At 68.8% G+C, this 57,671-nt stretch carries 43 protein-coding genes and 1 pseudogene (1 of these 44 only partly in view); 14 read left to right on the top strand and 30 right to left on the bottom strand.

Going from position 1 to position 57,671, the window contains the following annotated elements; translation table 11 throughout:
• The first annotated feature begins 229 nt into the window (after positions 1-229).
• Complete coding sequence (locus ACSQ2F_RS21495) at positions 230-535, top strand: hypothetical protein (protein ID WP_436026274.1); 306 nt, start codon at positions 230-232, stop codon at positions 533-535.
• Positions 536-649: 114 nt separating this feature from the next.
• Positions 650-1,114, top strand: coding sequence for a response regulator transcription factor (locus ACSQ2F_RS21490; protein ID WP_436026273.1), 465 nt, complete (start codon positions 650-652; stop codon positions 1,112-1,114).
• Between the two features lie 19 nt (positions 1,115-1,133).
• On the opposite strand, the gene ACSQ2F_RS21485 is transcribed toward ACSQ2F_RS21490, so the two are convergent.
• On the bottom strand, positions 1,134-4,766 hold the full coding sequence (locus tag ACSQ2F_RS21485; protein ID WP_436026272.1) for a hypothetical protein: 3,633 nt from the start codon (positions 4,764-4,766) through the stop codon (positions 1,134-1,136).
• Between the two features lie 134 nt (positions 4,767-4,900).
• Here ACSQ2F_RS21485 and ACSQ2F_RS21480 point away from each other — a divergent pair, with 134 nt between their 5' ends.
• Both ACSQ2F_RS21480 and ACSQ2F_RS21475 read left to right on the top strand, forming a co-directional pair.
• Positions 4,901-6,376, top strand: coding sequence for an alpha/beta fold hydrolase (locus ACSQ2F_RS21480; protein ID WP_436026271.1), 1,476 nt, complete (start codon positions 4,901-4,903; stop codon positions 6,374-6,376).
• 173 nt (positions 6,377-6,549) lie between these two features.
• Positions 6,550-6,984 (top strand): hypothetical protein, encoded by a 435-nt coding sequence (locus ACSQ2F_RS21475; protein ID WP_436026270.1) that lies wholly within the window; start codon positions 6,550-6,552, stop codon positions 6,982-6,984.
• 15 nt (positions 6,985-6,999) lie between these two features.
• On the opposite strand, the gene ACSQ2F_RS21470 is transcribed toward ACSQ2F_RS21475, so the two are convergent.
• From ACSQ2F_RS21470 to ACSQ2F_RS21460, 3 genes are all read right to left on the bottom strand, one after another.
• On the bottom strand, positions 7,000-8,151 hold the full coding sequence (locus tag ACSQ2F_RS21470; RefSeq protein WP_436026269.1) for a hypothetical protein: 1,152 nt from the start codon (positions 8,149-8,151) through the stop codon (positions 7,000-7,002).
• 123 nt (positions 8,152-8,274) lie between these two features.
• Entirely contained in the window at positions 8,275-9,150 is an 876-nt protein-coding gene (locus ACSQ2F_RS21465; RefSeq protein WP_436026268.1) for a MipA/OmpV family protein, read from the bottom strand.
• 40 nt (positions 9,151-9,190) lie between these two features.
• Complete coding sequence (locus tag ACSQ2F_RS21460) at positions 9,191-9,571, bottom strand: hypothetical protein (RefSeq protein ID WP_436026267.1); 381 nt, start codon at positions 9,569-9,571, stop codon at positions 9,191-9,193.
• A 110-nt stretch (positions 9,572-9,681) separates the two neighbouring features.
• On the opposite strand from ACSQ2F_RS21460, the gene uvrA reads away from it, so the two are divergent.
• On the top strand, positions 9,682-12,636 hold the full coding sequence (gene uvrA / locus ACSQ2F_RS21455; protein ID WP_436026266.1) for an excinuclease ABC subunit UvrA: 2,955 nt from the start codon (positions 9,682-9,684) through the stop codon (positions 12,634-12,636).
• On the opposite strand, the gene ACSQ2F_RS21450 is transcribed toward uvrA, so the two are convergent.
• Together ACSQ2F_RS21450 and ACSQ2F_RS21445 are read right to left on the bottom strand one after the other, a co-directional pair.
• On the bottom strand, positions 12,596-12,748 hold the full coding sequence (locus ACSQ2F_RS21450; RefSeq protein WP_436026265.1) for a hypothetical protein: 153 nt from the start codon (positions 12,746-12,748) through the stop codon (positions 12,596-12,598). The genes uvrA and ACSQ2F_RS21450 overlap by 41 nt on opposite strands.
• Positions 12,749-12,832: 84 nt before the next feature.
• The gene (locus ACSQ2F_RS21445; protein ID WP_436026264.1) at positions 12,833-13,387 is read right to left on the bottom strand and encodes a hypothetical protein; all 555 of its coding nucleotides are present in this window, start codon (positions 13,385-13,387) and stop codon (positions 12,833-12,835) included.
• Positions 13,388-13,609: 222 nt separating this feature from the next.
• Here ACSQ2F_RS21445 and ACSQ2F_RS21440 point away from each other — a divergent pair, with 222 nt between their 5' ends.
• Positions 13,610-16,411: an ATP-binding protein gene (locus ACSQ2F_RS21440; protein WP_436026263.1), complete on the top strand. Its 2,802-nt coding sequence runs from the start codon at positions 13,610-13,612 to the stop codon at positions 16,409-16,411.
• Positions 16,412-16,492: 81 nt separating this feature from the next.
• On the opposite strand, the gene ACSQ2F_RS21435 is transcribed toward ACSQ2F_RS21440, so the two are convergent.
• The 3 genes from ACSQ2F_RS21435 to ACSQ2F_RS21425 all read right to left on the bottom strand — a co-directional run bounded on the left by ACSQ2F_RS21435 (position 16,493) and on the right by ACSQ2F_RS21425 (position 19,321).
• A complete protein-coding gene (locus ACSQ2F_RS21435) occupies positions 16,493-16,891 on the bottom strand; it encodes an SWIB/MDM2 domain-containing protein (protein ID WP_436026262.1) in 399 nt (132 codons plus the stop codon).
• 245 nt (positions 16,892-17,136) lie between these two features.
• The gene (locus tag ACSQ2F_RS21430) at positions 17,137-17,817 is read right to left on the bottom strand and encodes a response regulator (RefSeq protein WP_436026261.1); all 681 of its coding nucleotides are present in this window, start codon (positions 17,815-17,817) and stop codon (positions 17,137-17,139) included.
• Positions 17,810-19,321: an ATP-binding protein gene (locus tag ACSQ2F_RS21425; RefSeq protein ID WP_436026260.1), complete on the bottom strand. Its 1,512-nt coding sequence runs from the start codon at positions 19,319-19,321 to the stop codon at positions 17,810-17,812. Before ACSQ2F_RS21425 ends, ACSQ2F_RS21430 begins: the two co-directional genes overlap by 8 nt.
• Positions 19,322-19,459: 138 nt before the next feature.
• Here ACSQ2F_RS21425 and ACSQ2F_RS21420 point away from each other — a divergent pair, with 138 nt between their 5' ends.
• The 6 genes from ACSQ2F_RS21420 (at position 19,460) to ACSQ2F_RS21395 (ending at position 29,642) form a co-directional block, all read left to right on the top strand.
• The gene (locus ACSQ2F_RS21420) at positions 19,460-20,986 is read left to right on the top strand and encodes an efflux RND transporter periplasmic adaptor subunit (protein WP_436026259.1); all 1,527 of its coding nucleotides are present in this window, start codon (positions 19,460-19,462) and stop codon (positions 20,984-20,986) included.
• Entirely contained in the window at positions 20,986-22,983 is a 1,998-nt protein-coding gene (locus ACSQ2F_RS21415) for a MacB family efflux pump subunit (protein ID WP_436026258.1), read from the top strand. Before ACSQ2F_RS21420 ends, ACSQ2F_RS21415 begins: the two co-directional genes overlap by 1 nt.
• A gap of 13 nt (positions 22,984-22,996) precedes the next feature.
• Entirely contained in the window at positions 22,997-24,436 is a 1,440-nt protein-coding gene (locus ACSQ2F_RS21410) for an efflux transporter outer membrane subunit (RefSeq protein WP_436026257.1), read from the top strand.
• 100 nt (positions 24,437-24,536) lie between these two features.
• Positions 24,537-26,282, top strand: a complete 1,746-nt coding sequence (locus tag ACSQ2F_RS21405) for a sensor domain-containing diguanylate cyclase (RefSeq protein ID WP_436026256.1) — start codon at positions 24,537-24,539, stop codon at positions 26,280-26,282.
• Positions 26,283-26,559: 277 nt separating this feature from the next.
• Positions 26,560-28,884, top strand: a complete 2,325-nt coding sequence (locus tag ACSQ2F_RS21400; protein ID WP_436026255.1) for a catecholate siderophore receptor Fiu — start codon at positions 26,560-26,562, stop codon at positions 28,882-28,884.
• 77 nt (positions 28,885-28,961) lie between these two features.
• The gene (locus ACSQ2F_RS21395; protein ID WP_436026254.1) at positions 28,962-29,642 is read left to right on the top strand and encodes a Fe2+-dependent dioxygenase; all 681 of its coding nucleotides are present in this window, start codon (positions 28,962-28,964) and stop codon (positions 29,640-29,642) included.
• A 49-nt stretch (positions 29,643-29,691) separates the two neighbouring features.
• On the opposite strand, the gene ACSQ2F_RS21390 is transcribed toward ACSQ2F_RS21395, so the two are convergent.
• The 9 genes from ACSQ2F_RS21390 to ACSQ2F_RS21350 all read right to left on the bottom strand — a co-directional run bounded on the left by ACSQ2F_RS21390 (position 29,692) and on the right by ACSQ2F_RS21350 (position 37,102).
• Positions 29,692-31,068, bottom strand: coding sequence for a sulfite reductase subunit alpha (locus tag ACSQ2F_RS21390; protein WP_436026253.1), 1,377 nt, complete (start codon positions 31,066-31,068; stop codon positions 29,692-29,694).
• The gene (locus tag ACSQ2F_RS21385; RefSeq protein ID WP_436026252.1) at positions 31,065-31,997 is read right to left on the bottom strand and encodes an FAD:protein FMN transferase; all 933 of its coding nucleotides are present in this window, start codon (positions 31,995-31,997) and stop codon (positions 31,065-31,067) included. Before ACSQ2F_RS21385 ends, ACSQ2F_RS21390 begins: the two co-directional genes overlap by 4 nt.
• An 87-nt stretch (positions 31,998-32,084) precedes the next feature.
• A complete protein-coding gene (locus ACSQ2F_RS21380; RefSeq protein WP_436026251.1) occupies positions 32,085-32,945 on the bottom strand; it encodes a DUF4198 domain-containing protein in 861 nt (286 codons plus the stop codon).
• Positions 32,946-32,966: 21 nt separating this feature from the next.
• Complete coding sequence (locus ACSQ2F_RS21375) at positions 32,967-33,482, bottom strand: DUF2271 domain-containing protein (protein ID WP_436026250.1); 516 nt, start codon at positions 33,480-33,482, stop codon at positions 32,967-32,969.
• Between the two features lie 28 nt (positions 33,483-33,510).
• Positions 33,511-34,143: a PepSY-associated TM helix domain-containing protein gene (locus ACSQ2F_RS21370; protein ID WP_436026249.1), complete on the bottom strand. Its 633-nt coding sequence runs from the start codon at positions 34,141-34,143 to the stop codon at positions 33,511-33,513.
• A gap of 137 nt (positions 34,144-34,280) precedes the next feature.
• Entirely contained in the window at positions 34,281-35,009 is a 729-nt protein-coding gene (locus ACSQ2F_RS21365; protein ID WP_436026248.1) for a carboxypeptidase regulatory-like domain-containing protein, read from the bottom strand.
• Positions 35,010-35,123: 114 nt separating this feature from the next.
• Positions 35,124-35,543 (bottom strand): ExbD/TolR family protein, encoded by a 420-nt coding sequence (locus tag ACSQ2F_RS21360; protein ID WP_436026247.1) that lies wholly within the window; start codon positions 35,541-35,543, stop codon positions 35,124-35,126.
• 27 nt (positions 35,544-35,570) lie between these two features.
• On the bottom strand, positions 35,571-36,356 hold the full coding sequence (locus ACSQ2F_RS21355; RefSeq protein ID WP_436026246.1) for a MotA/TolQ/ExbB proton channel family protein: 786 nt from the start codon (positions 36,354-36,356) through the stop codon (positions 35,571-35,573).
• Positions 36,353-37,102, bottom strand: a complete 750-nt coding sequence (locus ACSQ2F_RS21350; protein ID WP_436026245.1) for an energy transducer TonB — start codon at positions 37,100-37,102, stop codon at positions 36,353-36,355. Before ACSQ2F_RS21350 ends, ACSQ2F_RS21355 begins: the two co-directional genes overlap by 4 nt.
• A gap of 137 nt (positions 37,103-37,239) precedes the next feature.
• On the opposite strand from ACSQ2F_RS21350, the gene ACSQ2F_RS21345 reads away from it, so the two are divergent.
• The gene (locus ACSQ2F_RS21345; protein WP_436026244.1) at positions 37,240-37,593 is read left to right on the top strand and encodes a phage holin family protein; all 354 of its coding nucleotides are present in this window, start codon (positions 37,240-37,242) and stop codon (positions 37,591-37,593) included.
• 108 nt (positions 37,594-37,701) lie between these two features.
• Here the strand turns inward: ACSQ2F_RS21345 and alaC are convergent, their stop codons facing one another.
• The 4 genes from alaC to ACSQ2F_RS21325 all read right to left on the bottom strand — a co-directional run bounded on the left by alaC (position 37,702) and on the right by ACSQ2F_RS21325 (position 48,625).
• A complete protein-coding gene (gene alaC, locus ACSQ2F_RS21340; protein ID WP_436026243.1) occupies positions 37,702-38,985 on the bottom strand; it encodes an alanine transaminase in 1,284 nt (427 codons plus the stop codon).
• Between the two features lie 95 nt (positions 38,986-39,080).
• Positions 39,081-41,195: a penicillin-binding protein 1C gene (gene pbpC / locus ACSQ2F_RS21335; protein ID WP_436026242.1), complete on the bottom strand. Its 2,115-nt coding sequence runs from the start codon at positions 41,193-41,195 to the stop codon at positions 39,081-39,083.
• Positions 41,192-46,966, bottom strand: a complete 5,775-nt coding sequence (locus ACSQ2F_RS21330) for an alpha-2-macroglobulin family protein (protein WP_436026241.1) — start codon at positions 46,964-46,966, stop codon at positions 41,192-41,194. Before ACSQ2F_RS21330 ends, pbpC begins: the two co-directional genes overlap by 4 nt.
• A gap of 105 nt (positions 46,967-47,071) precedes the next feature.
• Positions 47,072-48,625, bottom strand: coding sequence for a M48 family metalloprotease (locus tag ACSQ2F_RS21325; RefSeq protein WP_436026240.1), 1,554 nt, complete (start codon positions 48,623-48,625; stop codon positions 47,072-47,074).
• 64 nt (positions 48,626-48,689) lie between these two features.
• On the opposite strand from ACSQ2F_RS21325, the gene moaC reads away from it, so the two are divergent.
• Positions 48,690-49,196 carry a cyclic pyranopterin monophosphate synthase MoaC gene (gene moaC / locus ACSQ2F_RS21320; RefSeq protein ID WP_436026239.1) on the top strand — a complete coding sequence of 169 codons (507 nt, stop codon included), beginning with the start codon at positions 48,690-48,692 and terminating at the stop codon, positions 49,194-49,196.
• 225 nt (positions 49,197-49,421) lie between these two features.
• Here the strand turns inward: moaC and ACSQ2F_RS21315 are convergent, their stop codons facing one another.
• From ACSQ2F_RS21315 to ACSQ2F_RS21280, 8 genes and pseudogenes are all read right to left on the bottom strand, one after another.
• Positions 49,422-50,621 (bottom strand): Wzy polymerase domain-containing protein, encoded by a 1,200-nt coding sequence (locus tag ACSQ2F_RS21315; protein WP_436026909.1) that lies wholly within the window; start codon positions 50,619-50,621, stop codon positions 49,422-49,424.
• Between the two features lie 33 nt (positions 50,622-50,654).
• Positions 50,655-50,813: pseudogene (locus ACSQ2F_RS21310) on the bottom strand (pilin glycosylation ligase domain-containing protein); the annotation flags it as partial.
• 586 nt (positions 50,814-51,399) lie between these two features.
• Positions 51,400-52,676 (bottom strand): IS3 family transposase gene (locus ACSQ2F_RS21305; RefSeq protein WP_436023127.1). Its coding sequence is split into 2 segments (ribosomal slippage): positions 51,400-52,346 and positions 52,346-52,676, totalling 1,278 coding nucleotides; the frame shifts between segments, so codons are not numbered across the junction.
• A gap of 127 nt (positions 52,677-52,803) precedes the next feature.
• A complete protein-coding gene (locus tag ACSQ2F_RS21300; RefSeq protein WP_436026238.1) occupies positions 52,804-54,651 on the bottom strand; it encodes a Wzy polymerase domain-containing protein in 1,848 nt (615 codons plus the stop codon).
• Positions 54,652-54,737: 86 nt separating this feature from the next.
• Positions 54,738-55,178 carry a pilin gene (locus tag ACSQ2F_RS21295; RefSeq protein ID WP_436026237.1) on the bottom strand — a complete coding sequence of 147 codons (441 nt, stop codon included), beginning with the start codon at positions 55,176-55,178 and terminating at the stop codon, positions 54,738-54,740.
• Between the two features lie 170 nt (positions 55,179-55,348).
• Positions 55,349-56,158 carry an MBL fold metallo-hydrolase gene (locus ACSQ2F_RS21290; protein WP_436026236.1) on the bottom strand — a complete coding sequence of 270 codons (810 nt, stop codon included), beginning with the start codon at positions 56,156-56,158 and terminating at the stop codon, positions 55,349-55,351.
• Between the two features lie 679 nt (positions 56,159-56,837).
• On the bottom strand, positions 56,838-57,533 hold the full coding sequence (locus tag ACSQ2F_RS21285; protein ID WP_436026235.1) for an FHA domain-containing protein: 696 nt from the start codon (positions 57,531-57,533) through the stop codon (positions 56,838-56,840).
• A gap of 65 nt (positions 57,534-57,598) precedes the next feature.
• On the bottom strand, positions 57,599-57,671 hold the final stretch of the coding sequence (locus ACSQ2F_RS21280; RefSeq protein WP_436026907.1) for a Stp1/IreP family PP2C-type Ser/Thr phosphatase. Its footprint extends 710 nt past the window's final position; 73 of the gene's 783 nt are visible here — the last part of the coding sequence; its start codon lies off the right edge, out of view; the stop codon is at positions 57,599-57,601.

Raw genomic sequence — 57,671 nt, 5'->3', positions numbered from 1 at the left:
GCACGCTCGGCACGGTTGCGCCGTTGCCCGAGCAGCCTCGCTCACGTTGGGCCGCTCGATGCGCCCGACTGCGCAGCAGGGCGCAACGACCGAAGCGCGCTTTGGTCGGAACTGTCCGACAGCCGATCCGCCCATCCACCGGTACCGGGCGCCGGGCGCCTGCACCACACTGGCCACTCGGCTTCGCATTCGGCGCGTGGCCGTCCCATAGACCACGAAAGGACTTGCCATGACCACCACCAACTCGTTGCAGAACACCAAGTCGAACCTGGCGGACCGCGTTGCGCTCTCGGCTGATTCGGCCATCCATTCGACGCAGTACGCGGCCAACAAGGCTTTCGACCGCCTCTCCGGCGGCGTCGAATCGCTGCGCGGGCGTGCCGGTCCCCTGATGGACAAGGTGTCGGCCAAGGCCGAGACGGGCAAGCACTACATCGAGGAGCAGCCGATGAAGTCGCTGCTGATCGCTGCCGGCACCGGCGCCGTGCTCGCGATGCTGCTGAGCTGGATGGGCCGCTCGCGCCGCGGTCTCTGAGCCTCACGTGCTCCGGCCGCCGCAAGCGGTGGCCGATCAGCCCGCCTCCGGCAAGATATCGCCGGGGCGGGCATGATGTCTTTCCGTCGCATTCGCAGCCCCACGAGATCCGCCATGTCCACCGATTCCCATTCCTCGCCCCGAGACGGAGACGGCTCCCAGCCCGCGCTGCGGGTCTACCTGGTCGAGGACAGCTCGATCATCCGCCACAACCTCGTCGAGGCGCTGCAGGAAACGCTGCCGCTGGAAGTGGTGGGCGCCGCCAGCAGCGAAGCCGAGGCCCAGGCGTGGCTGGCGAATCCACCTTGCGCGTATGACCTGGTGGTGATCGACATCTTCCTGCACTCGGGCTCCGGCCTGGGCGTTCTGGCCCAGCGACTGCCGCTCGATGCACCGGGCCGCTGGGTGGTGCTCAGCAATCACGCCACGCCCGAGATGCGCCGCAAGTGCACCGAGCTCGGCGCCGATGCGGTGTTCGACAAGAGCAACGAGATCGAAGCCTTGCTGCTCTATTGCAAGCGCCTGGCCGGCATGGACGCCATCGACGACGTCCGCAACAGCCTGCACGCCGCACTCTGATCCTGCCACCGGGCCACCCTCACGGGAATGACGCGCCCGCCGGCGACAGGGGCGGCAACCACAGTTCGATGACGCCTGGCCGCCGTCCTCCAAGGGTGGACGGCAGGTCGCGTACCCACACCTGACCCGGTCGTTCATCGACCACCCACGGGCTCCGCACGTAGGCCGCCAACGCATCGGCGCAACCCCGACTCGCCGGGTCGTGCAGGACGAAGGTGGCTTGCGCCCAGGGCACCGGTCGACGCTGCTGGCGGAGTTCGGCCGTTCGGGTCACGTTCTCGATCGGCGCGATGAGCATCGATCCGGCGCTGGCCCGCCGCAGTCGACGGGCCAATTCGGACGCTGCAGTGCGCGAGGCCTCGTCGTGCACCTGGATGTACAGCGTCGTGAAGCCGCCGGCGCGCTGGCACGCGGCGGCCAGCGTCATCGCGGGCGACGGCGTGGCAGACGTCGGGGTCTCTGACGGCGCGCCGGCCGACGCCGCCGCGTCGGTCGACTCCGGCCGGGGCGGCACCGCGATCGGGGCGGTCTCGTCGTTCAACTCGAGCCCGGTGCGGGACCAGGCTGCGGCGAGGTTGCGCCACACCTCCTGCGCGGCCTGACCCTGCTCGGCCGGGGACACCCCGGGGTGCCAGTAGTTGAGCGCGGTATTCTCGGTCGGCGGCTTGAGCACGAGCGCGCAAAGGTCGTTGAACGCCCGATCACGGGGCGCGGGGCACATCGTCGCAGCCGCCGTCGGCTTGGCACATTCATCGGCCATGCGGGTGGCGAGCCGCTCCAGGCCGGCATGCTCGAGCGGGCGCATCGCCGGGCTGCCTCGCAGGTCCAGCAGCAGCGACACCTGGCTGACCAGCACCTCCGGCACCTGGGGGCACGCACCGTCAACGGCCTGCAGACCGCGGGACACTTCCCCGAAGAGCTCCCGCGCTTCAGCCTGCTGATCGGCGCGGTTGCGCTCGATCGCTTCCTGCACCTGCCACACCGAGAGCAGCAAGGTTCCCGAAGCCCCGAGCCCGAGCGTCGTGCCCAGCGCGGTGGCGCGGGCGGTCCGCCGCCACATCGGTTCCTTGGCAATGGCCTGCGCCACGGCGGCGGCGGCGAGCGGAGCGGCCTGCTGAACCGCATGGCGTGCCGGGCTGCGCCACCCCGGAAGGCGGGCGAGCCAGTCGTCGGACAGGGCACGACCGAAGTCTTCGCCAAGGCGGTGATAGCTCTCCCATTGCGCCTCGTCGAACGACTGGTCGCCGGTCGATTCATGCGGGAAGGCCGGATGCTGTCGCGCATAGGCGAGCAAGTCCACATCGAGTGATTCGTGCAGGCTCGGCTTGATGAGCAGCAGGGTGCCCTCCGGCCGGACCGGTCGTCCGTCCGTTCCGGCGCGCTCGCGGTAGCGGATGCGGGCCAGCAGCACGCCGCGGCGTGAATGGTTGTCCGCCATGTCCTCGGGCGACAGCACCGTGAGCGGGCCCCCATCGAGGCCGAACAGGTGTGCGGCTTCCTCGCCGGTGTAGAAGTCGATCTCGGCGCCGAAATCGATGCGCGCCTTGCGCACGAGGTTCTCGATGTCCGCGAAGTCATAGGCTTCGTCGCAACTGCCGTCGGACAACACGATGAAATCGAGTTCGCGCTTGAGCAGCGGATAGACGCCGGTGTTTTCGAAGTGGCCGCCATCGGACAGGTACCACCAGGGTCGTTCCGAGCCGAAGAAGGTGGCCGACGCTTCGCTCGCCAGCATGAGTGGCTTGGGGCAGAAACGCCATCCGAACCGGCTCAGCCATCGCAGCTGTACCCGTGGATGCGGAGCGCGCACCCAGTGGCCGAGGCGCACGCCGAGGAAGTACACCAGCAGGGCAAGGCCGCGCGACGTGTACGACCCGGCACCCGGTGACGACGCGGCGCCCGACACCGCCACCCACCGACCCAGGGTCCCGGCGTCGTCGCCGGTACGCAGCGCCATGAAGGCCGCGGGGCCGACCTCCAGACCGCGCCAGCTTGCGGTGACCGCGGCCCCCTTGCGGTCCGCGTTGTACAGGCCGCTGCGGTCGTCCCGCGTCTGGTTGAGGCAGGTGTTGACGAGATGGATCGGACCGCCCTGCGCTTCGGGCCGGTAGTGGCCGAGCGCCGTATCGTCGCCGTCGACAACCACCGTGACGTTGTCGGCAGCCCCCGGTGCATGGCCGTCCAGCGCGCGGCGGCGGTTGCCCACGGCCAGGTAGGCGCGGGTGAGGCGCGCGCGGTAGAAGCTGTGCAGCGAGGATGAGTTGGCCATCTGGCCGTTGCCGGCGGTCAGCAGCACCCACAGCGCCCAGACGATGCCGACCAGCGCAGCGCGCATCCACGCCGGCACCTGCCGGAAGACCGAGAGCGTCTCCGGCGCGAAGACGAACCACTGCAGCACCACGAGCCAGGCGGTCACCAGCGCCAGCAGGCCGACGTGACCCATGACGTTGAGCAGGCGCGGCAGTGCGGCATGAGCGTGCGCCCCGGCCTCCGCCGCCACCCGCTGCAGGGGCTGCGCCAGGGTCCGGAGGACCAGGACGACCAGCGATCCGAAGCCGAGCCCGCCCCAGAGCCAGCCGTTGCCGGATTGGAGTTCCTCGAGCACCCACCAGCTCGCCGCGTCGAGGGCCCCCAGGCCGGCGACGGCCAGGCACGCCAGTGCCACCACCCGCAACGCGCGAGTGAGCCGGTTGCGCACGCGCGCAACGAGCAGGGCGTGCGGTTCCCGTCCGATGGCCATCCACGACTGCACCAGCAGTTGCCCGGCCACACCGGAGGTGAGTGCGAACGCCACCACGCTGCTCCAGCCGAGGGCGTCTCGCCGGAGGTCGAGCCGCCCGCCTTGCCACAGGCGCTCGAGCAACACGAAGGCGAGTGCGCCGGTGACGGCCAGCACCGTCATGTCGCGCCACGGCAGGCCACCGCCGCGGGCGCCGGGGTCGGGGTTGTCGCGCGCGGCCCAGTACCCGGTGATGAGACCCGGGGCCGAGACCACCCACAGTCCGAGCGCCACCGGCCACCACGGCGTGACCCATCGAGACCAACCGCCCGGGCTCAGCCATTGGCTGCTGTGCTGCACCAGGTGCGGCAGGATCACCACCAGCCCGAGCAGCATGCAGGCGAACATGAATTCGGTGTGGATGGCCAGCCACGCCCGCAGGTAGGTCACCACCGCGATGCCCAGGTCGCGCGAGCCGGCGGGGGTGAGGTAGCGCCCGTTGCTGCGCAACCAGTGGAGCACCGGCGAATCGCTGCGCGCCATCAGCTGCTGGGCCGCCTGGATGCCGTAGGTGTCGACCAGCCGACCGAACATGGCACCGACATAGCCGCCGCCGGACACCGTGGACAGGTAGTCGAAGCGAGCCAGCAAGCCCTCGCGGGCGAGGCTGTCGGGTACGGCGGCGTCGTCCACCGCCGCAGCGGAACGGGCCTGCGCCAGGCCGCGCAACAGCCCCAGCGAGAAGGTGGCGCTGCGTACGCCTCCGCCCGACAGGGCCAGGCCGACACGGGGGAGCGCGGCCTCGCCGTCATCGCTTCCTGCAGCCACACCCCGGACGATGCGCCGACGCCGTGCGATGGCCTCGGCCTCGGCCGCGAAGAGCGATGCCGGGTCGTCGGGCAGCGGTGGTGCAGCGAAGGGGTCGGGAATCATGGGCGGGCGGAGAGCATGGCAAAGGCCGGCGGCGGAGGGCCGACTGTAGGCACCTCCGCCGCCGTTGTCACCCCCACGCTGGGCGCCCGCGTCGCGGCACAATGGGTCGACACTGCACCTGCCCGTTGACCGCCATGCGCCTTCACCTGCGACGCCCGTTGCTTCTCCTCGGCTGCTGCCTTGCGCTGGCGGCCGGCGGAGCATCCCGGGCGCAGGAGGCGCCAGCCACTCAAACCGCCCCGGAGCGCAGCCAGACGCAGTGCATCGATCGCCTGCCCGAGGCGGACCGCCCGGACGACCTGACGCCGCGGCTGCCCGAACTCGTCTACAGCTGCCTGGCGCTTGCTGACGGCACCCATGTGTGGATGGGAGAGACCGGGCGGCAACACGACGCGAGCGTGCTGCTGGTGCACGGCCTGGGCAACCTGGCCCATCGCGACTGGCGCACGGTGATCGGCCCCCTGGCCGGCCGGTTCCATGTGATGACGCTCGACCTCCCGGGCTTCGGCGCTTCGCCGGCACCGGGGCCGGGCCACACCTTTGCCCAGCTCGACCAGGTGCTGGAAGCGGTGGTCGCCGGCCATGCGCGCGGAGGCCGGGCGCATGTGGTGGGCCACTCCCTCGGCGCCGCCCTGAGCCTGCACTTCGCCCACCGCCACCCGGACCGGGTCGACCGACTCGTGCTCGTCGACGCGGCGGGACTGTTGCTGATGAACCTGTACACGCTGCCCAAGGCCCGCCTCACGCTGCCCCAGGTGGGCGTGCGGCCCGTGGACCGGGTGATGCGGAGCGTCGACTCCAACCTCAACCGGTTCGGACGCGCGGTGGTGGGGCGTTTCGACCACAACATGGACGTCGCGGGCTGGCTGCGCCGCAATCCCGGCGTGCGCGATGCGCTGTTCGGCCGCAACACCCAAGTGAGCGCGGCCCTGGGGCTGGCCGAGCATGACTTCGGGCCCGCGCTGCGCGAGATGCGCGCGCCCACCACGCTCATCTGGGGGCGCGACGACCCGGTGGCACCCTTGCGCATCGGCCGGTTGCTCGAGGCACGCCTGCACGATGCGCGCCTGCACGTCATCGACGACGCGGGTCACGCGCCCATGACGCAGCGGCCCGAGGCATTCGAGCCCCTGCTGTGGTCGGCGCTCACGGAACCGCTGCCGCCCCGCCAGCGCACCCCCGAGCCCACCGTGCGCCGGGGCGACGTCCGCTGCACGGCGCAGCTCGGCCCGCGCTACGCCGGCCGCTACGGCCACGTCCAACTCGAGAATTGCCACGGCGTGCACATCGCCGATGCGCGCATCGACCGCCTCACGCTTCGCAACGCGTCGGTGACGCTCGAGAACGTGTCGATCGTGAGCCAGGGCGTCGGCATCGACGCCCTGCGCAGCGACGTGCGCGCCACCGACCTGCGGGTGAATGCGGCCGTGGGCGTTCGCGCCAGCGGCAGCCTGCTCGACCTGGCCGCCACGCGCATCGTGGCGCGCGAACGCGCCCTCGAGCTGCCGAGACCGAGCTGGGTGTACTTCTCGGTGAGCGAGATCGACGCCCCTGACTACCAGGGGGATGCGCACCTGGCGTGGCCGGTGACGATGACACCCAGGCGCTGAGCGCCCTCACCCGTCATCACGGGTGGGGGTCAAGTCGCCAAGCGCGACGTCAAGGGCGAATGAGACATCCTGCCGTGTGCTTCCTCACGGCCATCGCGTTCGGCAAGCGCCCACCCCTCCTGCAATGACACGAGACGCCGACAACAAGGCATCAGCATTGCGGGTGGTGTGTCATGGTTCGTCGGTTCGATCGAGTGCGTGTGAGCGTGGGTTGTCTGCTGGCAGCCCTCTCGGCCGGCGCGTGGGGTGCGGGCCCGGCGAGCGGCAAGGACACGCTCGGCCTGCACCTGTTCAGCCAGCACCTGCCGGCCGCCAACTACAACAACGTGAATCCCGGCATCTACTACCGCCTGGCCGAGGGACCCGTGGCCGGCATCTACCGCAACTCGGTGCGCCGGACCAGCATCTACGGCGGCTACACCTGGCAGTACGACCGCTTCGATCTGACCGTCGGCGCGGTCACCGGCTATTCACAGGGCGTCCAACCCTTGTTGGTGCCGTCGATGGCGCTCTTCACCTACCGTGGCGTGACGACGCGGCTGGCCTTCATTCCCCGGGTGGAGAAGCGCATTCAGTCGCACGTGCTGCACATCGTGGCCGAACTCTGACGCACTCGCGCGACGTCAAGCCGCGCGTCCGGGATCTTCGAACGCGTCGCGCGCCTGCCTGCGCGCAAGGCCCCTGCCCACCAGGGGCAGCGCCACCGCGAGCAGCAGCGCCAGGCCGGGCTCGGGGACGGGCGTGGAGAAATGGACCAGCGCGGCACGCCCCTGGCCGTTCAGGGAGCCGAAGATGGTCGCGTAGCCGGCGTCGTTGAAGCGACCGACCTGCACGATGCGCCAGGCTGCGGCGTCCTCCGCGTCCAACAGCGCATTGGCGTCGACGAACCCGAAACGGTCGTGGTACAGGAACGCGGAGCTCGGGCCACTCAGGTCGTCGGGGTAGTAGAACCCCGTGATGAGCCCGTCGTTGCTGATCGTGGAAGCCGCGACGATCCAGCCGGTGGCGTCGAAGCTGCCGAGGTCCAGCGGTGCCATCACGCCGCCGGCCAGCGCACGGAACGGCAACGTGCCGGGGACATTGCCAGGCAGCCAGGAATAGCCCACCACATCGCCGGCGTCGTTCAGGTCATTCGCATAGCTGTTGCTGCCGCCCAGCGTGCCGAGGTCGGTCAGGTTGCCCTGGGCGTCGCTGCGGGCCGCATGGCCGACGCTGTAGTCAGAGGGGTCGGGCAACGCGATGCCAGCCGTCGCTCCGGCGTTGTTGAGGCTACCCCCGCCGTTGAGTGACAGCGGCAGCGGCATCTCGCCCTGACCGGGTGTGTAGAGGAAGCTGCCACCATGGTGACGGAGCGCCACCTGTCCGGCTTCGTTGATGCGCAACGCGGCGCCCGAGGCGCCCGGCTCCCCGCTGCTGAGGAACTCCACACCCGTCGCCGACGCATATTGGAACGCGCGGCCGTCCCACTCTCCGACCACCTGGCCGCGGTCATTGATGTCGAACAGCGAGAGCGACGCGGTCGGGGCCGCACCCACCAGCGTGCCGAAGTCCTGCACGCCGGTAGAGGGGCTGTACAGGAAGGGGCGGGTCATGAAGCCATCCTGGGCCCATCCGATCCCGGCGCCGTGGTTGTTGATGTCGACGAGCGTCGACGATTCGGCATCGCTGATGCCGCTCAGGTCCACGATGGAGAGGCGAGGCGGGGCCGCCACCGCAGCCCCGCACAAGGCGCCGGCCAGACAGGCGAGCGTGAGACAGGAGCGCAGGATCTTCATGGCGGGCCTCCAGGGTCGGGTGACGCACGCTCAACATTAGGCGGTCCGACGACACAAGCCATCCCTAGAAGCATTCGCGGCATGCGACGCAACCGCAAGCGGCATCACGCCAGCCTGAACCGCTCAGCGCGGCACCGTGACCTCGCTGCGCAGCGGCGTCCAGATGAACGCGAACAGCACGCCGGCCGTGGTGCGCCTGGCGAACAGCGGGCTCTCGCGATTGGCCGCGCCGCCGTGGAAGCTGACGTTGCCGCTCACGCTCACCGCGGTGGTGGAGGACAGCCGGCGCGAGAGGCCGGCCCGCAGCATGCTGCCGAAGTAGCCCGAGCGGGCGTCGTAGGCCGGTCGCACCGTGGTCGCCTGTTCGGGCTCCACCTGGTAGTAGTAATCCTGAAGGTCCTCGCTGGCCCAGGTGACATGACCGGCCACCACCGCCTCGCTGGCCGCATCCGGCCAGCCGCGGCGCGTCCAGCGCAGTTCCTGTTCAACCACCATGCCCCGCCCGTTGGTGCGACGGCCGTCGGTGGAGATCACGCCACGCGCCTTCAGGTGGGCGCTGAACTGCTGGCCCGGCGACAGCGGGATCCGGTAGACGGCCTGGGGGCCGACCTCGAGCGTGTAGTCGAGGTCGGGCATGCCGGCGCGGGCGGCATTGGAGCGGGCGTTGAAACCTGCTGCGCCCGACAGGTCGAGTTCGAAGTGTTCCGTGTCGAAGATGCGCCCGCGCACGCCGTTGTCGTCGATGCGCAACCAGGGGCCGCGGTAGATCACGATGGGGGCGATGACCCCACGCCAGTCCCGCGTGCCCGCGGCCGGGTAATCGGGGCTGTTCGCGCCGAGCAAGGCCACGCCGGCCTCCCAGCGGGGCTTGCCCTCCGGCACGGGCAACTCCTGAGCCGCAGCGCCGGCGGACAGGGCGAAGGCGCTCACCAGGACGGGAACGAACGACCAGGCGTGCCACCCGGGCACCTGGCGCAAGGAGGGTGAGGGCGTCGACATGGGCGCCACCATACCCGATCCCGCACCGGGCGTGAACGGTTCAGCGCACCGTCAGGGAGACGATGGCGCTGTCGCCCACGTCCCCGTAGCTGTCGACCGCACGGGCGAACACATCGACGCGGCTGCGTCCGTCGTCCGGCACGACGAGGATGTTCTCGTAGGGGGGCGCACGGTCGATGCCGAGCAGCACCGGCCGGCTGCCATCGAAGCGGTAGAACTCCACCTGGTCGATGTAGCCCGTGTCGTCGGCCGCCGCGGCCACCAGCCGCACGGACTGCAGGGGAACGACGTCGTAGGCCGAGGCCACGAGCTCGACCGACGGCGGAAGGCCGTCGTCCCCCCATTCATAGCCGAGGTACACACCGCCGCCACAGCCGGCAAGGGCCAGGGCAGCCAGCAGGGGAAACGCGCGCCGCAACATGTCGCCATGCTACGCCCCTGCACGCCGCTTTGCACCCGGGGGGAGGGTGCCCCTGCTGACGCGGGTTGACAGGGTGCGCCGCTATCATCGTTTGTTTGACGCTGCCTTCCATGCCGCCTCGCCCTGCCCCTTCCGACGATCCTGCCGCCCGGCTCGAGGCGGCCCTGGAAACACCCGAAGCCTCCATCGAGGCGCCGACGATCCGCGTGCGCGGCGCGCGGACCCACAACCTCAAGAACATCGACCTCGACATCCCGCGCAACCAGCTGGTGGTGATCACCGGGTTGAGTGGCTCCGGAAAGTCCAGCCTTGCGTTCGACACCTTGTACGCCGAGGGCCAGCGGCGCTATGTCGAGAGCCTGAGCACCTATGCCCGTCAGTTCCTGCAACTGATGGACAAGCCCGACGTCGACGTCATCGAAGGGCTGAGCCCGGCGATCAGCATCGAGCAGAAGGCCACCTCGCACAACCCGCGATCGACGGTCGGCACCGTCACCGAGATCCACGACTACCTGCGCCTGCTCTACGCCCGCGCGGGCACACCCTATTGCCCGGTGCACCAGCAGCCGCTGGAGGCGCAGAGCGTGAGCCAGATGGTCGACACGGTGCTCGCGCTGCCTGCCGAGACCAAGCTCATGGTGCTCGCGCCCGTCGTGCGCGACCGCAAGGGCGAGTTCGGTGACCTCTTCGCGGACATGCAGACCCAGGGCTACGTGCGCTTCCGGGTGGACGGCCAGACGGTGGAGGCAGCCGACGTGCCGCGCCTCAAGAAGAGCGAGAAGCACGACATCGATGTCGTGATCGACCGCATCAAGGTGCAGCCGGGCCTGCAGCAGCGCCTGGCCGAAAGCTTCGAGGCAGCGCTGCGCATCGCCGAGGGCCGCGCCGTGGCCCTGGAGATGGACGGTGGCCGTGAACACCTCTTTTCCAGCAAGTTCGCCTGCCCGGTGTGCAACTACAGCCTGAGCGAGCTGGAACCGCGCCTGTTCTCGTTCAACTCGCCGGTCGGCGCCTGCCCCACCTGCGACGGCCTCGGCCAGGTCACCGCCTTCGACCCGGAGCGGGTGGTGGCGCACCCGTCGCTGAGCCTGGCCAGCGGCGCGGTGAAAGGCTGGGACCGTCGCAACGCCTACACGTTCTCGATGCTCGAGAGCGTGGCCCGCCACCACGGCTTCGACATCGACACGCCCTTCTTCCAGCTGCCGAAGAAGGCCCAGAAGGTGCTGCTGCAGGGCTCGGGCGAGGAAGAGATCGAGTTCGTCTACGAGGCCGAAGGGGCGAACGGCAAGGTGCGCAGCGTGCGACGCACGCACCCCTTCGAAGGCATCATTCCCAACCTGGAGCGCCGCTACCGCGAAACCGACTCGGCCGCCGTGCGGGAAGACCTGGCGCGCTACCAGGCCGCCCGCCCCTGCCCCGAGTGCGCGGGCGCGCGGCTGCGTCAGGAAGCCCGCCACGTGTACCTGTCGGGCGCGGACGGCTCGCGCGGGGAACCCATCTACGCGGTGGAGCACACGACGCTGCGCGAGTGCCTCGACTACTTCGGCCGCCTGGAGCTCAAGGGCGCCAAGGCGGGCATCGCCGACAAGGTCATCCGCGAGATCCGATCGCGTCTCAAGTTCCTCAACGACGTGGGCCTGAACTACCTCAGCCTCGACCGCAGCGCCGAGACCCTGAGCGGCGGGGAAGCGCAACGGATTCGCCTGGCCTCACAGATCGGCTCGGGGCTCACCGGCGTGATGTACGTGCTGGACGAACCGAGCATCGGCCTGCACCAGCGCGACAACGACCGCCTCATCGGGACGCTGCGCCATCTGCGCGACCTGGGCAACAGCGTGCTGGTGGTGGAGCACGATGAAGATGCCATCCGCGCGGCGGACCATGTGATCGACATGGGCCCGGGTGCCGGCGTGCATGGCGGGCAGGTGATCGCGCAGGGCACGGCGGCGGAAGTCGAGGCCAACCCGGCGTCGCTGACCGGTCGCTACCTGGGCCATGTGCTGCGCATCGCAGTTCCTGAGCATCGGCGTGAACCCGCCGGCGCATTGCGCATCGTCAACGCACGCGGGAACAACCTGAAGGGCGTCACCGTCGACCTGCCGGTCGGCGTAATGACCTGCGTGACGGGCGTCTCCGGTTCGGGCAAGAGCACGCTGGTGAACGACACGCTGTATGCGGCCGTGGCGCGCCACCTCTACAACAGTCACGCCGAGCCCGAGGCGCACGACAGCATCGAAGGACTGGACGCCTTCGACAAGGTCATCAACGTGGACCAGAGCCCGATCGGGCGCACCCCGCGCAGCAACCCGGCGACGTACACCGGGCTCTTCACCCCCATTCGGGAGCTGTTCGCCGAAGTGCCCACCGCCCGGGAACGGGGGTACGGCCCCGGCCGCTTCAGCTTCAACGTGGCCGGTGGCCGCTGCGAAGCCTGCCAGGGGGACGGCGTGCTCAAGGTGGAGATGCACTTCCTCCCGGACGTGTACGTGCCCTGCGATGTCTGCCACGGGCGGCGCTACAACCGCGAGACGCTGGAGGTGCTCTACAAGGGCAAGAACATCACCGAGGTGCTCGACATGACGGTGGAGGATGCGCACGGCTACTTCAGCGCGGTGCCGAACATCGCGCGCAAGCTGCAGACGCTGCTCGACGTGGGGCTGGGCTACATCCGCCTCGGGCAGAGTGCCACGACCCTGTCAGGCGGCGAAGCGCAACGGGTGAAGCTGGCGCAGGAGCTGAGCAAGCGCGACACCGGGCGCACGCTCTACATCCTGGACGAACCCACGACCGGGTTGCACTTCGCCGACATCGATCTGCTGCTCAAGGTGCTGCAGCAGCTGCGGGACGCCGGCAACACGCTGGTCGTCATCGAGCACAACCTGGACGTCATCAAGACGGCCGACTGGGTGATCGACATGGGACCCGAAGGCGGGGCAGGCGGCGGACGGGTGGTGGCGCAGGGCACGCCGGAACAAGTGGCTGCCGCACCGGACAGCGTGACCGGGCGCTACCTGCAGCCGTTGCTCACTGCCGCGCGCGGGCGCGCTCGGCGTCAGGCTCGCTGAACCAGTCGCCCTGCATCAAGGCGCAGACGTGCGGATGGATGAGCACGGAGGCGAGTCCGGCCAGCATGGCCAGCACGGCGACGATCACGAGGATGGAGACGAGAACGCTCAAGGCGGACTCCGATACTGCTGGTGGATGGGTGGAACAGGTGCAGCGGGCCCGACCGACCGGCCAGGCCCGCTGCGGGCCAATCACTTACTTGTTCTTGGCCTTGGCTTGGTTGTTGCACGCGGTCTTGGCGTCGCCGGTCAGGGCGTCGCACTTCTCCTCGGCCACGTCACGCGATGCCTCGCGCTTCTCCTCGGTGGCCTCGTTCTTGGCCTTGCGGGTGTCACGCTGCGCCTTGGCGTCGGCCTTGACCTTGTCGCGGGCGGCCTTGGCTTCCTTCACGCAGACGTCCTTGTCGTTGCCGGACTTGTCGTCACAGCGCTCCTTGGCCAGCTCGTACTCGGCATCGGCGACATCGGTCGCGGCGTCGTAGCGGGCCTTCGGCGTGTTCTTGTAGTCGGCTTCGGCCATGGACTCGGACTTCTTGCGCTCCAGCTTGGCTTCGGCCTGGCAGACGTCCTTGGCGTTGTCGGCCAGCGCGTCGCACTTCTTGTTGGCGGCGTCGTAGGTCGTCTTGGCGGTGGTCTTCGTCTGGTCGTAGGCGGTCTTGTCACCGGCGGCATGCGCGCCGGCGGCGAATGCCAGGGCGCCGAAGACGGCGATCAGTGCGCGGGAAACGGGACGGGTCTGGAAAGTCTTCATGGTTATTCTCCTCAGTGTTTCGTCAGGCGGTGGTCCGCCTGCAGGAGCCTTGCGGCTGGCGAGTGATGACAGTCAACGCAACGAAGGTTAGGTGCCGGCCCTTCCGCGGTATGCCGGACAAGCCGGGCACAAATCGTCGGACGCTGCCTACACCCCTTCAAGGGCGTCGCACGCACGCGGACGGTGGAAGACAATGACGGTCCACGCAACGCCTGCCCCGACATGTCCCTTGAGCGCCCTCCTGCCGACGAGCAATTCCGCCTGGCGCAGCTGAAGTCGCTCGGCTTGATCGACATGGGCCGCCAGCCCAGTCTCGACGCGCTGGTCGACTGCACCGCTCGCATGACGGGCTGCCCCGCGGCGGCGGTGTCACTGGTCGATACCGACGAGGTGTGGCTGCAGGCCGTGCACGGGCTGGCGAGTGCGGTGCTTCCGCGGGCCCAGGCGATGTGCAGCCACACGATTGCCCAGGACGACGTGCTCGAGGTACCGGACCTGTGCGCCGATCCCCGCACGCAAAGCGCCCGTGCCCTTGTGGACGATGGCTGGCGGCTGTACGCCGGCGTTCCGCTTCGCATTGACGGCGCGAAGGTCGGCGCGCTTTTCGTGCTCGACCGCGAGGCCCGCGGTCTCGCGCCTGAACAGCAACAGGCGCTGAGCCAGCTCGGCGAGGTCGCCGCGGGACTGCTCCAAGGCGCTTCACGCCTTGCGTCGGCGCAACGGGAACGAGCGCGGCTCATCGACTTCGCCCGCGCTTCCGGCGACTGGATGTGGGAGGTGGATGCCGACCTGCGCTACACCTGGGTCTCGGGCGCCTTCGAAGCGGTGACGGGCATTCCGCCCACCAGCGTGATGGGGCAACCCGTATCGAACGCACCACTCTTGGATCCCCTCGGCGACCCGCTTCCCGACGGCAGCAGCCTGCGTGACCTGCTGTCGAGGCGGCAGGTCGTGACGCGTGCCCTGACCGCCAAGCCGACCGCTCGTGGCGTGCTGCAGGTGTCGCGCAGCGCCGTGCCGACCTTCGACTCGGCCGGCCGCTTCACCGGCTACCGTGGCACCGCCCGCGACGTCTCGACGCACGTGACCGGTGAGCGGCAGTCGCGAGGCCAGGCCGAATTGCTGCGCAAGCTGTCGTCGCAGGTGCCGGGGGTGATCTTCCAGTTCCGCGTGATGCCGGATCGCTCGCTGCACCATCTGTATGCCAGCGATGCGTGCCGCGCCATGTTCGGCGTGGAGCCGCCCCGCGGCGCTGAAGGCGGCGACGGCGCGGCCGTCTGCCGTGCCCTGCACCCGGCCGACCGGCACGGTCTGCTGCAGAGCCTGGTCGAGGCCGGCGCCGGTCAACGCCCCTGGTACCGCGAGTGCCGCACGCTGCGCGAGGGCCAGGTGCGATGGCTGGAACTGCGGGCGATGCCCGAGGCCCGTCCCCACGGCGAGGTGCTCTGGCACGGCTTCGCAGCCGACGTGACGGCGCGCAAGGAGATCGAACTCGCGCTGCGCCACGGGGACCAGCGATGGGCCATGGCGGCCCAGGCGGCACGCATCGGCATTGCACAGTTCGAGCGAGCCACCGGCCGCATCGTGCTGGACCCCATCGCCTGCGCCAACCACGGCCTGCCCGAGACCACCGGTGAATTGCAGTTGGACGACTGGCTCGCCACGCTGCTGCCCGAGGACCGGGCTGGCGCCAGCCATGCGGTGGTGCAGGCCTTTCGCACGCTCGGCAGCATCGAGGCGCGTTACCGGGTGCCCTCGGCAGACGGCAACGCGCGCACGCTCGAGGTCTTCGCGCATTGCGTCCTCGATGATCGCGGCCGCGCGACCGGCATGCTGGGCACCTGCCGCGACGTGACACAGCAGGTCGCCCATGAACAGCTGCAGCGCGACAAGGAAACCGCCGAACGTGCCAGCCAGGCCAAGAGCGAGTTCCTGTCCCGCGTCAGCCATGAGTTGCGCACGCCACTCAACGGCATCCTCGGTTTTGCGCAGCTGATGGCGCTGGACCGGCTCCACCCGCTGGCGCCAGCGCAGACACGCCGGCTCGACAGCGTGATGCACGCCGGACGGCACTTGCTGGAGCTCATCAACGAGGTCCTGGACCTCGCCCGCATCGAGCAGGGGGAGTTCCGCCTGCAACGCGCGCCGGTCGACGTGTCCGCTTCGCTGCGGGCCTCGGTGGCATTGATCCAGCCGCTGGCGGACAACGCCGGCGTCCGCGTGCACCTGCCAGAGACACGCGGCATCTGGGCCGAAGCCGACCCGCGTGGTGTCGAACAGGTGCTGATCAACCTGTTGTCAAACGCCATCAAGTACAACCGGCCGCAGGGCCAGGTTCGCATCGCGCTTCAGCGCGACGAGGGTCGCGTGCGCGCTTCGGTCACCGACGAGGGGGCCGGGCTCACCGCGGCGCAGCAGGCGCACCTGTTCGAACCGTTCAATCGACTCGGCGCCGAGCAGCAGCGGGTGGAGGGGACCGGCCTCGGGCTCGTCATCGCGCGCTCGCTGGCGATCGCCATGGGGGGCGGGCTCGCGTTTTCCAGCGCCGTACCCGGCGGTTCGACCTTCACGCTGGAATTGCCCGAAGCGAACGAACCAGAGACCGGCACGGCACCGGGCGCACCCCGTCCCGCCGATGCCGAGACGCCGGATGCCGGGCGACGGCGGGTGCTCTACATCGAAGACGAACCACTCAACCAGCTGCTGATGCGTGAGCTGTTCAGGTCACGGCCGCAGTGGCAGCTCGAGGTGGCGGGTGACGCGCGGGAAGGGCTGGAGCGCCTGGACGGCGTCGCCTTCGACCTGGTCCTGATCGACATGAACCTGCCCGACATGAGCGGGCTCGACCTGATCCGGCGTCTGCGCGCCACGCCTGAGACGCGCGAGCTGCACTGCATTGCCTTGTCGGCCGACGCCATGCAGTCTCAGATCGATGCCGCCGTGGCGGCCGGCTACAACGCCTACTGGACCAAGCCCATCAACGTGCCGCAGGTGCTGGAAGGCCTGGCACGGGTGCTAGGTTGAGCGGCCGCCGACAGCACCGCAGCCATGAAAAAAGCCGGTGCATCGCTGCACCGGCTTTTGCAATGGGCCGAGGCCCGCCGCTCACTTGAGGTGAGCGTTGATCAGCTTGGTCATCTCGAACATCGAGACCTGGGCCTTCTTGAAGATTTCCTTCAGCTTGGCATCGGCGTTGATCATGGTCCGCTTGGCGGCGTCCTGGAGGTCATGCTTCTTGATGTACTCCCAGACCTTCTTGGTGACCTCGGTGCGGGGCACCGGGGTGTCGCCAATGACGGCGGCCAGTTGGGGGCTCGGGGTCATCGCCTTCATGAACGCAGCGTTCGGCGTGCGCTTCTTGGCGGGGGCCTTCTTTGCAGCGGCCTTCTTGGCCGGAGCGGCCTTCTTGGCGGGCGCTGCCTTCTTGGCGGCCGGTGCGGCTTTCTTGGCCGCTGCCTTTTTCGCAGGAGCCGCCTTCTTCGCGGGGGGTTTCGCAGTTGCCATGTTGAATTCTCTCCATCAAATGAGTGGTTGATGTGCCCGGGTTGGGTGAAAGCCGCATGAGCCCTCTGTTCTCCATGACCACGTGCGGAGCGAATACTACTGCGAGAGTGCTGCATTGAGAAGCAGATTTCACAGGTAAACCCCGCATTCTTCCCCGGTGAGAACGCGATTTGTCGTCCGCTCGCATCAGGTGGTGCGCAAGGGATGCTTCACGGCGTGCACATCGGACGCGCGCCGCTGCCGCTTCAGGTGTTGCCGGACCACTCGAACTTGTAGCCCACGCCGTACACCGAATGGATGATCTCGCGCTCCGGCGAGACGTCGGCCACCTTGCGGCGCAGCTTCTTGATGTGGCTGTCGACGGTGCGATCGGACACGACGCGGGTGTCGCGGTACATGGCATCCATCAGCTGGTCGCGCGAGAAGATCCGGCCCGGCTGGGCGGCCATCACCTTGAGCAGCTGGTATTCCACCGCCGTCAGACCGAGGTCCCGACCGCCGAGCAAGGCGCGCCACCCGGCGTCGTCCAGCACCAGCTCGTGCTCGGGCGGCAGGTCGCGGCCTTGTGTGCGCCGCAGCACGGCCTTCACGCGCGCCACCACTTCGCGCGGGCTGAACGGCTTGCAGATGTAGTCGTCAGCGCCGAGTTCGAGGCCCAGGAGGCGGTCGATCTCCTCCACGCGCGCCGTGACCATCACGATGGCGGCGCGGCTGTGCTGACGCAGCGAGCGGCAGACGTCGAGGCCGCTGCACCCCGGCAGCATCAGGTCGAGCAAGACCAGATCGGCGCCGTGCTCGCGCATCCAGGCGTCCACCTCGTCGCCCCGCGAAAGCCGGTGCACTCCGAAACCATGGGGCAGCAGATAGTCGCGCAGCACCTCGGCGATCTTGTCTTCGTCCTCGACGATGAGGATGCGTTCAGGCACGGCGGCCTCCGGTGAGTGAGGCGGGGAAGCGCAGCCGCCAGTCCAGGCCGCCGAGCGAGCTGGCCGATGCATGCATGTCGCCACCATGGGCGAGGACGATGGCGTGCGCGATGGCGAGGCCGAGCCCCGAGCCACCGCCCGCCCGGCTCCGCGAACCTTCGACACGGTAGAGGCGCTCGGTGAGACGTGGCAGCTCGCTGGCGGGAACGCCAGGGGCGCTGTCCTCCCAGTCGACGAGGAGCGATTCAGCTTCGCGCCGCAGCGTCACCCGCAACCGCGCTGGCGCATCGGTGTAGCGCAGTGTGTTCTGCATCAGGTTGGAAAAGACCTGCGCCAGCCGCGCGCTGTCACCCGACAGGGCGCAGCCGTCCGTCAGGTCCAGCGCCACGTCGAAGCTTCTGTCATGCAAGGCGCCACGGTGGGCTGCGATGCAGTCGGCGATGGCCTCGCCAAGATCGACGGGAGCCTTGTGGTACGTGAGCGCGCCCATGTCCGACAACGACAGCAGCCGCAGGTCGTCGACCAGACGCGACAGCCGCGCGACTTCCTGGGCGAGTGACCCCAGACTGGCGGGGCCGAGCGGCCGCACCCCGTCCTGCAAGGCCTCGATCTCGGCGCGCAGGACGGCCAGGGGCGTGCGCAACTCGTGGGCGATGTCGCCGATCCATTGCTGCCGCGCACGTTGAGCGGCTTCCAGCGTCTCGGCCAGCTGGTTGAAGTCGCGGGCCAGCTGGTCGAGTTCGTCGTGCCCGGCGACCTCGAGCCGCATGGCGTAGTGGCCCTGGATGAGTGCATGCGCGCCCTGCGCGAGACGCCCGATGCGGCCGGCGAGCCACCAGGCGAGCAGGGCACTGGCAAGCAGGCCCGCTGCCAGCATGCCGCCCGCAATGGCGGCGAACTTGCGGTTCTGCTGGGACGCGAAGAGTCGCTCGAGCGAGGCCACCGTCTTGAGCCGCGGCACGTAGCCGAGGTGGCCCACCACCTCGGAACCCACCATGATCGGCTTGCGCAAGGCCTCCTGGGCCATCTCCGGCCTGCCGATGAGCAGGCGCCCGTCGGCATCGAGCAGCATCAGGCGCGGGTCGATGGTGAGCAGCGGATCGGGCGGGGGCGACGGCGGCGGACCGTTCGGCTCGCCGGGCGCGGACGGCGCCTCCTCCGGACGGCGGCCCATGCGGGTGCCCAGCACGTCGCGCAGCAGATCGAACCACTGGCGGCGATCGTCGGCCACCCAACCCCAGCCGCCATGGCGCGCATGGCCTTCGGCCAGTCGCTGCACCACCGGTTGGAGACGCGCTTCGTCGGCGCGATTGAGGTACTCCACGAAGCCCTGGTCGAAGCTCCAGCTGAAGACGAGGTAGGCGGCCAGCGCGAGCACGGCATTGGCGCCGGCGACCGCCAGGAAGAGCTTGATGCGCAGGCTGTCGAGACGGGCTGGCCATCTCGGCCGCGACGGGGCTGCGGCCGGGCCGGCCGCAGACGGGGAATCGGGCGACGGGAGCATGGACGCAGGTTAAGCCTCAATCGGGCAAGCACTGTGCAAGACCGTTTACGATCGCTCCGGTTTCATTCTGTTACGGATTGTCCCATTGCTTCCTCAGTGCCGCGGGCTCGGCTCGCCACACTGGATGCAATCGTCCTGATGCCGTCCACGCCCGCCTCCTCCATGAACGTTTCCAAGCGCCCGTCCCTGGCTCGCCGCTTCACTCACCCCCTGGCCCTGATGCTGATGGCCGCCGTGCTGGCCGGCGCCGGCTGGTGGGCCTGGAAGACCTACGGCAATGGGGCCGACCCGCGTGAGCAGTACCAGCTCGCCACCGTGCAGCGCGGCGACATCGAGGACCTGGTGACGGCCACGGGAACGGTGCAGCCCCGCGACTATGTCGACGTCGGCGCTCAGGTGTCGGGCCAGTTGAAGCGGCTTCATGTCGAAGTGGGTTCGCAGGTGCAGGCGGGCGACCTGCTCGCCGAAATCGACCCCACCGTGCTGAAGGCCACGGCGGATGCCCGCCGCGCCGGCTTGCGCAGCCAGCGCGCCACGCTGACCGAGCGGCAGTCGGCGCTGGCACTGGCCGAGCTGCAGTTGCGGCGCCAGAAGAACCTCACTGCCGCTGACGCGACGACGACCGAAGCCCTGCAACTGGCCGAAGCTGCCGTGCGCTCGGCCAAGGCGCAGGCCGCGTCGGTTCAGGCCCAGATCGAGCAGACCGAGTCGGCATTGCGGGCCGATGAGGCCAACCTCAACTACGCGCGCATCTATGCGCCGATGACCGGCACGGTGGTGTCGGTGACGGCGCGGCAGGGCCAGACCCTCAACGCGAACCAGTCGGCACCGACCATCCTCCGGGTCGCCGACCTGACCACGATGACGGTGCAGACGCAGGTGTCGGAGGCCGAGGTCTCCAAGCTGCGGCGCGGCATGGAGGTGTACTTCACCACGCTCGGCGGCCAGGGCCGCCGCTGGTACGGCGCGCTGCGCAAGGTGGAGCCGACACCGACGGTCACGAACAACGTGGTGCTCTACAACGCCCTCTTCGACGTTCCGAACACCAACCAGGCCCTGATGCCCAACATGACGGCGCAGGTGTTCTTCATCGCGGCGTCCGCCCAGGACGTGCTGCTGGTGCCCACGGCGGCCGTGACCATGACACGCAACGCGGGCGCTTCCAGTCGAGGTGCACGCCGCGACCGGGGGGCCAGTGATGTGCCGGCCCGATCGGCGAGCCGCCCGGAAGGTGCATCCGCGCCCGCGGCCAGCGCGCCGGCAGCTTCGGCGGTGGCGGGTCCGGCGTCTGCGCCGCGCGGCCGGGGCCGTCGCGCAGCCGGTGATGCCGCCACTGCCGAGCGTCCGGCCGCCGGGGCATCCGGTCCGGTGGACCGCGGCACGGCGGGTGGATTCGTCGGGCAGGCGGCACCGCGGGCGCCGCGTCGCGGCACGGTCAAGGTGATCGACGCGCAAGGGGCGATCACCGAGCGACCCGTCGAGCTGGGCGTCGTGACCCGGGTGCAGGCCCAGGTGCTGTCGGGCCTCGCCGAAGGGGACGAGGTCATCACCGGCATGAAGCCGCCGCCGGCCGCACAGCGCAACGCCTCGTCCGGCACGCCGTCGGGCGGGGGCCTGACCGGTGGTCCGGCGGGCGTGCCGCCCGGCTCGGGCAGGGGGCGTTGATGGTTGACTCACTGTCGACGGTGCAGGCTGCGCCGTCGGTTCCAGGGCCCGTGCGGCCGGCCGACGCGGTGCCGCTGATCCGCCTGCGGGGCGTCACGAAGACCTACCGCAACGGCGAACTTGCGGTCACCGTGCTCCATGGCATCGACCTCGACATCCATGAGGGCGAGTTCGTCGCCATCATGGGAACCTCCGGCTCGGGCAAGTCCACGCTGATGAACATCCTGGGCTGCCTGGACCGTCCGAGCACCGGCACCTACGAGTTCATGGGACGCGACGTGTCGTCCCTCGCGCCCGACGATCTGGCCCGCCTGCGTCGAGACGACTTCGGCTTCGTCTTCCAGAGCTACCACCTGATCGCCGGGGCGAGCGCGGCCGAGAACGTCGAAGTGCCGGCCATCTATTCGGGGCTGGACGCCGATGAACGGCATGAGCGCGCGCGCCAGCTGCTGACCGAGCTGGGCCTTGCCGACAAGCTGCAGAACCGGCCCAACCAGTTGTCCGGCGGCCAGCAGCAGCGGGTCTCCATCTCGCGCGCGCTGATGAACGGCGGCCGCATCATCCTGGCCGACGAGCCGACGGGCGCTCTCGACACGAAGACCGGCGACGACGTGATGCGCCTGCTGGCCGAGCTGTCGCAGCGCGGGCACACGGTGATCCTGATCACTCACGAGAAGGAAGTGGCCGACCACGCCGACCGCCTGATCGAGATCCGCGACGGATTGATCCGCAGCGACAGCGGGCCGGCGCCTGTCTCGCCCACGCAGAAGAACTTCGTGCGGCCCATCGTGCCGCGCGAAGGCACCCACCTGGGCGACATTGCGGAGGCCGGCCGCATGGCTTTCCGTTCGTTGCGGGCCAACCTCTTCCGCGCGGCACTCACCCTGCTCGGCATCGTCATCGGTGTCGGCTCCGTCATCGCCATGCTGGCAATCGGTGACGGCGCCAAGCAGCAGGTGATGGACCGCATCAGCGCGATGGGGTCGAACCTGCTGCTGGTGCGCCCGGGTGCGCCGAACCAGCGTGGTTTCAGCGGCACGGCCACGCTCGTGCTGGCGGACGTGAACGCGGTGGACGAAGTGCCGAACGTGCTGGCGGCCGTGCCGGAGCAGAACAGCAGCGCCACCTTGCGCGTCGGCACGTCGGACCTCAGCACCAGCGTCACCGGCACCTCCTACAAGTTTCCGCTGGCGCGCCAGTGGCCGGTCGCCAAGGGCAGCTTCTTCAGCGAGGACGACGAGATCGGCTACGCCACCGTCGCCGTGCTGGGCGAGACGGTCGCGAAGGCGCTCTTTCCGGACCAGGACCCGGTGGGTGAGTTCGTGCTGATCAACAACCTCGTGTTCCAGGTGGTGGGGGTGATGACGCCGCGCGGCGCGTCGCCCATGGGCAGCGACCAGGACGACGTGGTGTTCGTGCCGTACGCGACGAGCAGCCTGCGCCTGTCGGGCCAGCGCTACCTGCGCAACGTGACGGTAGCGGTGAACGATGTGTCGCGCATCGACGAAACGCAAGCGGCCGTGGAGGCGCTGCTGACCGAGCGCCACGGCGTGGTCGACTTCCAGATCCGCAACATGGCGTCCATCATCGAGGCCACCGAGCAGACGCAGAACACCCTGACCATCCTGCTGGGTTCCATCGCGGCCATCTCGCTGCTGGTGGGCGGCATCGGCGTGATGAACATCATGCTGGTGTCGGTGACGGAGCGCACGCGCGAGATCGGCATTCGCATGGCCACGGGTGCCCGCGAGGCGAACATCATGCAGCAGTTCCTCATCGAGGCGGTCGTGGTCTCCGGGTTGGGCGGCGCCATCGGCGTCGTCGGTGGCCTGGCCACCGCTGCCATCATCGGCGCCTTCGACACGCCGGTGCAGTACTCGCTTGCTCCCGTGCTGCTGGCCTTCGGCTGTGCCTTCGCCACCGGCCTGGTCTTCGGCTACCTGCCGGCCAAGAAGGCGGCCAAGCTCGACCCGGTGGTCGCGCTCTCCGCGGAATGACCGCGCTGTTCCCATGATCCTTCGCACCTTGTCCCGCCCGTCCCGTCGCCTGCTCTGCTTGCTGCTGGCCAGCGCCTTGGCGGGTTGCGCCACGCCCATCGAGACCACGCGCCCCGCCCTCGACTTGCCGGAACGCTGGGCGGAAGCGGCTTTCGCCAACGCCGACAACCGGGCCGTAGAGGCGGCGTGGTGGCGGGGCTTCGGCTCCGATGAACTCACCTCGCTCATTGCCGAAGCGCAGGCCGGCAGTCCCGACCTGCGCATCGCCGCCGAGCGCGTGCGTCAGGCGGAGCTGGCCGCGCGGCTGGCGGGGTCGTCCCTCTACCCTCAGCTGAGTGTCGGCGCCGACACCAGCGCCGCCTACGCCGGAAGCAAGGGGCGCGACGGTGTGGGGACGCAGCGCACCAGCGCCTCCGTCGGCATCAGCTACGAGATCGACCTGTGGGGGCGTGTTGCCGCGGTGAACGAAGGAGCCCGAGCGGCGCTGCGCGGCAGCCGCTACGACCTGGAGGCCGCCCGGCTCTCGCTGACCACCGGGGTGGCCCAGGCGTACTTCCAGGTGCTGGCCACGCGCATCCGCCTGGACGTGGCGCGGCGCAACCTCGCCATCGCGGAGAAGCTCATGTCGATCGTGGAGGCGCGCTACCAGAACGGCGTGGCCTCCGAACTCGACCGCAGCCGGCAGCGCAGCACGGTGCTGGCCCAGCGTGCCACCGTGCTGCCGCTTGAAGTGCAGGAGCGCCAGAGCCTGAGCGCCCTCGCCTTGCTGCTGGGGCGGCCACCGCAGGGCATGGGCGTGGCGGCCGTCGACTTCGCGGGCGTGCAGGTGCCTGCGCCATCCACGGTGCTGCCCGCCGATCTGCTGACCCGTCGGCCCGACATCGCCAGCAGCGAGGCCGCGCTGGATGCGGCCGACGCCGATGTGGCCGCGGCCCGCGCTGCGCTGCTGCCCACGGTGTCGCTCTCCGGGGCCGCCGGCTTCGCGAGCGATTCGCTCCTCAAGCTCGCCAACCCGGCGTACAGCGTGGAGATCGCCGCCTCCATCCTGCGCTCCCTGTTCGAGGCCGATCGCGGCCGGAATCAGGTGGCGGTGAGCGAGTCGGTGCGGCGCCAGCTCGTGGAGGCCTACCGGCGCGACACCTACACCGCGCTGAAGGAGGTGGACGACGCGCTTGCCAACGTCGGCCGCTACCGCGAACAGGAAGCGGTGCAGCAGGTGATCCGCGACGAGGCGCAGCGCACCTTGCGCTTGTCCGAGGTGCAGCTGAGGGAAGGGGTCGAGACGCTCAGCAACCTGCTGGATGCACAGCGGACCTTGTTCTCGGCAGACGATCAGCTGGCGCAGTTGCGGCAGGCGCGACTGGTCGCCGCGCTGGATTTGTTCAAGGCACTCGGCGGCGGTTGGACGCTGCCGGAGGAAGGCCGTTCGGCGGCTCGGCCGGGGCCCCCCTGACCGATCAACGCCGAATTGTTCGGGGTTTCGCCCTTACTTCCGTGCCCAGGGCACGCCCCGATGCCGCACACTCGGCTTCGCTCCATTACCGTGTCGCGCCGTGCCGAACCTGCTTTTGCGGCAGGGTCCCCGCAGTTTCAGGACCCAGCTCGCGCTGTCGTATGCGCTGCTTGGCTCCTTGCTTGCCGTCTCACTGGCCGTGGGCCTCGGACTCGTGCTCGCGCGCGGAGAGCGCCAAGCCGCGAGCGCTGCGCTCCATGTGACCGCCGGACACGCCGCCCGACTGCTGGGCGACGGCTTGAGCCTGCGCAGCCGGGAAGTGCAGATCCTCGCCGAGTCCCCCACCCTGTGGGAGGACGGCCTCGATTCACCGCGTGTCGCCCAGGCCTTGTACCGCAGCCAGGCGCTCAACCCGTTCAGCGCGTGGATCGGCGTGGCCGATGCAAACGGCATCGTCCGCAATGCCACCGGCAATCTGCTCTTGGGATCCAGCGTGGCCGAACGGCCTTGGTACGTCGCCGCCCGCAACGGCTTGCATGTGGGGGACGTGCATCCCGCGAAGCTGCTTGGCAAGATGTTGCCGCCGGCCGGTGATGGCGGGCCCCAGCGCTTCGTCGACTTCGCCGCCCCCGTTCATCGCCAGGGCCAGCTGATCGGTGTGCTGGCGATCCACGGCAGCTGGGACTGGACCCGTGCGACGCTCGAGTCGCTGATGCCCGAAGGCCGTGAACGGCGGGGTGTGGAGCTGCTCATCTTCGATCGCCACGGCGAGATGATCTACCCATCCAAGCCCCTGCCTACCGCCGTCGCCGGCGCTGCTTCAGCCACGCTGCTGGCCGCGGCGAGCGGTCCCGCAGCCACACGCCGCCCGGCCGCGCGCTCCAGCGTAGTGATGTGGCAGGACGGGGCCGACTACCTCACAACCTCGGTGCCGCTGCGCGCGACCGGGCCGGCCGCCGAACTGCAATGGACGATCGTCGCGCGCCAGCCGGTGAGCGAAGCCCATGCGGCCGCCCGCACCGGGGCGCTGGTCAACCTGGCGCTCGGCCTCGCGGCCGCCCTGCTCACGAGCGCGGTCGGCTGGCGGGTGTCAAAGCGCCTGACGCGGCCCCTGACCCTGATTGCCCGGGACGCGCGTGCCGTGGAAGCCTCGGGCACGCCGACGGAGATGCCGGAGCGGGGAGGCAGTGCCGAAGTGGCGCAGCTGTCAGGCGCCCTGAACAGCATGACGCGGCGGCTGCTGGCCGCCAATGCCGAGTTGGAGGGGCGAGTGGCCGATCGCACGGCGCAGTTGGAACATGCCAACCAGACGTTGCGCGCCCTGGCCGATCACGATCCGCTGACCGGACTGTTGAACCGCCGCGGCTTCAATGAACGATTGGCTGCAGCGGTGGCATCCGCCGCGCGGCGCCAGGCGCCGTTGTCGGTCATCACCGTGGATGCCGATCACTTCAAGCGGGTGAATGACATGTTCGGCCACGACGTCGGCGACCAGGTGCTGCAGTCCATCGCCGGCGTGCTGTCCGATCGCCTTCGGACGTCCGACTTCGTGGCAAGACTGGGAGGCGAAGAGTTCATCGTGGTCTTGCCGGACACGGCCGAGGCCGGAGCGGCGCAAGCCGCGGCGGCCCTCGTGAATGCGGTGCGTGCCGCCGACATGCCGGTCGTCGGCCGAGTCACGGTCAGCTGCGGCGTCGCGGAATTGCGCCTGGGACAGGAGTCGGTGGACGCGGCACTGCGCCGCGCCGACGAGGCGCTGTACCTGGCCAAGCAGGGTGGTCGCAACCGCTTCCACGTGGCGATGGCCTCCAAGCCCACCACCGCCGGTCAGGCCACCACGACCTGAGCACGCGAAAGCGACCGACGCTGTTCGCCACCGGCGGCAACGGCGTACGGGAACGGCTGTCACGGCCCGAACCGCTTCAGGCGTCGATGGGCCGATCACTGGCCCATCGACTGCGGAGCTTCTCAGAGCGGCACAAGCGTTGACCAAAACTGTCCGCTTCTTGACATTCAGTAATGCGAATACTTATCATCTGCGTTAGTAGCGCACGCCGGTGACGGGGTGCCTCACCGGCTGGGTTGGGCGGTGACCGTTCATTCACTTCGTCGGAGCAGCCCTCATGGCCCACATCGTCGCCCGCAAGCATCCTGCGCGCGCCCTTCCCTCCCGTCTGTCGCAGACGACTGCGGCCCTCGCCTTGATGGCTGCGCCGGCCGCGTTCGCACAGACCGCGAGCACGGATCCATCGAGCACCCTGCCCCCCGTGAAGGTCAAGGCTGCGGCCGAGAACGAGTACAAGGCCGACCGCTCCGCCTCGCCGAAGTTCACTCAACCGCTGGTGGACACACCGCAGACGGTGACGGTGATCAAGAAGGAGATCCTGCGCCAGCAAGGGTCGCGCACGCTGAGCGAGGCGCTCGGCAACACGCCAGGCATCACCTTCCAGATGGGGGAGAACGGCAACACCCAGACCGGTGACGCCATCTTCATGCGCGGCTTCGACACGCAGCAGAGCATCTTCGTCGACGGCATCCGCGACATCGGCACGGTGAGCCGCGATGTGTTCAACCTCGAGCAGATCGAGATCGTGAAGGGCCCGGCCGGCGCTGACATCGGCCGCGGCTCTCCAACGGGCTACGTGAACCTCGCGACCAAAGTGCCGACGCTCGAAACGACGAGCAGCGGCTCGGTGACAGTGGGCAGCGGGAACCTTCGGCGTTTTACCGTCGATGCCAATGCGACGGTTCCGACGCTGGGCGACGGCACCGCGGTGCGTCTGAACCTGATGAAGGAAGACAGCCAGTCGCTCCGACGCGATCATGTGGAGAACGGCAGTTGGGCGTTTGCACCTTCGATCGCGCTGGGCTTGAACACGCCGACGCGGACCTACCTCTACTACCTGCACGTTGAACAGGACAACCGGCCCGACGGCGGCATGACCTCGTTCGGCGAACCCGGCTACGTCTTCAACGCGGAGCAGCAGGAGGCCCTGACTGCCGCCGGTGTCACGTCCGTGGCCATGCCGTCCCGAAGCAACTTCTACGGCTCGCTGAGCGACTTCAACCGCGTGAAGGCCGACATGTTCACCGCTCGCATCGAGCACGATCTCAAACCGGGCGTCACGTTGCGCAACATCTCGCGCTTCGGCCGCACGGAGCAGCAGTACGTGCTGACGGGGATCAACGCCGTCAACGTGGGCAACCGCGTCAGGAACCGCGATGGCACCTTCACACCCGCCCCGGCCGGTGTTTCGGCAGCGGATCCATCCACCTGGATCATTGGCCTGAGCCGCCAGGGCAAGGACCAGGAAAACCTGATCCTCACCAACCAGACCAACCTCAACGCCGAGTTCAAGACGGCTGGGCTGAGCCACTCGCTGAGCACCGGCGTCGAGTTCATGCATGAGAAGCAGACCAACGTGACGCAGGCGGTGATCGGCTCGGCCGGCGTGGCGAATCTCTACGCGCCGAACCCGTACGCCACGTTCGCCCCTGTCGGACCGAACGGCCAGCGGGCCAGCGGCAGCACGACGACCGCTGCGCTCTACGCCTTTGACACCCTCAAGCTGAGCGACGCGTTCCATGTGGTGGGCGGTCTGCGCTACGAGAAGTACAAGACCACCTCCGACAACATCGTCGCAGGCACGGCGCCGAATACGCTCGCGCCCGTGAGTCTGTCCAATGCCGACGACCTGGTGACGTGGAAGCTGGGTGCCCTCTGGAAGCCGGCGAGCAACGGCAGCGTGTACCTCGCCTACGCCACCTCGCAGAAGCCGCCGGGCAGCGACAGCTTTGCCCTCAGCGCAACCGTGGACAACGCCAACAACCCGAACCTCGACCCCTCCAAGGCCACCAACCTGGAGCTCGGTACGAAGTGGGAACTGCTCGACAAGCAGCTCGCGCTCACCGCGGCGATCTACCGCGCAATCGTCGAGAACGACGTGGTCGAATCCGACCCAGTCACCAAGCAGCCGCTGCAGATGGGCAAGAAGACGGTGAAGGGAATCGAGTTCGGCGCGGCCGGCATGTTGACACCCGCGTGGCAGGTGAACGCCGGCCTCGGGCTGATGGACACCGAAATCAACGCCACCCGGAGCGCCGATGCAGCCCAGGAGGGCAACGCCCTGCCCTGGAGCCCGCGGTTGTCTTTCACCTCCTGGACCACGTACAAGCTGCCGATGGGCGTGACGCTCGGTGGCGGGGCACGCTACACCCGATCGACCAACCGCAACAGCAACACGACGAACGACTACCTCTCGCAAGTGCCGTCCTACTGGGTCTATGACGCCATGGCCGCCTGGGAAGTCACGCGAAACCTGTCGCTGCAGCTGAACGTCTACAACCTCGCTGACAAGTTCTACATTCAAAGCCTTAACAACGGCGGCTCCCGCTATACGATCGGTGCACCCCGGTCGGCCTCGCTGACGGCCAACGTGACCTTCTGACGCCGTTTGCCTGATCACCGAGGGCCGACTCTTGCGAGCGGCCCTCGTTTCCATTTCCGATTCGACATTCGCCCACCATGATGCTCCACGTCCCCGGCGTGCTGACCGCCGAACAGGTCACCTACATGCGCCAGCAGCTGGAGGCGGCCGACTGGGTCGACGGGCGCGAGACCGTCGGCCCGCAAGGTGCGCAGGTGAAGCGCAATCGGCAGCTGCCGGAGGTCTCGCCGGTGAGTCAGGCGCTCGGCGCGCTGGTGCTGCAGGCGCTGGCGCGGCAGCCGCTCTATTTCTCGGCGGCACTGCCCTTGCGCACGGTGCCGCCCCTGTTCAATCGCTACGAGGGCGGCGGGCACTACGGGGACCACATCGATGGGGCGGTGCGCAGCGTGCCCGGCACGGGCCAGCACCTGCGCACCGATGTGTCGTGCACACTGTTCCTGACCGAGCCGGAGGACTACGACGGCGGCGAGCTGATCGTGAGTGACAGCTACGGCACGCACGAAGTGAAGTTGCCGGCCGGGGACCTGATCCTCTACCCCGCGACCAGCGTGCACCGGGTGGCGCCGGTCACGCGTGGCGCCCGCGTGTGCTCCTTCTTCTGGGTCCAGAGCATGGTGCGCGACGACTGGCGGCGCAGCATGCTCTACGAGCTCGACCGCAACATCCAGGCGTTGCGGGAACGCGTTGGGGACTGTGACGAGATCGTCGGCCTCACCGGCCACTATCACAACCTGCTGAGGCAGTGGAGCGAGGTCTGACGCCGAGCGACACGAGCCTCGTCGGTCGCAGGAAGCGCCGCCAGGCCGCTCAGTAGACGTCCCGCCGGTACCGTCCGGATTCCAGCAGGGCTTCCACGCGCGCCGATCCCAGCACCTCGATGAGCGTCGCATGAACGCCGGCGGCCATGCCGTCCAGGCTGCCGCACACGTAGATGGCTGCGCCGCGGTCGACCCACTCGCGCAGACGCGTGGCCTCGGCGCGAAGGCGGTCTTGAACGTAGAGCCGCTGCACCTGGTCGCGTGAGAAGACGCGATCGGCACGCACCAGCGTCCCGTCCTCCAGCCAGGCTTCGATCTCCTCGGCGTACAGCGCATCGTGCAGCGACTGCCGCTCACCGTAGACGAGCCACGCGTCCCCAACGCCGGCTGCGGCGCGCGCTCGGAGATGTCCGCGCAACCCCGCGATGCCGGTTCCGTTGCCGATGAGCAGCAGTGGACGTCGGACGTTCTCGCCCAGGCGAAAGTTCGTGTGGGGCCGCACCCGCAGGTCCAGGAGGTCACCGAGCGCCAGCCCTTCGCACAACCACGAGGAGGCAAGACCCGCTTCCCCGTCCGGGCGCTGGTGCAGGCGCACCACCAGCTCGAGCCGCCCCTCCGAGGCAATCGAAGCCACCGAGTATTCGCGGGGCCGATCCGGATCGGCCGGCACGCGGACCTGCACGAGGTCGCCCGATTCCCACGCGGGCCGGCCCGTGGCTGACACAAGGGCCAGGTGGAATACCGGCGCGCCCGCGCTGCCCGCATTCAGGAGCCGCCGCTCGACCAGTCGCCAGCGGTCCCACGCGGGGGCTTCCCAATCGGGGAGGTCCGAGGTGCCGACGAGGTGGCTCAACTGGTGATGCCACGTGGTCAGGGCCGTCGCGTCGGCGTTGTCGACGTCGATGCGTTCGAAGAGCGGGCGCGCGCCGTTGGCCAGCAACCAGGCGTCGAGGCCACGACCGAATCCGCAGAAGTGCTGGTAGGCACGGTCGCCGAGCGCGAGCACGGCATAGTGCAGTCCGCTGAGTGAGGGCGAGCGCGGCAGCACGCGGCGCGCGAAGCGGGCCGCGACGTCAGGCGCATCGCCCTCGCCGCAGGTGCTGACGATGAAGAGAATGCGCTCGGCCGCGATGAGAGCGGCTTCGTCGAGCTGCGACAAGGGCAGAAGCTGCACCGCCGCGCCGGCGGTGCGCAAGCGCGATGCCGTCTGCCGCGCGAGCTGCTCGGCAAACCCCGTCTGGCTGGCGAAGGCCACGAGCAAGGGCTTGCCGCTGGTCGCGGCGATCTCGCCGGGCATGGCGGCCAGGCTGCGCTGCTGTCGGTGATGCGACAGCCATGCCCGCGCGCACACCGCGAGCCAGATCAGCACGGTGAAGGCTGCGGCTGCATGCCGCACGGGGGCTGCGCCCCAGTCGAGTGCCGTCATGCGGCCAGTGCCTCGAGCGCGGCGCTCGGGTGCTCGCGGAGTCGGCCATCGGGGCCGCGCGCCACCAGCAGGACGGCAAGCTCCTCGCGGTCTGCCATGCGCAGCGCCTCGTCGGCACCCAGCACGGTGAGGGCGGTGGCCCAGGCATCGGCGTGCATGGCTTCGGCATGCAACACGCTCACGGAGACGACGCCATTCGTCACCGGCTGCCCGAGGCGCGGGTCGATCGTGTGGCTGTGCCGTTCACCGTTCCACACATAGTGACGATGGTAGTCCCCCGAGGTGGCCACACTGAGCCCGTGCAGCGCAACGAGCGTCTGCGCTGCTTCGTCCAGCGGACCGGCGGGCGGTCGCTGCAGCTCGATCCACCAGGGCTGGCCATCCGGCTTCATGCCACTGCCTCGGAGTTCGCCGCCCACTTCGACGAGGTGGTCGTGAAAACCGAGTGCGTCCAGGCGCAGGGCCAGCCGATCGACGGCGTGGCCCTTGGCGATGCCGGAGAAGTCCAGGCGCAAGCCACCCGGCTGACGAACGCGGCGGGCTGCCGCGTCGACGTCGAGCGCTCGCCAACCGCCGTGGGCCAAGGCCGCCTGCACCTCTTGTGAGGAAGGCGGATGGAAGCCGGCCTCATCATGACGCCGTCGCGCACCGAAGCCCCACAGGTCGACCAGTTCCCCGGCCGCCGGATCGAACGCGCCCGCCGAGCGGGCCGCGATGTCGAGGCCCGCGGCCAGCACGTCGAAGCAGGCGGCAGGCAAGCTGCACCAGGTACCGGCCGGGGCGGCATTGAATCGGCTCAGGTCCGACGCCGGTTCCCAGGTGCTCATCTCGGCGACCACCGCATCGAGCTCCGCTTCGATGGCATTGCGGCAGCCGGAGAGGTCCGTGCGAGGAGCGTCCACCCAGCGAACGGACCAGGTCGTTCCCATGGTCCGTCCTTCCAGTGAGTGCACGTGCCCGCCCCACACCGGCCCGCGCGGGTCGATTCGGGCCGGAACGAGCACCCGGCGCATGGCTTACTGCGGCAGCACTTCGAGGGTGGCGGCATAACCGGCGCGGCGCACCGGCTTGTCGAGCGTGCCGACAGCGCGCGGTGCCTCGGCGCCGCCCGCCATCGGCGCGCGGCCGCCGCCAAGCGAGGCATTGAGCCAGTACATGCCAGGGCCCGGCCACGTCACGCTGAACTTGCCCTCGGCGTCGGTCTTGAGATGCATCTCGCCCAGCTTGTCGCGGTAGCGATTGCCACCGGGGATGACCGTGACCTCCAGGTCCGCCGCCGGCTTGCCGTCCATCAGGAAACGGAAGTTCGCCACATCGCCGGCCACCAGGTCGTTGGGGTGGGTGAGCGGCACCAGCTCCAGGCCACGGTTGGTCGGCGCGAGCACCTTGTCGGTCGGCTTGCCGGAGGTGACGAACACCTCGAGGCGCGTCTGGCTCTGCGCCACGTTGAGCTCCTGGGCATCGGCCGGGATCTCCTTGGCCAGCGAGGCGGCCGTGCCACGCACCCGCTTCGTCTCACCCTTGGACTTCCAGCTGGCCATCAGGTTGTCGTTGACCAGCGCCAGCTTGTATGTGCCCTTCTGGCTCAGCTTCACGTCGAAGCTGCTGCGGTAGCGGCCGGAGCCCACGTTCTCGGGCTGCACGGCCGAACCGTCCGGGGCCTGCACCGCAAGACCATCGAGCTTGAGGGCGTTGTGCTCGAAGTAGAAGAGGTCGTTGGAGACGGCAGCGTCAACCGTGACCCAGGGCTCGCTGCCGGAGAGCACGGTGCCCGACGGCAGCATCCAGGTGCGGTGTGCATGGGCGGCCGGCGCGGTCAGGGCCGCGGCGACAAGGGTGAGCGGAAGGGCGATACGACGCAGGGACAGAACGTTCATGGTGATTCCTCGGACTCGGGTTCAGGGACGAACATCGACGGTGACGGCGCCGAGCTCATGCTCGCCCTTGGCGCTCGCTGACTGCGCCGCCTTGGGCGGCCAGGTGAAAGGAACGCGCACCAGTTCGCGCCCGCCGACCTCACGGGCAGCTTCGACGACGAGGCGGTACTCACCCGCCGGCAGTTTGTCGAGCGGGCCCTTGTTGCCGGAGAAGGTGACCGTGTGCTCACCGGGTGCGCGCGTGGCGCTGCTCAGGCCGTCGACCGGCATCTGCAGGTCGCGCCCGCTCTTGCGCCACCACTGGCGCATGTCCTTCAGCCACTTGGTGCCCTCGTTGTTCTTCAGCTTGAGGTCGTACCAGACGGCGAGGTTCGCGGCCACGCTCTGGTCGGCCCGCTCGATCCAGATCGCCGCGTAGGGACGGTGGTACTCCGCCACGGTCATGCGAGGGATCTCGACCTTGACGGCCAGGTCGGCGGCCCATGCGGCGGGCATGCCGAGCACGGCGGTCATCGCCACGGAATAACGCATACGCATCAGGAACCTCGTCTCGAAAGTGAAGGAATCAGTGGATGAAGAGGAGCGCCAGCACCACGGGAATCACCACGCCCAGCCCGACGATGGGCCAGGTGCTGGGGCGGTTGGCGGCATGGAGCTTGAGGATGAACAGGCCGGTGATGGAAAAGAGCAGCGACGCCACGGCGAACACGTCGATGAACCAGCTCCATGCCACGCCGGTGTAGCGGCCCTTGTGCAGGTCGTTGAAGTAGGAGATCCAACCGCGATCCGTGCGCTCGTATTCGGCGTCGCCGGTCTCGCGGTCGATGCGGACCCAGGCATCGCCGCCGGGGCGTGGCAGGGCGAGGTAGATCTCTTCCGCCGACCAGTCGGCGCTTGCCGCCGGGTCGACCGCAATGCCGAAGGCGGTGTCGTACCACACGAGCAGCTCGTGAGGGACCGGCGCGCTGCGCTCGGTACGGCCCAGGCTTGCGAGCTGAGCCTGCAGTGCGTCAGGCACCTGCGCCGCACGACGCTCGACCTTCGGACTGCCCTCGATCTGCGAGGCATGGTTCAGTGTGATGCCGGTGACGCTGAACAGCAGCATGCCCAGCAGGCACACGGCCGAGCTGATCCAGTGCCACTGGTGCAGGGTCTTGAGCCAGTAGGCGCGGCTGGGTGAATGTTGGCGTGATTCCATGGGTCCCGGTCTCGTTCGGCAAGCGACCGGCTCGCGTTGCGGCGGCGACTTGCCACGTCCTGAGACGACGCGGAGTGTACAGCTAAATGCGAATCACTCGCAACTTGAATGCATCATCGACAGCGGCTCGTGCCGACTCAAGGAGCAGGCCGGGTGGGAGGCAATGACGCCGGAGCCTTCGGGCCGGTGGGCTGTTCGAACGTGAGTACGGTCGAGAACCTCGCCTCGTCGTAGGCTTCGGCGCCCTCCCCGCCGGGGCGTTGGCCGGGACGCGGGTCGACATGCTGTACCTCGATGGCATAGGCGCCGCGCGCGGGCAGCCGCAGCGAGAACTCGCCGTTCGCGTCGGTCGTGACCTCCTGGCGCCAGCCCCAGGCGGACATCGCGGTCACGGTCGCGCCTTCCAGTGGCCGGCCGGTGAAGACCACCTTGAACTGGCCCGGCCGGTTCGCGGGAAACACATCGAGCGCCAGGGCGGGCTCCTGCGGGCTGAGGTCAACCACGTAGCGAGCCGCCGGAATCCAGACGGTTCTGGTGCGGCGCGTGCCTTCGACGCGCTCCCAGGCCGGGTACCGGCTGTCCTGCGCGATGACCGACTGGCCGCGTGCCACACGCACGCCCAGGTCGAAGCCGGCATCGCGCTTGCGCACGGTGAGTTCGTCGCTGCCTTCGAGCGACACCAGTCGCGCGCGCGGCTCGGGCAATTCGTCGAGCAGGCCCGGCGACGTGCCGCGTTCGTTCTCGGCATAGTCACCGAAGCGCAGCATGGCGTTGCCATTGAGCTGCTCGATCCAGAGTTGCTGCGCGGCCGCTGGCAGCGCCAGCAGCCAGCACACGACGGGAAGAAGATGGCGGTACGGGCGCATGGATCGGCGGAGGGGCAGTTGACGACGATGTGCCGACGAGCGGCAGACCCGTACGGTACTCCAGCCGCGGGCCGCCCGCGAGTCCCGCTCTGTCACCTCTCCGTCACCGCCGCATCAGGGCGCTTCCGGCTCGCTGACGAAGCCGACCTTGCCGAGCCCTGCCTTGGACGCGTCCGCCAGCGTCTCGGCGACGCTGCGGTAGGCCGTCGCCTGGTCGGCACGCAGGTGCACCTCGGGCTGCGGGTCGCGCTTGCCCTCGAGGGCAAAGCGGCGCGCGGCCTCGGCACGATCGACCCGTTCCCCGTTCCAGAAGCGCAGGCCCTGCGCATCGATGGCGAAGTCGATCTTCTCGGCCTTCACGAGGTTGGGCTGTGAGCTGGCCTTGGGCAGGTCGAGCTTGACGGTGTGGGTGAGCAACGGGGCCGTCACGATGAAGATGACGAGCAGCACCAGCATCACGTCGATGAGCGGGACCATGTTGATCTCCGCCATCGGCGCGCCGGCATTCTTGGAATCGAAACTGGCAAAGGCCATGGGGTCCTCCTGTCGGCTACGGGTGCATCAAGCGGCGCGAGGCCGGTTGGCGCCGGGGCCCGGCCGCACGTTCGGTGCCGGCGCGGCGTCACCGGAGGAGGCCAGCGGCTGGCCCATGGACACGAAGGTGTGCAGCTCATAGGCGAAGGCATCGAGCTTGGACAGGATCACGCGGTTGGAGCGGGTGAGCCAGTTGTAGCCCATCACCGCGGGGATGGCGACGGCGAGGCCCAGGCCCGTCATGATGAGCGCCTCGCCCACCGGACCGGCCACCTTGTCGAGGGTGCCCGCGCCGCTGATGCCGATGGCCACCAGCGCGTGGTACACGCCCCACACCGTGCCGAACAGGCCGACGAACGGCGCGGTGGCGCCCACAGTCGCGAGGATGGCCAGGCCGTTCTCAAGGCGAGTGGTTTCCTCGTCCAGCACCTTCTTGATGGTGCGGGTGACGAACTCCGAGGATGAACCGGCCTCTTCCAGCTTGGCTGCGCCGTAGCGCGCATGGTGCGCCTGCGAGTGGATCGCATGGATGGTGAGGTGGGAGAACGGGTCGTTGGCACCGTGGGTGGTGATCTCGTGCGCCACGGCGTCGAGCGAACTCGCGTTCCAGAAGAAGTTGAGGAACTTCTCGCTCCGGCGCTTGCGCGCCACGAGCGTGATGCCCTTGATCACGATGATGGCCCACGACGCGATGGACATCAGGATCAGGATGACCAGCAGCGACTTGCCGACAAAGTCGGCCTGTGCGATGAAGTGGCCGAAGCCGAGGGCGTTCTGGGAAGCCGCTGCAGCGGTATCGGTGTTCACGATCAATTCTCCTGGTCAAAGACGAGCGGGATGAAGGCCCAGCCCGCGGTGGGGCGGCCGTTCTCGACATACGGTTTGAAGCGCGCCTGCCGCACGGCGGCCACGGCAGCCTCGTTGAGGCGGGCGAAGCCCGAGGACTTGGCGACCTGCACGTCGCGCGGAACGCCGTTCTCGTCGATGAAGGCGCGAACGGTCACGGTCCCCGACTCACGCAGGCGTGCGGACGCCCGGGGGTACTCCAGCGGCGGCTTCACGAGGTACTGCACCGCGTGCGACGGCAGCGTCCGCGGTTCGGGCGCAGGCGCGGGCGGCGCCGGCGGTGCCTCGACCGGTGCCGGCGGCGCGGGCGTCGGCGGCACGGGCTCCGGTGGGGGCGGCGGCACCACCATGGGCGCGGGCGCTGGCGAAGGTGCAGTGGCGATGACCGGCGCCGGTGGCGGTGGCACCTTCGGGGCCGGTTTTGGAGGCGACGGGGGCGGCGGCGGCGTGGGTGCCGGCTTGGGCGGCTCGGGCGCCGGGGGAGGCGGCACGAGGCTCACGAAAATCGGAGCCACCTCGGTGACGGCTTCGCGCACCGCGGGGATCTGCAGCAGCGCCCAGCCACCACCGACGTGGATGGCGGCAATGGCGGCAATGACGGCGCGCAGCTGCCCCTTGGTCAGGCCGTCGCGGCGCTGCAGGGCATCGAGGCGGAGCGCACGCGGCGCCTCGCCGGGGCCCGGCGGCGGTGGAACGAGGGAGGTAGCGGCCATCGTGGAAGACAGGAATGCGGACTGCGGGGAAGCACGACGCCCGTGAGGGCGGCGCGATCGGGCTTCAGTCTAACATCAACACGAACGATTCTCATTTGTGGATCGTCAAGCCCGGTCCCGCACGTTATGCTAGTCCCATGGTCAAGATCCTCGTTCGCTGGTTGTTGCTCGCCGCCGCGCTGCTGTTCGTGGCTTACGTGTTGCCTGGCGTCACCGTGCAGAGCTTCGGCTCGGCCATGATCGCCGCGCTGGTGCTGGGCCTGCTCAACACGCTTCTGCGCCCGGTCCTGGTGATCCTGACCCTGCCCGTCACGCTGCTCACGCTCGGGCTCTTCCTCTTCATCATCAACGCGCTGATGTTCTATTTCGCCGCGCAGCTGCTCGACGGCCTGGCCGTCAACGGCTTCCTGTGGGCCCTGCTGGGGTCGCTGGTCTACAGCGCCTGCGCGGTGGTCATCGACGTGGCGATGGAAGGCCTCTTCCGCGGTTGACCGGCGCCCCGCTTCGCCACTGAACGCAGGCCACCCCGGCGCACGTCCTCCGTCAGGGGAACGTGCATGCCCGGGGCGCCCTCGCGAGGGGCGCCTGTCCGGCCCGTTTCAGGCCGCCGGTGGCGTCACGGCCTTGCGCCGAGCAGGCGTCGCGGGCACCGCCACGGACGCCGGAGCGGCGCTGGCCTGAGCCGCCGGGGGCGAGGCCTTGAGCATCGCCTTGATGCCACGCACCGCCTGCCGGATGCGGGCCTCGTTCTCGATGAGCGCGAAGCGCACATACTCGTCACCGTGGTCGCCGAAGCCGATGCCGGGCGAGACCGACACCTTCGCTTGCTCCAGCAGTCGCTTGGAGAATTCCAGCGACCCGAGCGCCCGGTACGGTTCCGGAATGCGGGCCCAGATGTACATCGAGGCCTTCGGGCATTCCACCGGCCAGCCGGCTTCGGTCAGGCCCTTGTAGAGCACGTCGCGACGTCGCTGGTACTGCTGCGCGATGTCCTTCACGCACTGCTGGTCGCCCTCGAGCGCCGCGATGGCCGCCACCTGCAGCGGCGTGAACGTGCCGTAGTCGTGATAGCTCTTGATGCGGGCGAGCGCCGCGACGAGCTCCGGGTTGCCCACCATGAAACCCACGCGCCAGCCGGCCATGTTGTAGCTCTTGGACAGGGTGAAGAACTCCACCGCGATGTCCTTCGCCCCGGGCACCTGCATGATGGACGGCGCCTTCCAGCCGTCGAAGACGATGTCGGCATAGGCGAGGTCATGCACGACGAAGATGTCGTGCTTGCGCGCCAGGGCGATCACCCGCTCGAAGAAGTCGAGCTCCACGCATTGCGCCGTCGGGTTGCTGGGAAAGCCGATGATGATCATCTTCGGCTTCGGGTAGCTGCCGCGGATGGCGCGCTCGAGTTCGCCAAAGAAGTCCACCCCCGGGCCCACCGGCACCGACCGGATGTCGGCGCCTGCGATCACGGCCCCGTAGATGTGGATGGGGTAGCTCGGGTCGGGCACCAGCACCGTGTCGCCCCGGTCGAGCGTGGCCAGCATCAGGTGCGCCAGGCCTTCCTTCGAGCCGATGGTGACGATGGCCTCCGTCTCGGGGTCGATGTCGACGGCATAGCGATCGCGGTACCAGTGCGAGATGGCACGGCGCAGCCGCGGGATGCCCTTGGAGGCCGAGTAGCCGTGGGTGTCGGGACGCTGCGCGGTCTCGGTGAGCTTGCGCACGATGTGCTCGGGCGTGGCCCCATCGGGGTTGCCCATGCTCATGTCGATGATGTCTTCGCCGCGGCGGCGGGCAGCCAGCTTGAGCTCGGCCGTGATGTTGAAGACGTAGGGAGGAAGGCGATCGATGCGCGCGAAGCGGCGCTTGCCTGCTGAGGAGGACATGGAAGGTCTTTCACGTGAGCGCCCGGAACCGTCCGAGCGACGTCGCCGCGCATTGGGGCGCGGCTGGGACGGATCCTATCCGAAGTCTGCGCCGATCAGCGCGCGGCCTGCTTCAACGCCGCACCACGCACCTCGAACTTCACGGTCTGCACAACGGTGCCGGTGCGGCCCACCAGGCGGAGTTCATGGCGCCCGGGCCATGGCGCCCAGGCGAGGCGCTCGCCCTCCCCCAGTCGACGTCCGTTGAGCCACCAGGTGCCGCGCTCGCCCGCGAAGACCACGCGCTGCGCCGTGGGCGGAATGTCGGGATCGAGCGCAAAGATGCTGCCCGGTCGCGGCGACGCAATGCCGAAGCGGCGCGATCCACTCACCCCGTCGGCATCGCCCGCGGCGGGCTTTGCCGACGCTGGCGCCAGTTCGCTGGCGAACCAGTCCTCGCGCGCGGGCTCGTTGCCCGGCTGCACCCTGGCGCTGACGAGGCCGGGCGGCATCGGCGCCGCGTGCGATGGCCGCGTCTCATGCAGATGCCGCACGACCGCTTGCCACACGGGTGCTGCGCCGCTCACACCGCTCACCTGGTGCATGGCCTCGCCACTCGCGTTGCCGACCCACACGCCCACGGTGTAGCGGTCGGTGAAACCGATGCACCAGTTGTCGCGCATGTCCTTGCTGGTCCCGGTCTTCACGGCGGCGAAGCCGCGCGTGACGAGGGCACTGTCGAGGCCGAAGGTGCGCACCCGCGCCGCGTTGTCGGCCAGGATGTCGGTGACGAGGAAGGTGGCCACGGCGTCGAAGACACGACGCGGCGCGGGCCGGGACGCGGCGAGCGCCACAGGGGAATGCAGGCCGCCGTTGGCGAGCGTGCGGTACGCGTTGGTCAGCGCCAGCAGCGTGACGTCGGCACCGCCGAGCGCCAGGGCCGGTCCGTAGTGCGTGCCGTCGTGGCCGAGTTCAAGCCCGAGATCGTTCAATCGCGCCAGCAGCGCATCGGGCCCGAGCAGCGCACCGACCCGCACGGCCGGCACGTTCAGGCTCGCGCCCAGTGCGGCGCGCGCGCTGACCCAGCCCTTGAACTGGCGGTCGTAGTTCTGCGGCAGGTACAGGCCGGCCGGGGTGGCGATCTCGGCCGGCGAGTCGTCGATCAGGCTGGCCGGCGAGAGCCAGCGGCGTTCGAACGCCATCGCGTAGACGAAGGGCTTGAGCGTCGAGCCCGGCTGGCGCCGCGCCAGCACGCCGTCCACCTGTGCGGCATCGGACAGGTCGCCACTGGAGCCGACCCACGCACGCACTTCGCCCGTCACGTTGTCGAGCACCAGCACGGCGCCGTCCTCGACGTTGCGTGAGGTCAGCGAGGCGATGTGACGCCGCAGGGCATCGCGCGCCAGCCGCTGCAGGCCGGCATCGAGCGAGGTGCGCCGTGGCGGCCCCGGTCGCAGCGCAAGCTGGCGTGCGAAGTGGGGCGCGAGCTGTTCGCCGAGCACCGGCCCGCCACGACGCGAGAGGGCGGTGCTGGCGAGCGCGAGCACGCCGGTGCATGGCTGCTGCTGCAGTTCCAACACGCCGCAAGCCCGCTGGGCCACGGCATCGATGGAGGCATTGGGCCCGCGCAGCAGCGCTGCGGTGATGGCCGCCTCATGTGCATCCAGACCACTGGGGTGCTTGCCGAAGAGCGTCTGCGACAGCGCCCCGATGCCGACCAGCTCACCGCGGAACGGCACGAGGTTGAGGTAGGCCTCCAGGATCTCGCTTTTCTTCCAGCGCCCCTCCAGACGCGTCGCCGTGTAGGCCTGGCCGATCTTCTGGCCCATGCTGCGACCGCCGGCCGGGCGCGCCAGGTCTTCGTCGAGCAGGCCGGCGAGCTGCATCGTCAAGGTGGAAGCTCCGCGCGTGCGGGTGTTCCACAGGTTGGCCCAGGCGCTCTGCGCGACGGCGCTCCAGTCCACGCCGCTGTGCGCATGAAAGCGCCGGTCTTCGCTCAGCACGATGGCATGCAGCAACGCCGGCGACATGGCATTCAGCGGCACCCACGCCAAACGCCGCACCGCCGGGTCGACGCGCACCGTCTGCAGCGGCTCGCCGCGGCGGTCGAGCAGTTGCACGTCGGAGGGCCGGTGCGCGGCACGCACCGCCTCGAAGCCGGGCACGGCGTGGGCCGCCGTGGCCAGGCAGCACAGCAAGGCCGCGGCCCAGGGCCCCGGCCACCTGCTCACGGCTTGACCTCCAGCGCCGCATTCGGCAATTCACCGAAGGTCTCGGGCGCATACATCGCTTCCACACGCGTGGGTGGCAGGGCGAACACGCCCGGGTTGTTCAGCCGCACGGTGTACTCGACCACGTGCTTGCCCCGTGGCAGGTACTCGAAGTAGCTGCGGTAGGCCTCGAAGCTGCGTTCCTCGAACGTGGGCCAGGTGACCTCGTTGGAGGCGCCGCCGCCGGCCGCGATGGCGCTGTCCCGACCGAGGCCGGAGCCGAGCAAGGTGCCGCCACCCGGCACCGGGTCGCTCACCACCACCCAGGTCATGTCGGACTGCGCATCCACCTCCAGGCGCACGCGCATCACGTCGCCGCGCGACCAGGTGCCCTTGACCTTCTGCTCCACCGCCGAGACGCTGCGTGTCACCGAGTAGCCCGCCCGCAGGGGCGCCTTCAGCGGCACGGCGGCCAGGCTCTGCACGGTGAGCCACGGCTTGCCCGCGCCCTCGTGGGTGACGCTGAGGGTACCGGCCTGGGCCGGCCACGGCAGCCGCACGGCGCCGCCCTTCGGCTGACGACCCCAATCCACCACCTGGGGTGCGGACCCGGTGTGGGCGCTGCTGCGCCCCGTGATGCGCTCGCCCTCGAAGCGGGCGGCGAACTTGTCCAGTGCGAGCACGCCCCACAGGTTGGCCGTCGTGGTGAGCCAAGCGCCCTCGCGCTGGCGGCCCAGCGAGCCCACGACCATGCGCGGCAGATCGTCGCGCCACGCCGGGTCGTCGAGCACGGCGAGGATCAGCCGCGATGCGTTGGCGTCGGCGCTGTCCATCAACCACCACCAGAAGTCATCCTGCTCGTTGCTGAAACGCAGGGTCGTCCCGGCATAGGTGAGCCGGCTGCGCAGGATCTGCTCGGCCTCTTCCAGGCGCTTGGCCTGGGAGGGAATGTCCTTCACGCGGCGGAGCAGCGCGTACCAGTCGATGACCGCCGCGGTGGGCCACAGGTTGGGCGTGAGGTTGATCGACCCGAGCAGGCGCGGCGAGGCCCGGCCGTAACGCGAGAGCGCCTCCAGCGCGGCCAGCTTGCGCACGTCGAGGTCCGGCTTCGGGGACCAGAACTTGCGCTCGATGCGCCCCTCGACGAAGGCGGTCAGGCCTTCGAGCATGCTGTCGCGCACGGTGGGCGCCAAGGGCAGGCCGGCCTCGTGCGTGGCCGCGAGCAGGTAGGCGGTAAGGCGGTCGCTGCCCCGCGGGCCGTCGCCGGCGCGCGCGGGGAAGTAGCTCGCCAGGCCGTCGCTGTCCAGGTAGCCAGGCAGGTCCTGCACCACCTTCTCCCACAGCGCCTTGTCGTGCAAGCCGATGGCCTTGGACGTCTTCTGCTCGAGGCAGGCGAACGGATAGGCCTCGAAGTAGCGGCGAAGACCGGGCAGTGCACCGGTGAGCGAGGGCTGCAGGCCGACTTCCACGCCACCGCGCAAAACGCCGCCCGCTTCCAGTGCGCCAGCCGGCGGCGCGATGGGCAGCGACACCGGCGCGTCGAGCTGCATCAGGCTCGCCTGCAACACGCGCACCGGCACGGCCGGGCTCACCAGCTGATTGAACTTCATTCGGTCGCGCACCTTCTCGCCGCCGAGTTCCTCCACCGAAGCTTCCCAGCCGATGCTCACGCTGTCCGGCGGCACCGTGACGCCCCACAGCACGTCCTTGGCACTGCCCGCCGGCAACACGATCTCCTGCGGCGAGAAGCTCAAGGGGTCACGCTGCAAGGCCACCTGGCTGCCGACCGCCTTGTTCGCGGTGCCGTTGAGGGCCGCGCGCACCTTCATCTCGCGCGCCGTTGTGTTGCGCAAGGTCAGCATGGCGGTGAACTGGTCGCCCTCGCGCACGAGCGGCGGCAGGCCGGCCAGCATCTGCAGGTCCTGCGTCACCTTGATGCTGGCGCTGCCGGTGCCGAACTGGGCCGTGCCCGCGTCGGCGATCGCCACCAGACGGAAGCCGGTCAACGAATCGTTCAGCGGGACCTGCACCACTGCTTCGCCATTCGCGTCCAGCGGCACGTTGGCGCGCCACAGCAGCAGGGTGTCGAAGAGTTCTCGCGTGGGATTGCGCCCCCCATCGCCCCCGGCCGGCAGCGCCTTGCGGCCGTAGTGCCGCTTGCCGATCACCTCGCCCTGGCCGGTGCTGGTTTCCACATGCCACGGGCGCTGACGCATCATCGCGCCGAGCAGGTCCCAGGAGGTGTTCTCGCGCAAGGCCAGCAACCCCTCGTCCACCGCCGCGAACGCCACCTCGCCGCCCTGCACGGGCTTGCCGCCCTGCAGCACGCGGATGCGCGCGTTGACTGTCTGGCGAACCGCGTACTGCGGCTTGTCGGGCGTGACCGTGACGCTCAATTCGTGCTCGGCGATGCCGACGCCGAAGCTCGCCACACCGAGCTTGAAGGCCGGCCGGGACAGGTCCACCATGGCCGTGGGCGCCTCGTACTCGCGGCCCTCGTACCAGTAGGCCCGCACCCATTCCACCGGGTTGCGCCAACCCCAGGTGAAGATCGAATACCACGGCACGTCGCGCACGCGCCCACGCAACGCGAGCACGCTCACGTACACGTTCGGTCCCCAGCCGCGCTCCACCCGCACGTCCACCGTCGGATCGTCGCCGCGCAGCTTGACCACCTGGGTGCTCACCACGCCCTCACGCTCGACGCTGACAAGGGCCGTGGCTTCGCGGAAGGGCATGCGCACCTGCAGTCGCGCCACCTCGCCGGGCTGGTAGAACTTGCGCTCGGGCAGCACGTCGATGCGGTCGTCGTTGTCCTGGGCGAACCACATCTCGCCCTGGCGTGTCACCCACACGCTGGCGGCGGCCTCCGAGCGGTTGCCCGCGCCGTCGCTGGCCTGCGCCACGAGTTGCACCTCGCCGGCATGATTGAGCGAGGCCTCGCACAACAGCAGGCCGCGCTCGTCCGTCTTCCCGCTGCACAGGCTGCCGAGGTCCTTCACCTCCGTCTGGTTGTCGTAGGCATAGAACCCGCCCACCAAGCGCTTGCGCGTGCTGGTCTGCTTGGACCAGCGGCCCCGCACCTGCACGGCCTGGCTCTTGACCGGGCGGCCCGCGGTGTCGACCGCCAGCACCTGGAAGTTCACCCGCCCCTTGGTGCTCACCCACGAGCCGGTCTTGATGCCCACCACCACGGCCGACGGCCAGACCGGCGTGCGCACGGTGGCCGTCTGCACTTCGCCGTTGGGATCACTGAAGCTCAATTCGGTGATGAGGTCGGCCGGACGGCTGACGGCGGGCAGGTCCTTCAGCACCACGCGCGCCGCGCCGTTCTTGTCGGTCGACACCGGCAGCTTGTCGGCCACCAGGCGACCCTCGGCCGTGGGGCCCTCGCCCTCGCCCTCACCCTCTCCGTCGCCCTCCTCCATCGTGCCCGGCTCGCGCGGCGGCTCGAAGGAGAAACCGGCGTGGCCGGGGAAGGACACATAGCGGTCCTGCAGCACCGAGCTCATGCGCAGCCCCGACTGGGCCATGCCGCCGCCCGACAGGTAGGTCAGCTGCACGTCGACCGGCAGTTCCTTCGGTGCGACGACGGGTCCTTTGGGTCCGCTCAGCCGTGCATCCACCAGTGGCACGCGGAATTCTTCCACCCGGAATGAACCGGTGCTCCAGCTCGCCTCCTGGCGGTTGCCGGTGCGGTCGCGCTCCAGCTGCACCTGGTACACGCCGAGCTTGGCGTTGGAGGGCACGTTCCAGGTGGAGGCGGCGCTGCGCACGCCTTGCCAGTTGAGCGGCTGCACGAAGGCCTGGCCGGTGCCCTCATGAACGATGCGAACGCGCTGCGGCAGTTCCGCGGGCTTCAGGTTCGCGAGGCCGGCGGAGGTTTCCGTGCGGATGAAGTGCTTCATCGACACCGTCTCGCCCGCGCGAACCAGCATGCGGTCGAGCACGCTGTGCGCCTGGGCCTCGGGCTCGCGGCCGCCACCCGTGGGCAGACCGAAGCGCCAGTTCTCGATGCCGCGCGTCCACTGGCTGAAGGTGAAGGCCAGGTCGGTCTCGCCGCCGCTCGCATCGGCCAGACGCGCCGTGACGAGCAGGCCCTCGCTCGACACGCAGTTGCCACGCGGCGACTCGATGGGGCCGCCAATGCGCGCGAGGCCGTTCACGTCCGTGCGACCCGCCCACAGCCGGCGGCCGTTGCAGTCGGCCACCGCCACGTCCGCGCCTTCGACCGGGCGGGCCTTGTCGAGCGTCGTCACCCAGATCACGGCGTTCTCGTTGCTGTGCTTGAAGTGCACCGCGAGGTTGGTCACCAGCACGCCGGTGCGCACGTACATGGGCGCCTTGCGGTCGAGGAGGCTCTCGCCGAGCCGGCGCGATTCGATCTCGACGACGTGGTAGCCCGGCTGGTCCATCGGAATGCCGACCACCTCGAAGGGACGCGGATCGCCGCCCACCAGCTGCGGCAGGTCGGTGGTGCGGGCGTTGCGCTGGGTCTTGAGCAGCGACGTGCCGCGCAGGGCCCAGTCCTCGTGCGTCTTGCGCAGGCGGGCGTACCAGCCCAGGATGTCGGCATCGGTCTGCAGGCGCAGCATGCGGACCTTGCCGCCCGATGCGCCGGGGCGCAGGTCGCCCTGCACATGGCGCAGGGTGACGGGCAGCATCGGTTCGGCGTTGCGCTCCAGCACGCCGAACGGCGCGGTGGCGAACTTGGCGATGGGCGGGGCTTCACCCGTGGCCACCTCGAGCGGGAAGGCGCTGGCGTTGGCGAGCGGGCGGCCGGCGATGTCCTTCAGGTCGGGCGGCAGCTCGATGCGGAATTTCATGTCCGGTGGCAACGGGCCCTTGAAGCGCAGCTCGCTCACCTCGTTGCCGCCGTCGCGGTCAATGTCCGGGCTGATCGGTTTGCCTTCGGCCGGCACGAGCCGGGCCTTCTCGGCAAGCTCGGTTGGCACGGGGGCGGTGAAGCTGACGGCCAGGTCGCTCAGCGGCCAGCACGGCGCATTGGCACGCTCACGGCTGCAAGAGAACTCGGCCTTCAGCACCGGACGCACCCGGAAGGGAAAGCGCTGATCTACGCGGGTGACGAGGCTCGTCTTGGCGGCGGCGGCAATCCCCTTGCCCCACACCAGGCGCACCGGCGTGTCCGCTGGCAGCGGACGGGCGCAGTGCAGCACCAGGTGGCGATCCGCGCGGGCCTTGGCCACGCCGGTCGCGGCGAGCAATTCGTCGCGCACGCCGCCGGTGACGATCTCCACGGGCACGCGGTCGCCGAGGCCCTCGATCTCGCAACGGGCATTGGTCGTCACGGACGCCGGCGTGGCGGGGCCGCTCAGCTCCAGCACGAAATGCTGGTCTTCCTCGATCGCTGCGTCCTGCCCGCTGTAGGGCTGGATAGAGACGACGGCAGGGCCGCCGGTATTGAACTCGTAGCGGGTGGTACCGGTCAGGCTGCCGTTGAGCGGCTTCCAGTCGGGGCGGGCCTGCAGCAGGCAGCGCACGCCGGGCGGCAAGGTCTCGTCGAAGTCGTACACCCAGACCCGGTCGGTGGCCCAGCGGCCGCGGCCCGTCGGCACCTTGCCTTCGCAGGCGAGGGAGAACGGATCGGGTTGGGCGATGTCGCCGACGGTGACCACCGACTCGGAGAACTTGAGCGTGATCTGTCGCACCTGGGCAACCTCGCCCACGGGGCTGGCCTGGATCACGGTGGCGGCGTGCGACGCGGCGCCGGCAAGGGCACACGCGCCGACGGCCAGGGTGGCGAGCGCGCGCCGGACTGCATTCAGAATCATCGAGAGGGCCCCTGCCTTGTTTCGGCGGCAAGGATAGCGGGTCCGCAAGGCGCTGGCGCCCGACCTTCGGCCAACGTTGCCGGCAGGCAACCCGCGTGTGCGTTCCTACTCGGGGCGCTCGGCCTCGCGGCGCAGGCGCTCGATGTCGCGCAGGCGGGCGTCGATCACCGAGGCCTCGATGAAATCGGCGGTGCGCGGTCCGCGCGCGGCGCGCTGGCCGGCGCGCAGCCGGTCCACCGCGCCGGTGTAGTCGCCGAGCGCAATGCGCGATTCCGCTTCGGCCCGCAGCGCGCGCAGCTTGAAGCCCGTCTGCCCCCACGTGCTGGCCAGCACGAGCCAAGCGGCGGCATCGGCGGGATGCAGGCTCGTCCAGGTCTGGAGCTCGTCGGCGCTGCGCTGGAGCTCTGCCCGCTCACGGCCGGCCAAAGCTGCTTGGGCCACGAGCAGCAGCACGGGGCGCGCCTCGCTGGCCAGGTCGGTGTAGGGTGCGAGCAACTCCGCAGCGCGCGCCGCGTTGCCGCGCTGCAGTTGCGACTCCACGGCCAGGAGCGCGACGTTGCGCTCGGCCAGGCCGCCTCCACGCGGGCTGCCGCGCACCAGCGCCTGCGCCTGGGCAATGGCCTCGTCGGCCCGGGCCCAGTCCCTCAGGAGGGAGGAGGCCAGGCCGCGCACATAGGCGGCGGTGAGCTGGTCCGGCGCCGGAGCGGACGCATCGGCGGCCTGCCCCTGCAGGCGCTGAAGCGCCGCTGCGCTGGTGTCCATCAGGACGCGAGCCCGCGCCTGTGCAACCGCGTGTTCGAGCACGCCGACCGGTCGCACGGGCGCCGCTGCGTTGGCCCGGGCGCGGGCTTCGCCCACGCGCTCGGTCGACAAGGGATGGCTGCGCAGGTACGGAAAGCCGCCGGCGTCGTTGAGGCGGGACGACTGGTCGAGCTTCTCGAACATCGCGGCCATGCCGCCCGGGGCGAAGCCGGCGCTCGAGAGCACCGCGAAGCCGATGCGGTCCGCCTCGCGTTCCATGTCACGCGAGAAATTGAGCTGGCCCTGGACGGCCAGCGCCTGGCCGCCCGCCAGCACGGCATTGGCGCCATCGGCCCGGTTGCTTCGCGAGGCGGCGATGACGCCGACGATCATGGCCGCGGCGCTCATGATCGACTGCCGCTTGCTGTTGATCATGCCGCGCGCGATGTGACGCTGCGTGACGTGGCTCATCTCGTGCGCCAGCACCGAGGCCAGTTCATCCCGCGTGGCGGTCATCGCGATCAGGCCCAGGTGCACGCCGACATAGCCGCCGGGCAAGGCGAAGGCGTTCACGCTGCGATCGCGCACGAGGAAGGTCTCCCAGGCGAAGCGCTGGTCGAGCTCGGACTCGATGTCCCCCCGCGCGCGGCCGGCCGCCACCAGCGGCTGCCACAGCGACTGGATGTACTCCAGCAGCACCGGGTCGTCGAGGTAGTCGCGGTCACGGCGGATCTCGCGCATGATCTCGTCGCCGAGCTTGCGCTCGGTGCCCACGCTGAAGGAGTCGGACACCTGGTCGCCCAGCGCGGGCAGGCGATTCTGCGCGGCGGCTGGGCCAAGCGCCGGCGGGCTCAGCATCGAGGCCGCCAGGAGGGCGGCCAACCAGCGGGCGGCACGGGTTCGGGGAAGGGATTTCAAATCGTCGACCGTGATGAGGCCCCGCTATCATGCCAGCGACCGATTTCCCCTTTGTTTCCAGACCATGTCCACGCCGCCGTCATCCCCCGAGGCCTCGCCGCTCACCCACTTCGACAGCCAGGGTCAGGCCCACATGGTGGACGTGTCGGCCAAGGCGGAAACGCACCGCGTGGCGGTGGCCACCGGCACCATCCGCATGCTGCCGGCGACGCTCGCCCTCATTCAGAGCGGCACGGCCAAGAAGGGCGACGTGTTGGGCGTGGCCCGCATCGCCGCCATCCAGGCGAGCAAGCGCACGTCGGACCTCATTCCGCTGTGTCATCCGCTGCCCATCACCCGTGTCACGGTGAACTTCGAGATCGACGCGGCTGCGTGCGACGTGCGTTGCACGGCCCAGGTCGAGACGCTCGGCCGCACCGGCGTGGAGATGGAAGCGCTCACCGCCGTGCAGGTCGGGCTGCTCACCGTCTACGACATGTGCAAGGCGGCCGACCGCGGCATGGTGATGAGCGGCATCCGGGTGCTGGAGAAGCACGGCGGGAAGTCGGGGGATTGGTCGGCGACGTCGTAGCGCAGGGTGGCACGGCCGTCCGGTCATGCCAAGCGGTTGCAGGCCTCGTCAAACGCTCATGCGGCGATTGCAGCGCGCAATCTCCGCATGAATTGCGGTGAATGGGAATGCGTAGCAAGCGCTCGCCCGCCACAGCGCAATAACGGGCGGACCTTGCCCCGCGGGTCGTCAACGACTTGCTGGCGGTGGGTGCTCCGGTAGGCCGAGGCCCCGCCCGCCCTTCACTCAGCGCGCTCGGAAGTCCTCGAAGGTGAAGACCTGCGTCGCCGGCTTGCACTGGAACGGCTCCGGCGTGCCCGGCGTCGGCGGGTTGTCGCAGGCGGCAAAGAACTCGGTGCCGAGGGGATGCCGGAACTCGCGCAGGCGATCGGCCACGTAGCGCGCCTTTTCCACCTCCCCCCGCTCGGCCAGCGCCTTCGACCACGCCACCATCAGCCGCGCGTCGAGCAGGAAGTGCGGCGCATTGGCGAACGACGCCATGGCCTCCGAGGGCCGCGGGTTGGTGGTCGCCGCCGCGTAGTGGGCGTGGTGAGCGAAGAACCAGCTGCGCTGGCCCTCGGCGATGCGGTCCTCGAGCGGCGCCGCGTCGGCGGGTGGCGCGAAGATGTGGACGACGCGGAGGTAGTCGACCACGGCGAAACCGGTGCCGACGAACAGGACGGCCGCGGCGATCATCATGGTTACGGAGCGGCGCGTCGGCTGTGGCGGACCGCGTCGCGCGTGGTCCGCCCCAACAGCGGCCTCCTCTTCGCGTGGCGGCACCCCCACCGCGATGCCGAACGCGAACGCCGTCGGCAGCAGGAAGTAGGCGTACCACAGCGGGTACTCCAACAGGCTGTGGACGCCGATCATCAGCACCATCACGAGCGCACAAGCCGTGGTCGCGCGCTCCAGCCCGGTCTGCTGCCGCAGCTGGCGCCATGCCAGCCACAGCGCGGCCAGCACGAGGGCCATGATCAACGTGGCCAACGGCAGGCCCAACTCCACCGCCAGGTGCAGCGGCAGGTTGTGCGTGTGGTCGAAGAAGGCGATGGGTCGGCCCGGGAACGGCGTCAAGGTCCAGGCGAAGTTGAACTCACCCCAGCCCACGCCCGTCCACGGGTGCTGCTTGATCAGCGCCAGCGTGTTCGACCAGATGCCGAAGCGCGAGCTCGACAGGTCGCCCTTGCTGAGCTGATCGCCCCCGGCAAACGCATGCTGCGTCGTCTGCGCCCATTCGCTGACCCCGAACCACATGAGGCCGAAGACCACCGGGAGGATCCAGAGCAGCACGCGGGTGAAGCGCGGGAGCTCGCGGTCGACGACGCCCCAGACGGTGAGCAGCAGGATGCAGACGGCGCCGGTGCGGGAGACGGTGAGGACGACGCCGAAGGTGAGGCCGAGGATCGCTGTGGCCGCGAGGGCGTGCAAGAGTGGCGCCGGCATGGAGCCCTGACGCAGCCAAGCTGCGTGCAGCCAGATCACTCCCGCGGTTGACCACAAGAGCAGCGTGCTCAAGTGGTTGGGCTGGCGAAGGTTTCCGCCGACTCGACCCGGAGCGGACGGATGCGCGAGCCAATTGCCATCCGCCAATTCTGGGGAGAAATACTGGATGCACGCGATCGCCAGGCTCACCATGCCGCTGATGGCGATCGCGATGGCAAAAGGCCGGAACGCCGCTGGACGATGGAGCGGTCCGGACACGTGCACAGCCACCGAGACGGCCAGCCCGCACGCCGCTAGAAAGCCCAAAGCGGAAAAGGCCAGACCACCGGGCAAGGCGCTGCGGAGGTTGGATGCGAAAACACCTGCAGAAAGCAGCGCGATGACCGAAAGAAGCAGCAGCGCACCCGGAACCGGTCTTGTTGGACCGAACCGAGCACCGACAGTCAACGCAGTGACAAAGGCGGCCCATCCCGCCAGGGCAGTAGCCTGGTTCAGGAACGTGGAGGACGGCGACGCGTTATACGCGAGCAGTACGGGCACCATCACGGCGGCAAAGGCAGCCACGAGAGCGGCGGCTCGCTGCGCATAAGGCATTGGAGCTGCGCCTGCGCCGTCTGTTATGTCAGGGGAGTTGCGAAACGAGCTAGCAATCGGTCTGTCCAAAGGAATTCCGCAGTCGAGCTAAAGACGAAACAGAGGAGATTGTGCCCGTGTCAGCGACTGGCGCGGCCGCGATTGAGATGCCAGATGATCTTGCCCCTGCATTCCCGGACGCAGCCTATGCGCAATGTAGCGCCGGTTGTTCGAGCTGAGGGCGGCGGGATTGCTCAGCAAGGTGCCGCCTGAACTCGCGCGGCGATTTCATCTTGAGGCTCGAGTGCGGGTGTATCTCGTTGAAGTGTTCGAACGCGGCCGGAAGCTGCGCCAGCACGACGACGGCATCGCTCAGGTCCATCCGGCTGACGTAGTCGCGCTTGAACGTGTTCACGAAGCTCTCGGCCATGCCGTTGCTCTGAGGGCTGCAGACCGGCGTGTTGATCGGCTTGAGTCCCAGCGACCTGGCCACGTTCCTCGTAGCGTGAGCGATGTACGCGCTGCCGTTGTCGCTGAGGAACTCCAGCGTGTGCGTGGCAGGGATCGCCTCAACGCTGCCGAAGCGCTTCTCCACGGCCTCGATGAGCATTTCGCAGACCGGCTCGCCAGGCAGGCCCTTGCCGTTCCACGCGCGGAAGGCAAGGATCTCTCGATCACAGCAGTCCTTCGCGAAGGTCGCCGTCACCGTCTCGCCGGAGTCGCACTTGATCTCGAACCCGTCGGAACACCAGCGCAGATCGCTCGCCGGCACCGCGACCTTGCCCTCATGAGGCCTGCTGGACTGGCGACGCCTTGGGGCTCTGGGCAGCAGCAGCCCGCTGCCGGACATCACGCGGTACGCGCGCTTTGGATTCACGCGCGCTCCGCCGACCCTCGCGCGTTGGCGGTTCACCAGCGCGCAAGCGCGCCGATAGCCGTAGCTGGGCAACGCAGCGATCTGCTCGCGGATGTCCGTCAGCAACTGCTCGTCGGTGTCGGGCGTTCGCTGCGTGCGGCCATCGGCCCACGACTCGGATCGGTTCGCGCGTGCATGAACGTTTGATCGCGCCAAACCGAGTGCCTCGCACACGCGCGTCATTCCTCGTCCCCGGGCAACAAGGGCGAGCGCGCAATCCACTTTTTTTCGGCGGCGTACTCCACTGCTTCCTTGAGGATCTCGTTCTCCAAGGTCTTCTTGCCGAGCACGCGCTGCAGCTTCGCGATCTCCACCCGCGCCGCGGCCAGCTCCGACGCCGGGACCACGGCCTCGCCGGCGGAGACGGCCGTCAGAGCACCTTGCCGTTCGAGCTTGCGCCACTGGAACAGCAGGCTGGCCGACACGCCTTCCTGTCGGGCCACGAGCGACACGCTCATGCCGGGCTCGTACGTGCGCTTCACCAGCGCGGCCTTCTCGACCAGGGACCAACGCCTGCGGCGCTGGTCCCTCGTGATGACCTCGATGGTCTCCGTATGCCTAGTCATACTCACAGTCCTATTCCTATCCGTAAGATAAGCGATAGGCTGCGTCCGGTCATTCAGGGGGCCAGCTCACAGACTGTATTTCCACCGTTTGTCTCCCAGGCGACGAGTTCGACTGGCGGCGTTCCGACTACCTTTGCCTGCCCGGCCCGGGATCGTTCTGTACTTGGAGGCAGGAGGAAGTCAGCTTCAACGCTTCAGGGCTCACGCGCCCAACATACTGCATTCCGCCTGCCAGCAACGTTGCGCGGTACGGGTGTCGACAGACCGCGTTGGCAAGATGGGTCGCGCGTGCAGTGCTTCCACCGACTTGATGAACCACCGCGCAACGTGCAAGGAGATAGGGCGACGGCAATTGCGCAATTGCCGCATCGCACTGAGACATCAATGCCTTTGCATTGCCCGCGGTCGGCAGCGCCGAGAGAAGATGGATTGCCTCGGCGTGCGGCGAAAGCGGCGACCATTTCGGTATGCGGTCCAGACGGCGAAGAAGTTCTTCGGAATGCTGTGGCTCTGCGCCGATACCCACTTGTGTGGCCACCTCGCTCATGGCTCCTTCGAGGTCACGAAACTGGTTGTAGAGGACGCCGGCGACGGACAACACCATGATCCCTGACAGGGCGTACATGGGTGGCCATCGCCTTCCTTTGCTTGCCCCGGCGGCGGATCGAGAATCACATGGAAGCGCCGCATGGCCCGCAATCATGCCCAACAGGCCCAGAAAGTATGTGTACCACAGCGGGTACTCAACATTGGCATGAACGAGGATGACCCCGCATAGAACCAGAATCCCGAGCGCATGATGGTCATGACGCGCCCGGGCGGCCATTTGGAAAAGCCACCAAGCCAGGGAGGCAGCGAGACCGACGGCCGCGGGAATGCCCCACTCCGCGGCGACATGGAGGAACAGGTTGTGAGCATTGACCTCTGCGGCGTCCGCCGGGCTGGCCGCCGTTCCCTGGGCCAACTCCAGGGAATATCCCGCGAAATTGCCGGGGCCGATGCCAGCCCAGGGATTGTGGGTGGCCGCGTGAGAGCCCGCGTAGAAGAACCAAGTGCGCAGATTGTTGGACTCTCGGGCTGTTTCGCTCCCGAGGCGTTGGGCACTGGAAACCACGTCAAAGTAGTTCGATATCCCGCTGGCATCGAGCGACCAACTCGTTATCGGAGCCAGTACCCCCACCAGTACAAGCGCCTGCGCGAAGCAACGCACTCCGGGCGTGGTTCCGAACCGCCATGCGCCGAGTCCTGCGACTATGGCGAAGGCAGCGAGCACGACGGACATTCTCGAGCCTGTCCACCCGCAGAACGAGAGTAGCAAGAGCACCGCGACGATTGCAATCGGCGCGCGCACCATCCTCTGCGAGTACAAATAGCAAACGCCCAAGCATCCCAGCCACAGCAGCGATGCAAAATGGTTCGCTTGAGCGGTATTGCCCGTCAAGCGCCGTCCTTGAATCCCCTGCAGGAAGGTCGGATCCAAGCGGACCCCATTGAGTTGTAGTCCGGCCAGCGCAGCGCTGCCCATAGCTCCCAGGATCAAGCACGACACCAGCCAAGTCAAGCTTGAGTCGCCGCGTGATTCGCGCATGCGTTGGCCTAGGGCAAGGCAGGTGACGAACAGTCCGAGGTACAGCATGGCCATGCTGGCCGGTGCCGCCGACGACTCGCGAAACAGGGCTTGCAGTGAGAGGACCACGGCCAATCCGAGCGCGGCCCACGCCAGCGGATGCCGTAGCACATGACTGATTCGATGAACTCGCGGACCCAGCAACGTAATGCTGGCGCCGATCGACACGGCGAAAAGCCACTCCTTGTAGAACGCAGGAAGCGGCGACGACAGGTGGGCCCACCACCAAGGAGCCAGGAGCCCGAACGTCAACATCCACCAACCGCCTCTGGCCGTTCCGGTCGACGATGAGTTGGTTGTGGCTCGACTACGGATGGACTCGGAATGGGTCTGTTCCAGCATGGACATCAGCCTGATCGCTGTTCATCGAAACATGAGAACGGGAGATGCAAAAAGACCGCCCGGTGGGCGGTCTTTTTTCAAGCAGCAGCGGATTAGCGGCAGTTCGAAGGACGGTACTTTGCGTCCAGATCGCCGTCCGTGCAGGCCCAGTTGATCGAGCCGGCCGGCGGGGTGCCAGCAGCCAGAGCTGCACCGCTGGAGGTCGGGACCAGGACGATGGTCTTGTTATCACCACCAGCAGCCGCGGTGAAGGTCACCGTGATTTCGCCGTTCGTCGAGTCGATCGCAACCGTCTTCACCGCCTTGGTTTCCGACGGAGCGTTCCAGCCGGAGGCCAGATCCGAGTTGGCAGAAGACGCGTTCTCAGCAACGGCGGTCTTGGCGCCGGACGCCAGAACGAGGCCTTCGGAGACGCGGGCACGAACGGTGTAGTCTTGGTAAGCCGGCAGAGCCACAGCGGCCAGAATGCCGATGATCGCGACGACGATCATCAGTTCGATCAGGGTGAAACCTTTTTGGATGTTGCGCTTCATGAGAAAACTCCTGTTGGGGAAAGCGGTGGTAGACACGGTTCTTTAGTTGCACCGGCTGTGCCAGGGCGAATCCGTCGAAATGGTGTGGAATCTGCCCGCTGTTCTGACCGGATGTGTCACTCGAGGGCGGAAGGGGCCGACGGCGACGGTTTTGGTGCTGACGGGAATGGTCACAATGGGCCGGCGAGGGCCGGTGCCAGGGGGCGGTCGAAGTCCATGACTTGGCCCGCGAAGAGGGCAGCGATGCGGTGCGGCGTCTCGATGGCACCCACTTCTTCCATCACCGCGGCCACCTCACCGGGCTTGATGTGGGTGATGTGCACATCGACACTGCCGGGCAGTCGTTCGAGCTCACGCGCCAGCTCCGATGGGCACAGGTGTTGGCTGATGCGGGCCAGCTCGTGCTCGTCGTCGCCGAAGGCCGTCTCGATCACGAGGTGCGCGACGGGCAAGGTGGCGAGGCGCTTCCAGAGCGCGGGGTTGGGGCCGGTGTCGCCGGTGAACACCCAATGGCCATCGCGACCTTCGAGCGCGAAGCCGACGGCGGGCACGGTGTGCGCCGCGCTCAGCACTTCAAAGCGTTTGGTGTTCAGCACGAGCCGGTCACCCGTCTGAAACGGAACCAGACGGAGAACCGGGCGATCAACTGTGGGCAAGCGCGTGAAGTCGGGCCAGATGATGCCGTTGAAGATATGGCGGCGCAGGGCCTCCAAGGTCTCGGGCAGGGCGTGCACTTCAATGGGCCCGCGGCCTTGCGCGGCGCGACGGCGCAGCACGCTGTCGGCCAGCAGGCCGATGGACAGCACGTGGTCGAGGTGGGAGTGGCTGACGAGGATGTGGTCGATGCGGGCGAGCTCGTCGAGGGTCAGGTCCCCGACGCCCGTGCCGGCATCGACCAGCACATCGTGGTCGACCAGGAACGCTGTGGTTCGGCTGCCGGCGGCGATGGCGCCCGAGCAGCCGAGAACGCGGATTTTCATGCGGCGCGGCGGAGTGGAGTGGCGCCCGGACGCGGGCACCTGGTGAAAGCAGCGGCCGTGCAGGACGAACCGGAATGCTGTCGCCATGCTGACGGCCGCAGCCCTCGGGCGCAAGCGGTCAAAGCCGCATTCCGGGCGTGTTCGGAGGGTGCATGTGTACCCGGTGGAAACCGCCGTGGAATGCGTCACGCCTGGCGGCGACGTCCTCCGTGCGCCGATGGCTCAAGCTTGATCGGCAGCAATGCAGCTCAAGCGCGATTGCCTGGTCCTGCGCGGTGGCCCGTGCGCCACGGAGATGGTGTTCCGGCGGCACCGCCGCGCCGGGTCTCGGCCCGGCAGCCGAGTAACTTTCTGGCGCGCCAGAAGGTCACCAAAGAACGCCTGAACACCAGCTTCGGCTTATTCGTATCGTTGGCAATGTGAAGGTCTTACGCGCGGTGAACGCCGAGGACTTGAGCATGCCAGGACGTCTCTCCACGTCTGCTTGATCAGGAGCTCTTGTGTTCAGGCGCTCAATCGCCAACACCACCTCGCGCCGCGCCGGCCGGCCTCATGCCAAGGCCGTGCCGCCGAGCCCAGCAAGCGAAGCGAAGCGCCCCTCAAGCTACCCGCGAGCCCGGGTCTCCCGGGCGACCCGGGGCGCCCCCTCGGGGGGGAGGAGCGAAGCGACGTGGGGGCCCTAAGCTTGCACGAACTGCATCTGCGTGCCGGCGAGCTCGATGACGTCGCCGTTCTTCAGGTGCATGGTGTCGCCGACGAGGGGGTTGCCGTTGACGGTGGGGCGGGAGGCGCCTTCGACGTGGGCGAAGACGTAGCCGCCGGGGCGCTTGGTGATGGAGGCGACCTGCACGCCGGGCTTGCCGACGGTGGTGACGACCTTGGTCAGGGCGACTTCGCGGCCGGCGGCGGCGCCGTTCAGGACCTTGATGGCGCCGGGCAGCACCGCGGGGCTGAGGCCGCCGAAGTTGGAGTTCGGGGCGCTGGTCTGGGCGAAGCCGTGGTTGTAGACCGGGGGCGGCGGTGTCTGGACGGCGGCAGGGGCCGGGGCGCCCTGCTTCATGATCATCGTCTTCTCGTAGTCGGTGCCGTCATCGACCATGTACTTGATCTTGTACTTGCCGATTTCCACCGTGTCGTTGTGCGACAGCAACTGCTTCTTCACGGCCTTGCCGTTGATGTAGGTGCCGTTGGTGCTGTTCAGGTCTTCGATGAAGACGTCGTTGCCGACCATCTGCAGCACGCCGTGCTCGCCGCTCACGGCGAGGTTGTCGATGACGATGTCGTTGTAGGGACGGCGGCCGAGGGTCGTCTTGTCCTTCGTGATCTGCACTTCCTTGATCACCACACCGTCGAGCGATACGACCAGCTTGCCCATGTGAAACCTCTAGTTTTGTGAATGCACCGCCCGCGAGGCGGGCTGGAGTTGGATCGCGAACGCGCTTACCGGCGGAACGGCCACCAGGAGCGGGATGGCACGCTTTGTCCCCGAACGCGAACCAGCACCACGGCGATA

The organism is Rhizobacter sp. LjRoot28 (genome assembly GCF_964253025.1).
Taxonomy (GTDB): domain Bacteria; phylum Pseudomonadota; class Gammaproteobacteria; order Burkholderiales; family Burkholderiaceae_C; genus Rhizobacter.
This window is presented reverse-complemented; position numbering and strand designations above follow the sequence as displayed.

What these genes read in the sequence shown, in the direction of transcription:
- ACSQ2F_RS21425 (WP_436026260.1), bottom strand. Translation starts at nt 19,321, where the DNA reads ATGCTCCCGTCGCCCGATTCCCCGTCTGCGGCCGGCCCGGCCGCAGCC.
- ACSQ2F_RS21300 (WP_436026238.1), bottom strand. Translation starts at nt 54,651, where the DNA reads ATGTCCATGCTGGAACAGACCCATTCCGAGTCCATCCGTAGTCGAGCC.
- moaC (WP_436026239.1), top strand. Translation starts at nt 48,690, where the DNA reads ATGTCCACGCCGCCGTCATCCCCCGAGGCCTCGCCGCTCACCCACTTC.
- ACSQ2F_RS21485 (WP_436026272.1), bottom strand. Translation starts at nt 4,766, where the DNA reads ATGATTCCCGACCCCTTCGCTGCACCACCGCTGCCCGACGACCCGGCA.
- ACSQ2F_RS21380 (WP_436026251.1), bottom strand. Translation starts at nt 32,945, where the DNA reads ATGAACGTTCTGTCCCTGCGTCGTATCGCCCTTCCGCTCACCCTTGTC.
- ACSQ2F_RS21465 (WP_436026268.1), bottom strand. Translation starts at nt 9,150, where the DNA reads ATGTCGACGCCCTCACCCTCCTTGCGCCAGGTGCCCGGGTGGCACGCC.
- ACSQ2F_RS21285 (WP_436026235.1), bottom strand. Translation starts at nt 57,533, where the DNA reads ATGGGCAAGCTGGTCGTATCGCTCGACGGTGTGGTGATCAAGGAAGTG.
- ACSQ2F_RS21315 (WP_436026909.1), bottom strand. Translation starts at nt 50,621, where the DNA reads ATGCCGGCGCCACTCTTGCACGCCCTCGCGGCCACAGCGATCCTCGGC.
- ACSQ2F_RS21400 (WP_436026255.1), top strand. Translation starts at nt 26,560, where the DNA reads ATGGCCCACATCGTCGCCCGCAAGCATCCTGCGCGCGCCCTTCCCTCC.
- ACSQ2F_RS21350 (WP_436026245.1), bottom strand. Translation starts at nt 37,102, where the DNA reads ATGGCCGCTACCTCCCTCGTTCCACCGCCGCCGGGCCCCGGCGAGGCG.
- ACSQ2F_RS21470 (WP_436026269.1), bottom strand. Translation starts at nt 8,151, where the DNA reads ATGAAGATCCTGCGCTCCTGTCTCACGCTCGCCTGTCTGGCCGGCGCC.
- ACSQ2F_RS21290 (WP_436026236.1), bottom strand. Translation starts at nt 56,158, where the DNA reads ATGAAAATCCGCGTTCTCGGCTGCTCGGGCGCCATCGCCGCCGGCAGC.
- ACSQ2F_RS21370 (WP_436026249.1), bottom strand. Translation starts at nt 34,143, where the DNA reads ATGGAATCACGCCAACATTCACCCAGCCGCGCCTACTGGCTCAAGACC.
- uvrA (WP_436026266.1), top strand. Translation starts at nt 9,682, where the DNA reads ATGCCGCCTCGCCCTGCCCCTTCCGACGATCCTGCCGCCCGGCTCGAG.
- ACSQ2F_RS21345 (WP_436026244.1), top strand. Translation starts at nt 37,240, where the DNA reads ATGGTCAAGATCCTCGTTCGCTGGTTGTTGCTCGCCGCCGCGCTGCTG.
- ACSQ2F_RS21420 (WP_436026259.1), top strand. Translation starts at nt 19,460, where the DNA reads ATGCCGTCCACGCCCGCCTCCTCCATGAACGTTTCCAAGCGCCCGTCC.
- ACSQ2F_RS21295 (WP_436026237.1), bottom strand. Translation starts at nt 55,178, where the DNA reads ATGAAGCGCAACATCCAAAAAGGTTTCACCCTGATCGAACTGATGATC.
- ACSQ2F_RS21490 (WP_436026273.1), top strand. Translation starts at nt 650, where the DNA reads ATGTCCACCGATTCCCATTCCTCGCCCCGAGACGGAGACGGCTCCCAG.
- ACSQ2F_RS21480 (WP_436026271.1), top strand. Translation starts at nt 4,901, where the DNA reads ATGCGCCTTCACCTGCGACGCCCGTTGCTTCTCCTCGGCTGCTGCCTT.
- ACSQ2F_RS21415 (WP_436026258.1), top strand. Translation starts at nt 20,986, where the DNA reads ATGGTTGACTCACTGTCGACGGTGCAGGCTGCGCCGTCGGTTCCAGGG.
- ACSQ2F_RS21385 (WP_436026252.1), bottom strand. Translation starts at nt 31,997, where the DNA reads ATGGGAACGACCTGGTCCGTTCGCTGGGTGGACGCTCCTCGCACGGAC.
- ACSQ2F_RS21435 (WP_436026262.1), bottom strand. Translation starts at nt 16,891, where the DNA reads ATGGCAACTGCGAAACCCCCCGCGAAGAAGGCGGCTCCTGCGAAAAAG.
- ACSQ2F_RS21495 (WP_436026274.1), top strand. Translation starts at nt 230, where the DNA reads ATGACCACCACCAACTCGTTGCAGAACACCAAGTCGAACCTGGCGGAC.
- ACSQ2F_RS21390 (WP_436026253.1), bottom strand. Translation starts at nt 31,068, where the DNA reads ATGACGGCACTCGACTGGGGCGCAGCCCCCGTGCGGCATGCAGCCGCA.
- ACSQ2F_RS21460 (WP_436026267.1), bottom strand. Translation starts at nt 9,571, where the DNA reads ATGTTGCGGCGCGCGTTTCCCCTGCTGGCTGCCCTGGCCCTTGCCGGC.
- ACSQ2F_RS21365 (WP_436026248.1), bottom strand. Translation starts at nt 35,009, where the DNA reads ATGCGCCCGTACCGCCATCTTCTTCCCGTCGTGTGCTGGCTGCTGGCG.
- ACSQ2F_RS21475 (WP_436026270.1), top strand. Translation starts at nt 6,550, where the DNA reads ATGGTTCGTCGGTTCGATCGAGTGCGTGTGAGCGTGGGTTGTCTGCTG.
- ACSQ2F_RS21445 (WP_436026264.1), bottom strand. Translation starts at nt 13,387, where the DNA reads ATGAAGACTTTCCAGACCCGTCCCGTTTCCCGCGCACTGATCGCCGTC.
- ACSQ2F_RS21395 (WP_436026254.1), top strand. Translation starts at nt 28,962, where the DNA reads ATGATGCTCCACGTCCCCGGCGTGCTGACCGCCGAACAGGTCACCTAC.
- ACSQ2F_RS21360 (WP_436026247.1), bottom strand. Translation starts at nt 35,543, where the DNA reads ATGGCCTTTGCCAGTTTCGATTCCAAGAATGCCGGCGCGCCGATGGCG.
- ACSQ2F_RS21375 (WP_436026250.1), bottom strand. Translation starts at nt 33,482, where the DNA reads ATGCGTATGCGTTATTCCGTGGCGATGACCGCCGTGCTCGGCATGCCC.
- ACSQ2F_RS21330 (WP_436026241.1), bottom strand. Translation starts at nt 46,966, where the DNA reads ATGATTCTGAATGCAGTCCGGCGCGCGCTCGCCACCCTGGCCGTCGGC.
- alaC (WP_436026243.1), bottom strand. Translation starts at nt 38,985, where the DNA reads ATGTCCTCCTCAGCAGGCAAGCGCCGCTTCGCGCGCATCGATCGCCTT.
- ACSQ2F_RS21440 (WP_436026263.1), top strand. Translation starts at nt 13,610, where the DNA reads ATGTCCCTTGAGCGCCCTCCTGCCGACGAGCAATTCCGCCTGGCGCAG.
- ACSQ2F_RS21410 (WP_436026257.1), top strand. Translation starts at nt 22,997, where the DNA reads ATGATCCTTCGCACCTTGTCCCGCCCGTCCCGTCGCCTGCTCTGCTTG.